This is a genomic window from Pedobacter sp. 05L430 (assembly GCF_056397585.1).
Genome location: NZ_JBFTNT010000001.1, coordinates 57,672 through 115,342 on the forward strand (window position 1 = coordinate 57,672; position 57,671 = coordinate 115,342).

At 37.7% G+C, this 57,671-nt stretch carries 58 protein-coding genes (2 of these 58 cut by a window edge); 22 read left to right on the forward strand and 36 right to left on the reverse strand.

Features of this window, described 5'->3' with window-relative positions:
• Together AC1DG9_RS00255 and def are read left to right on the forward strand one after the other, a co-directional pair.
• A protein-coding gene (locus tag AC1DG9_RS00255) for a M16 family metallopeptidase (protein WP_337717085.1) crosses the window boundary here: on the forward strand, positions 1-563 show its 3' end. 667 nt of this gene lie to the left of the window's left edge; the window shows 563 of its 1,230 coding nt (coding positions 668-1,230); its start codon lies beyond the left edge, outside the window; its stop codon occupies positions 561-563.
• A gap of 18 nt (positions 564-581) precedes the next feature.
• Positions 582-1,148 (forward strand): peptide deformylase, encoded by a 567-nt coding sequence (gene def, locus AC1DG9_RS00260; RefSeq protein ID WP_048908101.1) that lies wholly within the window; start codon positions 582-584, stop codon positions 1,146-1,148.
• Here the strand turns inward: def and AC1DG9_RS00265 are convergent.
• From AC1DG9_RS00265 to AC1DG9_RS00275, 3 genes are read right to left on the reverse strand one after another with little or no spacing between them, the layout of a single operon-like run.
• Complete coding sequence (locus AC1DG9_RS00265; RefSeq protein ID WP_172662372.1) at positions 1,145-1,786, reverse strand: peptidase associated/transthyretin-like domain-containing protein; 642 nt, start codon at positions 1,784-1,786, stop codon at positions 1,145-1,147. The two genes, def and AC1DG9_RS00265, sit on opposite strands and share 4 nt — an antisense overlap.
• Before the next feature lie 54 nt (positions 1,787-1,840).
• Positions 1,841-2,086 (reverse strand): NifU family protein, encoded by a 246-nt coding sequence (locus tag AC1DG9_RS00270; RefSeq protein WP_048908103.1) that lies wholly within the window; start codon positions 2,084-2,086, stop codon positions 1,841-1,843.
• A gap of 37 nt (positions 2,087-2,123) precedes the next feature.
• Positions 2,124-3,200, reverse strand: a complete 1,077-nt coding sequence (locus tag AC1DG9_RS00275; protein ID WP_172662371.1) for an Mrp/NBP35 family ATP-binding protein — start codon at positions 3,198-3,200, stop codon at positions 2,124-2,126.
• Positions 3,201-3,361: 161 nt separating this feature from the next.
• Here AC1DG9_RS00275 and AC1DG9_RS00280 point away from each other — a divergent pair, with 161 nt between their 5' ends.
• From AC1DG9_RS00280 to AC1DG9_RS00290, 3 genes are read left to right on the forward strand one after another with little or no spacing between them, the layout of a single operon-like run.
• On the forward strand, positions 3,362-5,539 hold the full coding sequence (locus tag AC1DG9_RS00280) for a transglycosylase domain-containing protein (RefSeq protein ID WP_172662370.1): 2,178 nt from the start codon (positions 3,362-3,364) through the stop codon (positions 5,537-5,539).
• A gap of 32 nt (positions 5,540-5,571) precedes the next feature.
• Positions 5,572-6,129: a hypoxanthine phosphoribosyltransferase gene (gene hpt, locus AC1DG9_RS00285; protein WP_337717084.1), complete on the forward strand. Its 558-nt coding sequence runs from the start codon at positions 5,572-5,574 to the stop codon at positions 6,127-6,129.
• Positions 6,130-6,175: 46 nt separating this feature from the next.
• Positions 6,176-6,835 (forward strand): phosphatidylserine decarboxylase family protein, encoded by a 660-nt coding sequence (locus AC1DG9_RS00290; protein WP_172662368.1) that lies wholly within the window; start codon positions 6,176-6,178, stop codon positions 6,833-6,835.
• A 76-nt stretch (positions 6,836-6,911) separates the two neighbouring features.
• Here the strand turns inward: AC1DG9_RS00290 and AC1DG9_RS00295 are convergent, their stop codons facing one another.
• The 5 genes from AC1DG9_RS00295 to AC1DG9_RS00315 all read right to left on the reverse strand — a co-directional run bounded on the left by AC1DG9_RS00295 (position 6,912) and on the right by AC1DG9_RS00315 (position 10,713).
• Positions 6,912-8,036 carry a mechanosensitive ion channel family protein gene (locus AC1DG9_RS00295; protein WP_288881364.1) on the reverse strand — a complete coding sequence of 375 codons (1,125 nt, stop codon included), beginning with the start codon at positions 8,034-8,036 and terminating at the stop codon, positions 6,912-6,914.
• 3 nt (positions 8,037-8,039) lie between these two features.
• The gene (locus AC1DG9_RS00300) at positions 8,040-9,266 is read right to left on the reverse strand and encodes a Glu/Leu/Phe/Val dehydrogenase dimerization domain-containing protein (protein WP_172662366.1); all 1,227 of its coding nucleotides are present in this window, start codon (positions 9,264-9,266) and stop codon (positions 8,040-8,042) included.
• A gap of 247 nt (positions 9,267-9,513) precedes the next feature.
• Positions 9,514-9,861, reverse strand: a complete 348-nt coding sequence (gene rplS / locus AC1DG9_RS00305) for a 50S ribosomal protein L19 (protein ID WP_048908108.1) — start codon at positions 9,859-9,861, stop codon at positions 9,514-9,516.
• Between the two features lie 202 nt (positions 9,862-10,063).
• Positions 10,064-10,357, reverse strand: coding sequence for a hypothetical protein (locus tag AC1DG9_RS00310; RefSeq protein WP_172662365.1), 294 nt, complete (start codon positions 10,355-10,357; stop codon positions 10,064-10,066).
• Positions 10,358-10,404: 47 nt separating this feature from the next.
• Positions 10,405-10,713 carry a hypothetical protein gene (locus AC1DG9_RS00315; protein WP_337717082.1) on the reverse strand — a complete coding sequence of 103 codons (309 nt, stop codon included), beginning with the start codon at positions 10,711-10,713 and terminating at the stop codon, positions 10,405-10,407.
• A gap of 131 nt (positions 10,714-10,844) precedes the next feature.
• Between AC1DG9_RS00315 and AC1DG9_RS00320 the strand changes: the two genes are divergently transcribed.
• Complete coding sequence (locus AC1DG9_RS00320; RefSeq protein WP_172662363.1) at positions 10,845-11,204, forward strand: hypothetical protein; 360 nt, start codon at positions 10,845-10,847, stop codon at positions 11,202-11,204.
• Here AC1DG9_RS00320 and trmD read toward each other — a convergent pair.
• The 3 genes from trmD to AC1DG9_RS00335 all read right to left on the reverse strand — a co-directional run bounded on the left by trmD (position 11,201) and on the right by AC1DG9_RS00335 (position 13,194).
• Positions 11,201-11,878 carry a tRNA (guanosine(37)-N1)-methyltransferase TrmD gene (gene trmD / locus AC1DG9_RS00325; RefSeq protein ID WP_172662362.1) on the reverse strand — a complete coding sequence of 226 codons (678 nt, stop codon included), beginning with the start codon at positions 11,876-11,878 and terminating at the stop codon, positions 11,201-11,203. The two genes, AC1DG9_RS00320 and trmD, sit on opposite strands and share 4 nt — an antisense overlap.
• 15 nt (positions 11,879-11,893) lie before the next feature.
• Entirely contained in the window at positions 11,894-12,421 is a 528-nt protein-coding gene (rimM, locus tag AC1DG9_RS00330; RefSeq protein WP_048908112.1) for a ribosome maturation factor RimM, read from the reverse strand.
• Positions 12,422-12,603: 182 nt separating this feature from the next.
• Entirely contained in the window at positions 12,604-13,194 is a 591-nt protein-coding gene (locus AC1DG9_RS00335) for a 30S ribosomal protein S16 (RefSeq protein WP_172662361.1), read from the reverse strand.
• A 161-nt stretch (positions 13,195-13,355) separates the two neighbouring features.
• Between AC1DG9_RS00335 and AC1DG9_RS00340 the strand changes: the two genes are divergently transcribed.
• Complete coding sequence (locus tag AC1DG9_RS00340; RefSeq protein WP_246269689.1) at positions 13,356-13,874, forward strand: 5' nucleotidase, NT5C type; 519 nt, start codon at positions 13,356-13,358, stop codon at positions 13,872-13,874.
• A 43-nt stretch (positions 13,875-13,917) separates the two neighbouring features.
• Positions 13,918-14,238 carry a YbjQ family protein gene (locus tag AC1DG9_RS00345; RefSeq protein ID WP_048908115.1) on the forward strand — a complete coding sequence of 107 codons (321 nt, stop codon included), beginning with the start codon at positions 13,918-13,920 and terminating at the stop codon, positions 14,236-14,238.
• A 35-nt stretch (positions 14,239-14,273) separates the two neighbouring features.
• On the opposite strand, the gene pfkA is transcribed toward AC1DG9_RS00345, so the two are convergent.
• From pfkA to AC1DG9_RS00365, 4 genes are all read right to left on the reverse strand, one after another.
• Positions 14,274-15,257 (reverse strand): 6-phosphofructokinase, encoded by a 984-nt coding sequence (gene pfkA / locus AC1DG9_RS00350; protein ID WP_477634206.1) that lies wholly within the window; start codon positions 15,255-15,257, stop codon positions 14,274-14,276.
• Positions 15,250-16,968, reverse strand: coding sequence for a protein-disulfide reductase DsbD family protein (locus tag AC1DG9_RS00355; protein ID WP_172662359.1), 1,719 nt, complete (start codon positions 16,966-16,968; stop codon positions 15,250-15,252). Before AC1DG9_RS00355 ends, pfkA begins: the two co-directional genes overlap by 8 nt.
• Positions 16,969-17,186: 218 nt before the next feature.
• Positions 17,187-17,636: a protein-disulfide reductase DsbD N-terminal domain-containing protein gene (locus AC1DG9_RS00360; protein WP_172662358.1), complete on the reverse strand. Its 450-nt coding sequence runs from the start codon at positions 17,634-17,636 to the stop codon at positions 17,187-17,189.
• 29 nt (positions 17,637-17,665) lie between these two features.
• Complete coding sequence (locus tag AC1DG9_RS00365) at positions 17,666-18,259, reverse strand: biotin--[acetyl-CoA-carboxylase] ligase (protein WP_477634207.1); 594 nt, start codon at positions 18,257-18,259, stop codon at positions 17,666-17,668.
• A 41-nt stretch (positions 18,260-18,300) separates the two neighbouring features.
• On the opposite strand from AC1DG9_RS00365, the gene rsfS reads away from it, so the two are divergent.
• The 4 genes from rsfS (at position 18,301) to AC1DG9_RS00385 (ending at position 22,650) form a co-directional block, all read left to right on the forward strand.
• Complete coding sequence (gene rsfS / locus AC1DG9_RS00370; RefSeq protein ID WP_048908120.1) at positions 18,301-18,675, forward strand: ribosome silencing factor; 375 nt, start codon at positions 18,301-18,303, stop codon at positions 18,673-18,675.
• A gap of 30 nt (positions 18,676-18,705) precedes the next feature.
• Complete coding sequence (ftsH, locus tag AC1DG9_RS00375) at positions 18,706-20,796, forward strand: ATP-dependent zinc metalloprotease FtsH (protein WP_477634208.1); 2,091 nt, start codon at positions 18,706-18,708, stop codon at positions 20,794-20,796.
• Positions 20,797-20,857: 61 nt separating this feature from the next.
• Positions 20,858-21,502, forward strand: coding sequence for a LutC/YkgG family protein (locus AC1DG9_RS00380; RefSeq protein WP_048908122.1), 645 nt, complete (start codon positions 20,858-20,860; stop codon positions 21,500-21,502).
• Positions 21,503-21,567: 65 nt separating this feature from the next.
• On the forward strand, positions 21,568-22,650 hold the full coding sequence (locus AC1DG9_RS00385) for a 3-oxoacyl-ACP synthase III family protein (RefSeq protein ID WP_172662355.1): 1,083 nt from the start codon (positions 21,568-21,570) through the stop codon (positions 22,648-22,650).
• Between the two features lie 9 nt (positions 22,651-22,659).
• Here AC1DG9_RS00385 and AC1DG9_RS00390 read toward each other — a convergent pair whose 3' ends face one another.
• The 5 genes from AC1DG9_RS00390 to AC1DG9_RS00410 all read right to left on the reverse strand — a co-directional run bounded on the left by AC1DG9_RS00390 (position 22,660) and on the right by AC1DG9_RS00410 (position 26,985).
• A complete protein-coding gene (locus tag AC1DG9_RS00390; protein ID WP_337717080.1) occupies positions 22,660-24,168 on the reverse strand; it encodes a YfgM family protein in 1,509 nt (502 codons plus the stop codon).
• Positions 24,169-24,367: 199 nt separating this feature from the next.
• Positions 24,368-25,111, reverse strand: a complete 744-nt coding sequence (locus tag AC1DG9_RS00395; RefSeq protein ID WP_048908124.1) for a zinc ribbon domain-containing protein — start codon at positions 25,109-25,111, stop codon at positions 24,368-24,370.
• Positions 25,111-26,208 (reverse strand): Nif3-like dinuclear metal center hexameric protein, encoded by a 1,098-nt coding sequence (locus AC1DG9_RS00400; protein WP_477634209.1) that lies wholly within the window; start codon positions 26,206-26,208, stop codon positions 25,111-25,113. Before AC1DG9_RS00400 ends, AC1DG9_RS00395 begins: the two co-directional genes overlap by 1 nt.
• Before the next feature lie 98 nt (positions 26,209-26,306).
• On the reverse strand, positions 26,307-26,666 hold the full coding sequence (locus AC1DG9_RS00405) for a TM2 domain-containing protein (protein ID WP_172662353.1): 360 nt from the start codon (positions 26,664-26,666) through the stop codon (positions 26,307-26,309).
• Positions 26,659-26,985 carry a DUF2752 domain-containing protein gene (locus tag AC1DG9_RS00410; RefSeq protein WP_172662352.1) on the reverse strand — a complete coding sequence of 109 codons (327 nt, stop codon included), beginning with the start codon at positions 26,983-26,985 and terminating at the stop codon, positions 26,659-26,661. Before AC1DG9_RS00410 ends, AC1DG9_RS00405 begins: the two co-directional genes overlap by 8 nt.
• A 79-nt stretch (positions 26,986-27,064) precedes the next feature.
• Between AC1DG9_RS00410 and mfd the strand changes: the two genes are divergently transcribed.
• Positions 27,065-30,406, forward strand: a complete 3,342-nt coding sequence (gene mfd / locus AC1DG9_RS00415) for a transcription-repair coupling factor (protein WP_288881337.1) — start codon at positions 27,065-27,067, stop codon at positions 30,404-30,406.
• A gap of 11 nt (positions 30,407-30,417) precedes the next feature.
• Positions 30,418-30,636 (forward strand): DUF3820 family protein, encoded by a 219-nt coding sequence (locus tag AC1DG9_RS00420; protein ID WP_048908127.1) that lies wholly within the window; start codon positions 30,418-30,420, stop codon positions 30,634-30,636.
• Between the two features lie 249 nt (positions 30,637-30,885).
• On the opposite strand, the gene AC1DG9_RS00425 is transcribed toward AC1DG9_RS00420, so the two are convergent.
• The 3 genes from AC1DG9_RS00425 to AC1DG9_RS00435 are packed head-to-tail and all read right to left on the reverse strand — an operon-like array spanning position 30,886 to position 32,814.
• A complete protein-coding gene (locus AC1DG9_RS00425) occupies positions 30,886-31,695 on the reverse strand; it encodes a phosphatidate cytidylyltransferase (RefSeq protein ID WP_172662350.1) in 810 nt (269 codons plus the stop codon).
• The gene (locus AC1DG9_RS00430; protein WP_172662349.1) at positions 31,695-31,901 is read right to left on the reverse strand and encodes a putative signal transducing protein; all 207 of its coding nucleotides are present in this window, start codon (positions 31,899-31,901) and stop codon (positions 31,695-31,697) included. Before AC1DG9_RS00430 ends, AC1DG9_RS00425 begins: the two co-directional genes overlap by 1 nt.
• Positions 31,882-32,814 carry a CPBP family intramembrane glutamic endopeptidase gene (locus tag AC1DG9_RS00435; protein ID WP_288881334.1) on the reverse strand — a complete coding sequence of 311 codons (933 nt, stop codon included), beginning with the start codon at positions 32,812-32,814 and terminating at the stop codon, positions 31,882-31,884. The genes AC1DG9_RS00430 and AC1DG9_RS00435 overlap by 20 nt, the downstream gene beginning before the upstream one ends.
• 53 nt (positions 32,815-32,867) lie before the next feature.
• On the opposite strand from AC1DG9_RS00435, the gene dusB reads away from it, so the two are divergent.
• Both dusB and apaG read left to right on the forward strand, forming a co-directional pair.
• A complete protein-coding gene (dusB, locus tag AC1DG9_RS00440; protein ID WP_172662347.1) occupies positions 32,868-33,875 on the forward strand; it encodes a tRNA dihydrouridine synthase DusB in 1,008 nt (335 codons plus the stop codon).
• Between the two features lie 32 nt (positions 33,876-33,907).
• On the forward strand, positions 33,908-34,294 hold the full coding sequence (apaG, locus tag AC1DG9_RS00445) for a Co2+/Mg2+ efflux protein ApaG (protein ID WP_048908132.1): 387 nt from the start codon (positions 33,908-33,910) through the stop codon (positions 34,292-34,294).
• Here apaG and AC1DG9_RS00450 read toward each other — a convergent pair.
• Positions 34,291-34,986 (reverse strand): zinc metallopeptidase, encoded by a 696-nt coding sequence (locus tag AC1DG9_RS00450; RefSeq protein ID WP_172662346.1) that lies wholly within the window; start codon positions 34,984-34,986, stop codon positions 34,291-34,293. The two genes, apaG and AC1DG9_RS00450, sit on opposite strands and share 4 nt — an antisense overlap.
• 86 nt (positions 34,987-35,072) lie before the next feature.
• On the opposite strand from AC1DG9_RS00450, the gene AC1DG9_RS00455 reads away from it, so the two are divergent.
• Both AC1DG9_RS00455 and AC1DG9_RS00460 read left to right on the forward strand, forming a co-directional pair.
• Positions 35,073-36,212, forward strand: a complete 1,140-nt coding sequence (locus AC1DG9_RS00455) for an NAD(P)/FAD-dependent oxidoreductase (protein WP_337717075.1) — start codon at positions 35,073-35,075, stop codon at positions 36,210-36,212.
• Between the two features lie 71 nt (positions 36,213-36,283).
• Positions 36,284-37,609 carry a DNA recombination protein RmuC gene (locus tag AC1DG9_RS00460; protein ID WP_477634210.1) on the forward strand — a complete coding sequence of 442 codons (1,326 nt, stop codon included), beginning with the start codon at positions 36,284-36,286 and terminating at the stop codon, positions 37,607-37,609.
• Here AC1DG9_RS00460 and thiL read toward each other — a convergent pair.
• Together thiL and nadA are read right to left on the reverse strand one after the other, a co-directional pair.
• Positions 37,604-38,644: a thiamine-phosphate kinase gene (gene thiL, locus AC1DG9_RS00465; RefSeq protein WP_172662343.1), complete on the reverse strand. Its 1,041-nt coding sequence runs from the start codon at positions 38,642-38,644 to the stop codon at positions 37,604-37,606. The genes AC1DG9_RS00460 and thiL overlap by 6 nt on opposite strands.
• A gap of 134 nt (positions 38,645-38,778) precedes the next feature.
• Complete coding sequence (gene nadA / locus AC1DG9_RS00470; RefSeq protein ID WP_172662342.1) at positions 38,779-39,771, reverse strand: quinolinate synthase NadA; 993 nt, start codon at positions 39,769-39,771, stop codon at positions 38,779-38,781.
• Positions 39,772-40,274: 503 nt separating this feature from the next.
• On the opposite strand from nadA, the gene nadB reads away from it, so the two are divergent.
• Together nadB and AC1DG9_RS00480 are read left to right on the forward strand one after the other, a co-directional pair.
• Positions 40,275-41,861 (forward strand): L-aspartate oxidase, encoded by a 1,587-nt coding sequence (gene nadB, locus AC1DG9_RS00475; RefSeq protein ID WP_477634211.1) that lies wholly within the window; start codon positions 40,275-40,277, stop codon positions 41,859-41,861.
• 2 nt (positions 41,862-41,863) lie between these two features.
• A complete protein-coding gene (locus tag AC1DG9_RS00480) occupies positions 41,864-42,373 on the forward strand; it encodes a gamma carbonic anhydrase family protein (RefSeq protein ID WP_477634212.1) in 510 nt (169 codons plus the stop codon).
• A gap of 1 nt (position 42,374) precedes the next feature.
• Here AC1DG9_RS00480 and AC1DG9_RS00485 read toward each other — a convergent pair whose 3' ends face one another.
• From AC1DG9_RS00485 to AC1DG9_RS00505, 5 genes are all read right to left on the reverse strand, one after another.
• Positions 42,375-44,003, reverse strand: coding sequence for an Ig-like domain-containing protein (locus AC1DG9_RS00485; RefSeq protein ID WP_477634213.1), 1,629 nt, complete (start codon positions 44,001-44,003; stop codon positions 42,375-42,377).
• A gap of 143 nt (positions 44,004-44,146) precedes the next feature.
• Entirely contained in the window at positions 44,147-46,009 is a 1,863-nt protein-coding gene (mnmG, locus tag AC1DG9_RS00490) for a tRNA uridine-5-carboxymethylaminomethyl(34) synthesis enzyme MnmG (RefSeq protein ID WP_477634214.1), read from the reverse strand.
• 85 nt (positions 46,010-46,094) lie between these two features.
• Positions 46,095-47,957, reverse strand: coding sequence for an ABC-F family ATP-binding cassette domain-containing protein (locus AC1DG9_RS00495; RefSeq protein ID WP_288881320.1), 1,863 nt, complete (start codon positions 47,955-47,957; stop codon positions 46,095-46,097).
• A gap of 295 nt (positions 47,958-48,252) precedes the next feature.
• Positions 48,253-48,687, reverse strand: a complete 435-nt coding sequence (ybeY, locus tag AC1DG9_RS00500; protein ID WP_172662336.1) for an rRNA maturation RNase YbeY — start codon at positions 48,685-48,687, stop codon at positions 48,253-48,255.
• 11 nt (positions 48,688-48,698) lie between these two features.
• Positions 48,699-52,016: a hypothetical protein gene (locus tag AC1DG9_RS00505; protein ID WP_337717069.1), complete on the reverse strand. Its 3,318-nt coding sequence runs from the start codon at positions 52,014-52,016 to the stop codon at positions 48,699-48,701.
• Between the two features lie 92 nt (positions 52,017-52,108).
• Here AC1DG9_RS00505 and AC1DG9_RS00510 point away from each other — a divergent pair, with 92 nt between their 5' ends.
• Entirely contained in the window at positions 52,109-52,921 is an 813-nt protein-coding gene (locus AC1DG9_RS00510; RefSeq protein ID WP_337717067.1) for a glycerophosphodiester phosphodiesterase, read from the forward strand.
• Between the two features lie 66 nt (positions 52,922-52,987).
• On the opposite strand, the gene AC1DG9_RS00515 is transcribed toward AC1DG9_RS00510, so the two are convergent.
• From AC1DG9_RS00515 to AC1DG9_RS00525, 3 genes are all read right to left on the reverse strand, one after another.
• Positions 52,988-53,179 (reverse strand): cold-shock protein, encoded by a 192-nt coding sequence (locus AC1DG9_RS00515; RefSeq protein WP_008241764.1) that lies wholly within the window; start codon positions 53,177-53,179, stop codon positions 52,988-52,990.
• A 98-nt stretch (positions 53,180-53,277) separates the two neighbouring features.
• The gene (locus AC1DG9_RS00520; protein WP_477634215.1) at positions 53,278-54,219 is read right to left on the reverse strand and encodes a hypothetical protein; all 942 of its coding nucleotides are present in this window, start codon (positions 54,217-54,219) and stop codon (positions 53,278-53,280) included.
• Positions 54,220-54,237: 18 nt separating this feature from the next.
• Complete coding sequence (locus tag AC1DG9_RS00525) at positions 54,238-55,491, reverse strand: aspartyl protease family protein (protein WP_172662333.1); 1,254 nt, start codon at positions 55,489-55,491, stop codon at positions 54,238-54,240.
• 122 nt (positions 55,492-55,613) lie between these two features.
• Between AC1DG9_RS00525 and AC1DG9_RS00530 the strand changes: the two genes are divergently transcribed.
• Positions 55,614-56,852, forward strand: a complete 1,239-nt coding sequence (locus AC1DG9_RS00530) for a D-alanyl-D-alanine carboxypeptidase (protein WP_337717065.1) — start codon at positions 55,614-55,616, stop codon at positions 56,850-56,852.
• A gap of 1 nt (position 56,853) precedes the next feature.
• On the opposite strand, the gene AC1DG9_RS00535 is transcribed toward AC1DG9_RS00530, so the two are convergent.
• A complete protein-coding gene (locus AC1DG9_RS00535; protein ID WP_172662331.1) occupies positions 56,854-57,540 on the reverse strand; it encodes a M15 family metallopeptidase in 687 nt (228 codons plus the stop codon).
• A gap of 8 nt (positions 57,541-57,548) precedes the next feature.
• Positions 57,549-57,671, reverse strand: the 3' end of a protein-coding gene (locus AC1DG9_RS00540) for an alanine dehydrogenase (RefSeq protein WP_048908148.1). 1,104 nt of this gene lie beyond the right edge of the window; 123 of the gene's 1,227 nt are visible here — the last part of the coding sequence; the start codon falls outside the window, past its right edge; it ends in the stop codon at positions 57,549-57,551.

The window sequence follows — 57,671 nt, forward strand, 5'->3', positions numbered from 1 at the left end:
CTCCTGTTGTTACTAAAACATTCAATAAGCCAATCCAGCAAGCCCATGCAATGCTAGGCTCTCAGGCTTACTCTTTACATCACCCTTATAAAACAGGTCTGTTATTATTAAACAACCTTCTTGGGGGCAATGGAATGAGCTCTATCCTGAACCTTCAAATCAGAGAAAAGTATGGAATTGCCTATACCATTGAATCTGGCTATAGTCCATTAAGTGATACAGGTATTTTTACCCTTTATTTTGGCACTGATAAGGAAAAAGTAAATAAGGCAAGTGCGCTTATTTTTAAAGAACTGAAAAAGCTTCGCGATAATCACTTCAGCGAAGTACAACTCCAAAAAGCTAAGAATAAATTCATCGGACAGATTGCCCTGGGCGAAGAAAACCGAATCGGACTCATTATTTCTATGGCCAAAAGCCTTATCGACTACGATAAAATAGATGATCTCGAAACCGTTTTCAGCAAGATACAGGCAGTATCAACAACAGATATTGGTAATATTACCAATGAAATATTAGATGAAAGTAATCTTAGTGCGCTAACTTTTTATCCTTTAGGGTAATATTTGTATTTTTGCAGAATGAAGTTACCCATTGTAGCATACGGAGATCCGGTTTTGAAAAAAGTATGCGCTCCAATTGATGAGACATACCCGGATTTGGCACAGCTAATCACCAATATGTTCGACACCATGTATAATGCAAGCGGTGTTGGCTTGGCAGCCCCTCAGATTGGGTTACCAATACGCCTGTTTATTGTGGATACTGGCGCCGATGAAAAAGATAAAAACCGTTTTAAAAAGGTATTTATCAATGCTGAAATTCTGGAAGAAACCGGAGAACCATGGGCTTTTAATGAAGGATGCTTAAGTATTCCTGACATCAGAGAAGATGTGACCCGTAAACCAAATGTTCTTATTGAATATTATGATGAGAACTGGGAGCTTCATACCGAAGAATTTACAGGTATGCCTGCTCGTGTTATTCAACACGAATACGACCATATAGAAGGCACTTTATTTACAGATAAATTAGGATTATTGCGTAAAAGAATGCTTCAAAGTAAGTTAGATGCAATTTCTAAAGGCAATATAAAGGCCGATTATAAGATGCGTTTCCCTAATCAACACAAAGGTAAAAAGCGCTAATTATCGGCGCTTCTACTCTTATCTCCCTTAAAGATAGACTGCATTAGTTTACCCCATGCAAATGGATTAAGCAAAGGATTCGTTTGAACCATGTTCTTGTTTAGCGACCTTTCATGATTTGTCCTGAAATTCGTGCTCTGAATTTCTCCACCATCTCTTGGAAGGGTTTGCATTAAACCAGACAGGCTTTCTTGTGAAAGGTTTTTAGCAGCGATAGCGTAATCATCGTCTGCTATCTTCATAGACATAAAGTCTCTCGTAAATTCCTCCACAGTTGCCCAGGGATAAACCCGAACGGTAGGAAGGTTGATGATCTCAGCTTTCAGCTTAATCATAGCCGTGTACTTAGTATCATTAATTACAGAGGGAACAGCTAAAAGCAAATCTTTATAACCTACTGCAGTATACAAAATCGTATCTCCGGGATGGGCGATAAAAGAAAAGAAGCCCTTATAATTGGCCGCATAACGCTGCTCCTTGTTTGATAAATTTGTAACCGTAACGTAAGGCACAACAGTATTACTATCCACATCGGTAATAATTCCGGAAAATTGGATCAATTTCTTATCCGTAGTTATTTGCTGTGCAAATACCGAGGAAACGAAAAGAAGCAATATTAAGGTGAACGAATACTTCATGTTACAAAATTAGCTGTATTTGGTAAAACGGCTAGTTAAATAGTGTTAAATCGTTTATACTGGCTCAGCTAAATTTATAGCTACTACTGAAGTAATTTGTGGTACTGCCTTCATAATTGCTTGTTCAATGCCCGCTTTCATTGTCATAAAGCTCATTTTGCAGGATCCGCAGTTACCTAATAATTTTAATTTAACTACATTCTCCGGCGTAATCTCTTCAATCGCAACGTCTCCACCATCCGCTATTAAATACGGACGAATGGTCTCTAGTGCCTGCTCTACTTGTTCTGTTAAATTCATTGGTTATATTTTATTAAAGTATAAAAATAGTAAATTTTTAGCAATTAGCAGTTTGTGCATTATTTATAGCTACCTGCTGCGCTACTTTTCCTGCTATTTCTGCGAATGCTCCAGAAAGCACACTCTCTGTATTTAAGGCTATAGGCGCTCCATTATCTCCTGCTTCTGCAATACTTTGTACAATTGGAATTTCACCTAAAAACGGCACATCAAAAGATTTTGCCAATTCTTTACCTCCATCTTTACCAAAAATATAATACTTATTCTCTGGCAATTCTTCAGGTGTAAAATAAGCCATATTTTCGACAACTCCTAAAACAGGAATATTGATGCCCGGCATTTTAAACATAGCTAACCCTTTTCTGGTATCAGCTAAAGCCACCTGCTGAGGAGTGGTAACGATTACAGCCCCGGTAATTGGAAAGCTTTGCGTAATGGTGATGTGGATATCTCCGGTACCCGGAGGAAGATCTACGATCAGGTAATCAAGCTCACCCCAATCGGCATCATTAAACAACTGCTTTACTGCATTCGAAGCCATCGGTCCGCGCCATGGCACTGGCTGATCAGGATCTGCAAAAAAACCTAGCGACAGTAATTTTATACCATACTTTTCAATTGGCAAGATCAGCGTTTTACCGTCTTGCGTTTCCCTCGCACTTGGCTTTGCACCAACCAGATCGAACATTGTAGGCACAGATGGCCCGTAAATATCCGCATCTATCAGGCCAACCTTTGCTCCATCAGCAGCTAAAGACACGGCCAGGTTACTTGCAACAGTCGATTTCCCTACACCACCTTTTCCAGATGAAACCAGAATGATATTTCTAATGTCTTTTAACTGGGTGCTATCCATTGGCTTGGTTACCCTCGAAGTAATATTGATAGTCACCTCTGCCTCCTGGCTAACAAAATGTTTAATCGAGTTAAGGCAGGCATTCTTAAGCATATCCTTCATAGGACATGCAGGAGTCGTCAGTTCTAAGGTAAAACTTACGTTCTTATCTTCTATTTTTAAGTCTTTGATCATGTTCAAAGTCACCAGATCTTTCTTAAGGTCAGGGTCTTCAACATTTCTCAAGGCAGCAAGGACTTGTTCTTGGCTAATAATCATTGTTACAAATTTAACTAAAACTCCCCAAGCATTCATGGCTCTTCGTTACATTATTGCAAATGGGTGAATAATTTTAATTGACTTTAGCGTTTTTAGTGTAATTTTAACACGAAATAAACATTTGTATTTAACGTTTAGCAATAAAAATTTTATTCTACAGCATGCATCTTCCAAAAATTAATATCCCTAAAAAATACATAAAGATAGGAGCGTGGGTTTTAGGCTGTTTTCTAGTGGTTTGCATTACGGTTGGTGCCATTGCTTACAACAAAAGAGAAGCTTTACTAAAGACAATGATGGCCAAAGCAATTGCCAAGGCCGACAAAGACTTTAATCTGAATATTAAAATTGGAACGGCTGGCTTTAGTGGTCTTAGTACCGTTCACATGACCAATATTACAATTGTACCTAAAGATAGAGATACCTTAACCACCATCAATGATCTAACTGTAGGTGTAAAACTGTTTCCCTTAATTGTTGGCAATGTAAAATTATCTGAAGTTACCCTAAATACCGGCAAAATAAATATTGTATTTAAAGATTCACTTAGCAATCTCGACTTCATTCTAAAACGTAAAAAGAAAGATAGTACAGAGAAAAAATCTAAGGTAGATCTTGGTGATTTAGCCCACAACCTACTTAATCAGTTTCTTTATAAAATACCGGACAACATGGAGGTTAAAAACCTGATGTTAGCCGTTAATGATAACGACACCGCCCATTTAAAGTTCTTAACCACCACCGCAACAATAGACGATGGCGACCTAACCTCTACAATACTTGTAAATGATAAAGACGCAACCTGGCATATAAACGGGAAATTAAAGCCGGGGAAAAAACAGCTCGATGTGATGCTGTTTGCAGACAAAGGTCCTGTTCAGCTTCAATATCTTAATGATAAACTGCACGCTAAGTTTAGCTTTGACACCGTCAGAACAGAGATGAAAAATGCAGACTATAGTGGCGATGCTTTCAAAATAGAAGGCTCATGGTCGGTAAAGAACTTACTTATCAATCATCCAAAAATTGCGTCCAATGATATCGTTGTCCCCGATGCAAAGATTAATGCCGATATGCTTATCGGAGAAAACTACCTTGCACTGGATAGCTCTTCAACAATTCTTTTAAAAAATGCGACGATACACCCATACTTAAAATATACACTATCTCCTAACAAGATCTATGAGGTAAAAGTTCGTGCTCCGGAGCAAGATGCCCAGGAGCTTTTCAACTCTTTTCCGCATGGACTATTCGAATCGCTGGAAGGATTAAAAGTGAGCGGGAAGCTTAAGTACGATCTTGACTTTTATCTTGACAGCTCTTTGCCTGATAGTGTTAAGTTTTACTCGGGATTAACACCTGCAAACTTTAAGATCTTAAAATTAGGTAAAACTAATCTGCAGAAAATTAATAAAGACTTTATATACACACCATACGAGCGCGGAAAGCCGATGCGGGATATCATGATAGGCCCTTCCAATCCTAATTACACCCCGCTTTCAGAGGTCTCGAGCAACTTTAAAAATGCAATATTAACCTCCGAAGACCCTTCTTTCTTTACACATAAAGGGTTCGTTCAGGAATCGATTCGCAAATCTTTTGCAGTAAACTTTAAAGAGAAAAGGTTTGTTCGTGGTGGCAGTACCATTTCGATGCAATTGGTTAAGAACATTTTTTTAAGTCGACAAAAAACCCTTGCCCGCAAAGCAGAGGAAATATTAATTGTTTGGCTTATAGAAAACAACCACCTTATTACTAAAAACAGAATGCTAGAAGTCTATTTTAACATTATTGAAATGGGGCAGAATGTTTACGGTATCGGTGAAGCTACAAGACATTATTTTGGAAAAAGACCGTCAGACCTAAATATTGGAGAAGGCATATTCCTTGCAAATATAGTTCCCCGACCTAAAATAGCCTTATATAAGTTCAGAGGTGATGGTGGCCTCAAAGACTATATGTATCCGTACTTTAAATACATCGGGAACATTATGGCCAAAAGAGGGTTAACTCCTCCTGATACCAGCGGTTATGGCTTCTATAACGTACATCTAAGAGAAGGACTACGACAATATTTATTGCCAGACACCACCACCATTGATACAAATGCTTTTGACAATGATGACCCTCTACCTGCAATAGAAACACATGATGCCTCTAAAAATCTGTTTGACCGGTTATTTGGCGGAGAAGCAAAGAAAGATTCTATTTCAAAACCGAATATAACTGTTGATACAGTGAAGAAAACCCGGAAACAACTAAGAGAAGAAAAAAGAGAGCAGCGAAGAAAAGAAAAAGCCCTGGAAGAGGAGCTCGAAAAGCAGAAAAAAGAAAACTAACAGCCGCCCTCTTATTGGTTAATCTCGTAACTATGAACAAAATTCAAATAGAAGATAAAGAATTCGAAATCTTAATTCAAAATGACAATATCGCTAAGCGAACCCGCTTAATCGGCATCCAAATAAATGTAGATTACGAGAATCGTTGCCCTATATTTATTGGCGTTTTGAACGGAAGTTTTTTGTTTATGGCCGATCTTTTAAAAGAGATTACCATATCCTGCGAAGTCGGGTTTATCAAAGTCTCGTCTTATGAGGGCACAGAAAGCAGTGGTAACATCAGGGAGACCTTTGGTTTGCCTAACGACCTAAAGGATAGAGATGTTATTCTGATTGAAGACATTGTTGATACCGGACTTACCCTCAGTTATATACTTGCTGAAGTATATAAACAAAACCCTGCATCTGTTAAAGTTTGTTCCCTTTTATTAAAACCAGCTGCCCTAAAACGCCCAATTGAAGAACTGGAATATGTAGGCTTCGAACTCAGTAATGAATTTGTTGTGGGCTACGGACTAGACTATAATGGTCTCGGAAGAAACCTTACTGATATCTACAGAGCCAAAACTGTTGCTCCTCTTTTACCGTAATCCGATATTTTTTTCCCAATTTTGCACCAAACATATTTCTACAAGAATGACCATACACAAAGAAGGATATACCACTATAGCTGTTTCACTACTCTTCATCTTTATAATTAATGCAGTTGTTGACTATAAATTTGCAGACATTACCTGGTTAAGGTGGTTCATTTATATTTTTTCTTTTGCACTGTTTATTACCGTACTACAGTTCTTCAGAAACCCCAGCCGTAACTTTACAACGGGTGATAATCTGGTAATTTGCCCTGCCGACGGTAAAGTTGTAGTGATCGAAGAAACTCAGGAAGGCGAGTATTTTAAAGACAAAAGATTACAGGTATCCATATTTATGTCGCCTGTAAATGTACATATCAACAGAAACCCTATTTCTGGGGTAGTTAAATTCTTCAAATACCATCCGGGCAAATACCTTGCTGCATGGAACCCGAAATCATCAACAGAAAACGAACGTACAACCGTTGTCGTAGAACACAAAAATGGCACTCCGGTATTATTCAGACAAATTGCAGGCGCACTTGCCCGACGCATTGTTTGGTATGTTAAAGAGGGGGATAATGTTGAGCAGTCTGAACAATTCGGCTTTATTAAATTTGGTTCAAGAGTAGATATATTTTTACCAATTGGCACCAAAGTTAATCTTGAGCTCGATCAGGTCGTAAAAGGCGGTATTACCGTTTTGGCTGAACTTTCTTAAAGAATTTGGTATCCTCATAGTTAGCCGGGAACCCCGTCATCTCTCCTATCGTCGAGATGACGACCAGAACCCTCTTTTATCCCTTATTTTCAATAGCAGGAGCATCCGATACCGACCGTTGTGTTGGGTAAGCGAACTCAGATTTATACCGCTCTACTATTTCAATCAGCTTAAAGTTAATTTCTTCTTTTACCTTAACGTACTGGCTGTGCTCCATATTTATCACCAAATACACAACCTGTACATGTAATGCAAAATCGCCGAAATTATCAAAGGTCGCATACCCGTCTTTTGTATTGGCATTTCCATTTAAATATTCATTAATGGCATTTACAATGTTTTTTACGTCTTCACTCTTCGTTTCATAGGTTAGTCCTATCTGAAAGTTTACCCGTCGGTAATTCCTTAAAGTAACATTTTCCAGTACTCCATCAATCATTGCCCTGTTCGGGATAACAATTGTTGTCTTATCCGGACTTATCAGCCAGGTGCTCCTAAAGCCAACCTTTTCTATCGTTCCCTCAATTCCATCAACCTTAACCACATCCCCTACAGTGAAGGGCTTATCCAGAAATATCGTAAAAGAGCCTATTAAATTCTCTAAACTCTCTTTAGCTGCCAGGGCTATAGCTATACCTCCAATGCCTAATCCCGTAATTAATGTTAGCACGTTGATTTCAAAAACAAAACCCAACAGCACAAAGAAGCCTAAAAAGCAGATTAAAGTTTTTGTTAGCTCTTTTAAAAATGGAATTAACTGATCATCAGCCTTGTTATTGGTTAACGATGCCTTATACTTTAAAACATGCGCTATAAAGTCGATTATCCTTAAAATAATCCAGAATATAGATAGAATGATGAAGAACAAAAATATCTTATCGATACAGTCCCCTATAGTCACCTCAAGCTTAGATTTCGCCTTGTGCCATACGATAACATCTAAAGGATATTTTAATTGATTTACGGCAAGGTAAAATGTACAAAACGTAATGAAAGATTCGATAGGCTTTAAAAGCAGCGATACAAATGTGTCGTCTTTAATATTTTCAGCAAATTTTTTAAATGCTGTAAAAATCAAAAGACTAAACAGACGAGATACCAGTCTTTTAAAAATCAGGCCCAATAAAATGAACCCTCCAAAAAGACAGTATTGCTTTACTGTGTTCCCCCAAAATACCTGATCGAAAATATTAATATCCATAGTTTATACCAATTGTTTTAGTGCGATTTCAAAGGCCGTTCTAGACAAGCCGGTTTTAGCTGTATCGTGCTTATAAACAGCCTTCATTGCTTTATATATTACTTCAGATGCATCGGAAAAAATAGCATCATCACTCATTTCAACATTTCTTTGCATTAAATATGCGAATACTCTGGCCATACCGCAATTAGAAATAAAATCAGGAATCACAGCAACGTGATTATCCGCATGTTCCATAATGCTGCCAAAGAAAATTTCCTTATCCGCAAAAGGTACGTTTGCACCACAGGCAATCACTTCAAGCCCACCAATTATCAACTGATCTACCTCCTCTTGCTTTACCAAACGCGAGGCTGCAGCGGGAACAAATATTTCTGCCCCGATGTCCCATATCTCCTTATTGGCATCTTCAAAAGACAACAACGAAGGAGCTATCAGCGTATTGCCTGTTCTGTTGTTAAACAGACCAATAACTTCCTCGGCAGTAAAGCCATTAGTGTTAATCAGTCCACCAACACGATCAATTATTCCAACAATTTTTACGCCATTTTGAGCCAGATAATATCCTGCCGAAGCAGCAACATTACCCCAACCCTGAATAATTGCTTTTTTCCCTGCCAGCTCACCTCCCCAGATCTTATAAAAATGGCCAATTGATTCTGCTACACCGTAACCTGTAATCATATCAGCTACCTTATATTTTCTTTTAATATCCGGAGTGTAGTTCAAGTCCTCAAGAACCTTTGAAACGCCATAGCGTAACTGACCAATTTGATGAATGCGCTCATTCTCTCTAGCCTGATAATGCCCATTGATCACCCCTTCCTGCGGATGCCATAAGCCATAATCTTCAGTTATAGGGATAACCTCATGAATTTCATCAATATTTAAATCGCCTCCGGTGCCATAATAGCTTTTTAGCAAAGGCATTACAGCCTTATACCACCTTTCAAGAACCTGCGCTTTTCTTGGATCTGCAGGATCGAAATTAATTCCGGACTTAGCTCCGCCTATAGGTGGGCCCGAAACGGTAAATTTCACCTCCATTGTTTTTGCTAAAGACTCAACCTCTCTCTTGTCTAGCCCCTTACGCATTCGGGTACCTCCACCCGCAGCACCGCCGCGTAGTGAATTAATAACTACCCAGCCTTCGGCTTCAGATTCCTTGTCTTTCCACTCAAAAACAATCTCAGGTCGTTTATCCTCAAATTTTTTTAATAGTTCTTTCATCAATGTTCCAGTTAGTTCCAGAATTAAACTGACAACATCGTTATACCTTTAGCGGGTATAATGAGGCATTTAGTTAAATCCGATAAGTTAGTTACAGCAAACTTAGATAAAAGCAACTGTGCATTTACGATACATCATTAAAATAATGATAAATCGTAATAATTTACTCGGAACAGAGTGGTTTCGGGGCAAACAAAAAAACCTCCCCGATACAATCGGGAAGGTTAATATGCTTTTTCTAAAGAAATTAAACTCTTTTAGATTTGATACGAGCTGCTTTACCAGTTAACTCACGTAGATAGAATAATTTCGATCTGCGAACTTTACCGTGACTGTTAACTTCAACTTTAGCGATGTTTGGAGAATTTATCGGGAAGATACGTTCAACACCAACACCATTAGACATTTTACGAACGGTAAACGTTTCATTAGCACCAACGCTATTACGTTGTAATACTACACCTTGGTAAATTTGAATACGTTCTTTATTACCTTCGCGAATTTTATAGTGAACACTCACTGTATCTCCTGATTTGAATGCAGGAAACTCATTTTTTGCGATTACCTGCTCTTCAACAAATTTTACTAAATCCATGATTTTAAGCTATTAAGCCGATTTTTTGTTGTTTAAAATCGGACTGCAATATTAGGAATTTTATTTTAGAAATAAAAGCGATTTTTGTTTTTTTCCACATTCTTTATTATTTCCACATATTCAAAAGCAAATCTACTCATTTTTCAGATAAATAATTAGACCGGTAAAGCGTCTGTAAATAGCATGTATCCAGTACTATTCGCTAGGCGCTAACAGACTCAGAGCTATTATATTCCATTATCAACACGCTTAAGTCCTGACAACAAATTTTTGAGTTGGCCAGCTCCCCTATTTTCATATGAAACATAATCTCAAGTTTTCTTACCATTTCGTAAGGAATATCTGCCTTATCCGTAACTTTTAGCTTCCTGTAATTATGAAAAGTATTAGAAGCAATTCCCAGTTCACGTGGGATAATCCTTAGTGCTGCCTTATAATTTGGTAAGTTTAACTTTCTTATTGCTTCATCAATTTTATATTTTCTTTGTTCTTTCATGATATAATCTTGTCAGTTAGTCAGTTTTTTTGAATTTATTCTACACATCATTCCCTACTTTGCTGTAGTTCAGTATTTATCAGCTCATCAAGCGTTTTACCTCTTATTGGCTTATTCAGCAATCCTCCTGTCTGCAGTTCAAATAATTGCTCAAACAGCACCACAATTTCATGAGGAATATCCTGAGAATCACTAAAAAGAATGTTCCGATAATTATGAAGCGTGTTGAGTGAGATGCTTAAATATTTGGGCAGTTTTCTAATCGCTTCGCGGCGGTGGCCGATCGATCTTTTTAGCAAACACTCGTTAATCTTGTACTTCCTCGGTGCACTGTCGCTGATCTTTACTTTTTTCATACTTACGTTAGTTTAATTTGGTTATACTTATTTTTTGTATTTTTATCAAAAAAATGTAATGCTATTCATAATTTTATAGCATAAATACACCAAATATTTTAAGTGTTAGCCAAATTTATACGAATTTTTTTATGGCATTAAAGCGGATAGTCGATGAGCTACTCAAAGAAAAAGGCAGATCCATGACCTGGCTTGCTGAAAAAATGGACAAAACCTTTGATGGCCTGAAGCTGAGTTTAACCCGGGGATCAATAAAATATAATGACATTATAACCCTTTCAAAGGTCCTTGACGTACCGCCTGCCACGTTTTTTCAAACAACAGTAATACCGTACAGCAACAAAAGCGTAGAAAGCCTTGTAAGCGATCAAAAAGCAGAGTATACCGATCTAAAGAGCAATTTGAAAAATTGCAAAGAGATGCTTACCGCATTAAAAGATCAAATAAAAGATAAGGATAAAATTATTTCGCTCCTGAGCAAAGGAAACTAGTCTTCGAGTAAATCAGGGCGACGTTGTTGTGTTCTGGCCAAAGCCTGATCATGGCGCCATTCATTAATCTTTGCCTCGTGACCGCTTAATAGCACATCAGGAACTTTATGTCCGTTCCAGTCAGCCGGCCTCGTATAAACAGGAGCATCCAGTAGCTCTCCCTGGAAGCTATCAGACAAAGCCGATGTCTCATCATTCAAAACACCAGGAATAAGCCTTACAATGGCATCAACCAAAACTGCTGCAGGAAGCTCTCCTCCCGACAAAACATAATCTCCGATAGAAATCTCACGTGTTACAAATAAATCTCTTACGCGCTGGTCTATGCCCTTGTAATGACCACATAGAATCATAATGTTGCCCTTGCCCGATAATTCATTTGCAATCGTCTGGTTAAAAGTCACCCCATCCGGGCTCATAAAAATTACTTCATCGTAATCACGTTCAGCCTTTAGCCCTTCTATACACCTGGCAAAAGGCTCAATAGACATCACCATGCCGCTACCACCACCATAAGGATAATCATCTACACTTTTTTGCTTGTTCGTGGCATAATCTCTAAGGTTATGAACCACTATCTCAGCAATACCTTTCTTTTGAGCACGTTGCAAAATAGAGTGGGCAAAAGGGCTATCCAAAAGAGCCGGCAAAACAGTTATAATGTCAAAACGCATGGTGCAAAGATAAAATTAAGGATTGATATATATGTCTAATAAGCCTTCGGGCAAATCAACAAGCATAGTGCCTTCATCCTCATCAATCTCAACAATCATATCATCATTCAAAGGAAACAGGATTTCCTTACTTTGATAGGCTACCGTTGCAACAAATTGCTGAGGGTATTCATTTACCTCAATAATTTCGCCAAGCTCCCCATGTGTTTCATCAAAAACAACAAAGCCTTTTAAATCATTATAATGAAAATCTTCATCAGAACGATCTGGCATTTTTGTTAAAGGCAGATATACCTTTTTTCTTAACAGAGGCTGGGCCTTGTCTATATGATCGATGTCGTCAAAATAGAAATTCCCTGTATTATTAGTCTGAAGCTTATAAGACGATACAAAGAAAGGCACCATTTTGCCATTTATATCAGCAAAAATCACATCAAGTTCCAGTAATTCAGGCTCATCATATTCAAAGAACAGCTGAACCTCTCCCTTTAATCCCTTTGTTTTGGTAATGTATCCTATATAAAACGCTTCTTCTATTTTCATTGGTGTATCGTTAATTTTTGGTCTTGTTGTATTCCTACAGTACCATCACCTCAGCTTCCGTCATCTCTCCTATCGTCGAGATGACGGAAATGAAGATCAGCCTTTCATAAAACCTTTAAATAAAAAAATAGCGAAGAAATCATATAAAAGATTCTTCGCTATTATTCAGAATAACAAAAATACTATGCTTCTTCTTCTTTGCTTTCTTCTGTAGCTTCTGCTGCAGGAGTTTCTTCTGCTACCGGAGCTTCTTCAGTTGCAGCTTCAGCTACTGGAGCTTCTTCAACAACTTCTTCTTCTACAACCTCTTCTACCGGTGCATTTTTAATTGCAAGGGCAGCAGCACGGTCAGCATTTTTCTTAGCTTCAGCAGCTAGAGCAGCTTTTCTAACTTCATCTTTAGATTTAGTTAAGCCCTCTTTTTTGCCTTCAATTTTACCGTCTTTAGCGCTTAACCATTCAGCAAATTTAGCTTCCGCTTGTTCTGCAGTTAACGCACCTTTTTTAACACCACCTTCTAAGTGTTTTTTGTATAAAACACCTTTGTAAGAAAGGATAGCACGACAAGTATCCGTAGGTTCAGCACCTTTGTTTACCCAGTCTAAAGTTTTGTCAAAGTTAAGATCGATAGTAGCTGGATTGGTGTTTGGGTTGTATGAACCTAAACGCTCAATGAATTTACCATCTCTTGGTGAGCGGGAATCCGCTACCACAACGTGGAAAAAAGGTTTACCTTTTTTACCGAATCTTTGCAATCTGATTTTAGTTGCCATTTCTCTTTTAGTTTATGTATTCAACATAGTTCCCGGAGCTTCGTGCTTGCGGGGTTGCAAAAGTAAGTAAAATACTAATGATTAACAAGATGCAATAATTTTAAATTCATTTAACATAACTGTCTCCCCAATTAAAGATATTTGGAGCAAACGATATACAAATGAGAATAGCCATAGACATGGACGAGGTTTTAGCCGATCCGATACACAAATTTATACACCTTTATAACCGGGATTACGGAATCCCGCTCGACTTGATTATTGAACCGGGAAATGAAGTTTACCATCATATGCCCGAGCATATTAACAATAAATGGTTCGATTATATTAATGAAAAGGGCTTTTTTAGAGACCTTCCGCTTATTGAAGGAAGTGTAGAAGCTGTAAAAAAATTACAGGAACATCATGATATATATATCGTTTCGGCAGCAACAGAATTTAGAAACTCTCTTGAAGATAAACTTGACTGGCTGGCAGAACATTTTCCTTTTATTACCTGGAGAAACATCATGTTCTGCGGTGATAAAATTGTTGATGTAGATGTAATGATTGATGACAGGGCTAAAAATTTCGCTGGTTTTAAAGGCCGGAAACTATTATTCTCTTCGCCACACAACTTACTGTTAAAAGATTACGAGCGTGTAGATACCTGGCAGCAGGTTCTGGATAAATTACTGTAACAAATCCACAAAATCATCATCAAACCTAAAAACCAATTAAAAGATGCTAATTACAACAACCAATTCAGTAGAAGGCAAAAAAGTAGTTAAATACATAGGCCTTGTAAGTGGCGAAACCATTATCGGTGCCAATATTTTTAAAGATCTTTTTGCCGGAATACGAGACATCGTTGGAGGCAGATCGGGATCGTATGAACAAGTATTAAGAGAAGGTAAAAATACTGCGATTAATGAAATGCAGCAATACGCAGCCGCAATGGGTGCAAATGCCATAATCGGAGTAGATTTAGATTATGAAACAGTAGGTAGCGGCGGCAGCATGTTAATGGTTGCTGCAACAGGAACCGCTGTAGTAATAGAATAATAAACAAAGGCCCTAAAATTTAGGGCCTTTGTTTATTATAGTGACAATATCTCTACCAGTTTTAACCAGGCAGGACTTATTTCTTTTGCATCAATATGCTTAATAGCATGATTAAATGGCGTAAAAACAATCTCTTTATTCTTTTGTCCAACCATTACGCCTGTCTGTCCGGCTAAGATCCCCTCTACAGCAACCACACCTAAGCGGCTAGCCAAAACTCTATCCATGCAGCTTGGCTTACCTCCACGCTGAATATGGCCCAGTACAGAAACCCTGATGTCATACGCCGGAAATTTCTCTTTAAGAACCTCGCCAACATTAAAGCCGCCACCGATCTCATCACCTTCGGCAACAATAATTATTTTCGATGCCTTATCCTTACGTCCGGTCTCAAGTCTGGTAACCAAACCATCAATACCCATATTTGCTTCAGGTATCATAATCGCCTCAGCACCTACCCCTATTCCACTTCTTAAAGCAATAAGACCAGAATCACGGCCCATCACTTCAACAATAAATAAACGGTCATGAGATTCTGCAGTATCTCTGATTTTATCTACAGCATTAATAACGGTATTAATTGCAGTATCATAACCTATTGTAAAATCAGTTCCTTCCAGATCATTATCAATAGTTCCAGGCAAACCTATAACAGGATAATCAAATTCGTGTGTAAACAAATCTGCTCCCGTAAAAGTACCATCACCACCAATAACAATTAATGCGTCTATGTTATTTTTCTTTAATTGATCGTACGCCTGTTGCCTTCCTTCTTTGGTTCGGAATGAATCACTCCTTGCCGTTTTCAAAATCGTTCCTCCACGTTGAATGATATTTGCTACCGACTTACGGTCCATTTCAATAAAGTCGCCATTCACCAGTCCTTCGTAGCCTCTTAAAATACCAGTAACTTGTAAATCGTAGTAAATTGCTGCCCTTACTACTGCTCGTATTGCAGCGTTCATTCCGGGAGCATCGCCTCCAGATGTTRATACACCTATGTTTTTAATCTTATTCATTTGGTTTTTCAGCTTGTTTGAATTTATCTAAACCACTTTGTAAATATGCAGCATATTCTTTTGCATCAAAAATCGCCCCCTGTGGTTTAACTAAGGGAATTAAATCATGTCCTGCCAATACATAGAAAGGCTGAGAGTTAGATCCATATTTTGTAGCCTGGAAATCACCGTTCCACTTGCCCAGATCATCTGTTGTTGTTCTCAGAATCTCCGAATAATGAACTTTTTCCTTCGGCATTTTAATTTTGCGCTCATCTACATAAAGCTGTATTAATACGTATTCGTTAATTATACGTCCTACCTCGGCATCTATCCATACTTTATCTTCCATTTTGCGGCAGTTCACACATGCCCAGCCTGTAAAATCTATCATAACAGGCTTGTTTACCTTTTTAGCATAAGCTAAGCCTTCTTCCAGATCAAAAAACGGAGTAAAACCAATTGGTTTTTTAAATACATCATCGTATTTCACTTTAGAAGGAAACTCGGTATCCACTTTTGATTGCGATGAGCCGTTCCCGTTAAGGATAAAATCCTGAGTATTCATTGGCGGTGCAAGTCCACTTAAAACGCTTACCGGCGCCCCCCATAAACCAGGCACCATGTAAATGGCAAACGAAAACGAAAGTATGGCAAGGAATAATCGTGGTACCGATACATATGGCAGATCACTGTCGTGCGAAAACTTGAGTTTCCCCAATAAGTAAATACCCATTAAGAAGAAAATCACGATCCACAGCACCAGGAACACCTCACGGTCGAACCATTCCCAATGCCAAACCAAATCGGCAGCAGAAAGGAATTTCAACGCTAAAGCAAGCTCAAGGAAACCAAGGCAAACCTTCACGCTATTCAACCATCCCCCTGATTTAGGCATGCTGCTTAAAAAGCCAGGGAAGATCGCCGACAAGGTAAATGGAAGCGCTAGTGCCAGCGAGAAACCAAACATCCCTACAGCCGGGGCAAGTAACTCACCTTTTGAACTCGCATCTACAAGCAAAGTTCCAATAATAGGTCCTGTGCACGAAAAGGAAACCAAAGCCAGAGATGCAGCCATAAAAAAGATGCCTCCTAAACCTTTGCTGTTATCTGCCTTATTGTCAATTTTATTAACGAAAGAACTTGGTAATGTAATCTCAAATGCGCCAAAAAAGGAGATGGCAAAAACGACCAGTAGAATAAAGAAGAAGAAATTAAACAGTCCGCTACTACTCAACGCGTTTAGGCCTGCCGATCCAAATAATACCGTAATTAACAGCCCGAAAGCAACATAAATAACAATAATAGAGAGGCCGTAAATAATTGCCTGCCCAATTCCTTTATTCTTGCTGCCCGCCCTTTTGGTAAAATAACTTATGGTAAGCGGCACCATTGGGAAAATACAAGGCATTAAAAATGCTAAAAACCCACCAACAAGACCGGCGATAAAAGTTTGCCAAAGTGTTTTCTTATGATTAGCCTCATCAGATACAACAGCAGTTGCCGGCTTATCCTTTGCCTGATCTATAGATGCACTCTGTGCTATAGTATCTTTTTTTACCGTGTCTTTTACAATGTTGTTTACTGCACTATCCTGAGCAGAACCAACTTCCGTAAAAACCAGATCATCCGTTCCGGTTGAATCCTGAACCTGAGTAGCGGCAAATCCATGCCCCGTCATTGTTACAATAAAAAGAAAGAACAAGCTCAGTACTAAAAGTGTTTTTTTCATCCGCATTCCTATTACCTATTTTAAAACCCATGAAAAACCCCGCCATTATATTCATTTTCATGATGAGGGCGTGAAATTACTTATAATTTTTTATTTAAAGACGGTGTTGTAACCGCTAAGCGTTAATTTTACTATTAGCTAATAATCCCTTAAAACCCTTGAAATAAAAAAAGGGTGCTCTGAAAACTCAAAACACCCTTTTCTTTATCTGTATCAGCTTATTTTACCGGTATGCTGAAGCTTACTTCTTCAGGAGGCAAACACTGTTTATCGTTACATACCATAAATTCTACTTTTCCCTTCACAGTAGTAGCACCTTTATTCAATTTGATTTTTTGCTGAAAGGTAACCCCGTTGCCAAAATAGCTAACGTTCATTTTAAAATTCTCATCGTAATAATTTATTGCCTTAGGCTCTGTAGTCTTTCCATTAAGTGCGTAATCACTTGATGGAGTAAAGGTAAAAGTTGTTTTACTCGGGCCCCCTGGTTTCAGATTTTGAGAATAAATATGCCAGCCATCTTCAATATTTGCCTTAATATAAAGTATTGCTTCTGTTTTACTTACTTTCTTAGCTGCGTAAGCCCATGTTACAGGTTTTTCAATTTGAGCTACCGCCCCTAGAACTGTAAATAAGACTAATGTTAATACCAAACTTATTCTTTTCATCTGTAATTGTTTTTTAATTTTTATGTCCCTTAATCCTTTAAAAATTCAACCTCTTTAAAGTTATATACTCTTTCCTTACCAGAGCTTAAAAGAACCAGTTGTCCTGCTTCAGTAATTCTGGTTATTGTAGCTTCAAAAACCTCGCCATTCTGTCTGTAAAAACCCAGTTTATTAAATCTGTACAGGTTTTCAAGGTACTCTTTCATCAGTCTATTGTAATTTCCTCCTTTCAATTGATTTTCAATTAAAACGCCTCCTATTTTACTGTCATTATAGTAAATATCGTTAGGCCATTTTACCGTTATTCCGTCCTTTACAAAGCGGCCTAAAGCCTTGTTAATGCCGTTACTAACCGCTATATTTAGCATAAATTGCTTGTTTATGGGTAGAAATACCGGTTTTAGAAAGATGCTGAATGTCAGGTTTAATCCGGGCTCACTGTACCAGGTGTTTTCCTGTTGTCCTCTGCCCGCAAATTGGTTATCTGCCATAATAACAGTTCCTTCCGGTAATGGCTCGGATTTTGACACCATCATCTTCAAAAAGTTATTGGTAGAATCAACGGCTGATAATCTGATAAGATTTTGACCAACAAATAATGTTGAAAAAGTGTTATTTTGCAAGTGTTGATTGTATATTTGTTTATCAAAATTAAAACATTTTAATGGTAAAAAAGAAAATCGTAAACCTTTCTACATACCTCTCAGAAATAGCCGTACACGGCATACAGGAAAAAAAAGGCAATGATATTGTCCGCCTGGACCTAAGAGATCTTAACAGTTCCGTTTCTGACTATTTTATTATCTGCAGCGCTAATTCAGCCACTCAGGTTAAGGCAATTGCCGATAGCGTAGAAGAAGAAATCTATAAAAATACTCAAACTAATCCTTGGCGCAAAGAAGGACAAGATGCTGCCGAATGGATAATCCTGGATTATTTTGACGTTGTTGTCCACATATTTAAAACTGAAAAGCGAGACTTTTATGGGATAGAAGACCTGTGGGGCGATGCCCAGGCAACCTCCTATAAAAGCGCATAATCATTTACTTCCACATTTTTTGATATAACGATGAAAGAGAACCCGAATACAAAACCCAAACTAATAAAGAGAATTCCAAATATTCCGAAGAAGCCTCAAAAAGGTTCAAAATTCAATATTTTTTGGGTTTATGCAGCTATTATTTTAGGACTGATATTATTGCAGTTCCTATTCAATGCCGATACCAGCAAACCAATTACCTACCGCGTTTTTGAAAAAGAAATGCTTTTGCCGGGTGATGTACAAAAATTAGTAGCCTACAAGCACGAAGATCTTGTAAAAATTGAGGTATACATTAAAAAAGACAAGCTAAATCAGCCTAAGTAMAAAGAGTACCAAAACAAAAGCAATTTTGGAACAAACACAGGCCCTATAGCTTATTTTACGGCCGGATCAATGGACGCGCTGGATACGCAATTAAAGGAATCTCAGAAAAACCTTCCTCCCGATCAGCAGATTTTAGCAGAAAAAGAAACCAGACAAAGTTCATTTAACTCGTGGTTCTTCACTGTAATTATCCCTGTTCTGTTGTTCAYTGGCTTCTGGATCTTTATTATGCGCCGTATGGGCGGTGGTGCAGGTGGCGGTGGCGGTCAGATTTTCAATATCGGGAAATCTAAAGCAACCCTGTTCGATAAAGAGAGCCAGGTAAACGTAACATTTAATGATGTTGCCGGCCTCGAAGAAGCAAAACAAGAGGTAATGGAAATTGTAGATTTCCTTAAAAACCCTAAAAAATATACCAACCTGGGTGGTAAAATACCTAAGGGAGCGCTATTAGTAGGCTCTCCGGGAACTGGTAAAACATTATTGGCTAAAGCCGTTGCCGGCGAAGCGCAAGTTCCTTTCTTCTCACTTTCAGGTTCTGATTTCGTAGAAATGTTTGTGGGTGTTGGAGCATCACGTGTCCGTGATTTGTTTAAACAGGCTAAAGATAAAGCACCATGTATCATCTTTATTGACGAGGTTGATGCAATTGGTCGTGCCCGTGGTAAAAACAGCATGATGGGTGGTAACGATGAGCGTGAAAACACATTAAATCAGCTATTGGTTGAAATGGATGGTTTTGGTACCGATTCTGGTATCATTATCCTTGCTGCTACCAACAGACCTGACGTATTGGATACAGCCTTGTTAAGACCGGGAAGGTTTGACAGACAAATCTCTATTGACAAACCTGATTTGGTTGGTCGTGAGCAGATCTTCAAGGTTCACCTTACCCCTATTAAAACCTCTCAGGAAGTTGATGCTAAAAAACTTTCTGCTCAAACTCCAGGCTTTGCCGGAGCAGAAATCGCCAACGTTTGTAATGAGGCTGCACTTATCGCCGCCCGTCGCAACAAAGAAAGCGTTGACATGCAAGACTTCCAGGACGCAATTGACCGTGTTATTGGTGGTTTAGAGAAGAAAAACAAAATCATTTCACCAGAAGAAAAAAGAATCGTTGCTTATCACGAAGCTGGTCACGCAATTGCAGGATGGTTCCTGGAACATGCAGATCCACTTGTAAAGGTATCTATAGTTCCTCGTGGCGTTGCCGCATTAGGATATGCACAATACTTACCTAAAGAGCAGTTCCTGTATACTACAGAGCAATTAACTGACGGTATGTGTATGACAATGGGTGGTAGAGTAGCTGAAGACATTGTGTTCGGTAAAATCTCTACAGGAGCTCAAAATGACCTTGAAAGAATTACCAAGCTATCATACGCAATGGTTACCATCTATGGTATGAACAGCACTATTGGTAACGTGTCGTTCCACGATCCTCAAAATGAGTATAACTTTAATAAGCCGTACTCAGAGAAAACATCTGAAATGATTGACCACGAAGTACGTATCCTTATTTCACAGGTTTACGACAGAACAAAACAATTACTTACAGATAAAAGAGATGGCTTAGAAAAGCTTGCTCAGAAACTAATAGAAAAAGAGATTCTTTTCCAGGCAGATTTAGAAGAAATCTTAGGAAAACGTCCTTTTGATAACCGCACCACTTACGACGAGTTTGTAAACGGTACAGGTGATCAAAAACCTGCAGCAGAAGGCCTTTTACATGAAGGTGTTGGAGAAACTACAGATCCTTCAGCTTCTATTACGCCAACGAATACAGAGTCTTAATTACAATATTTATGGGGCAGCCATTTCGTTTATTGCGAAATGGCTGCAAATCCCTTTTTTTATGCAAGAAAATATTTCCTCCAAAGAGTTAATGCTGAAAAAGATAAGGAAGGCGCTTCTTGAAAAAAGAGACAACCCTTATCCAAATTTAGAAGATACCCCACTGTACACAGAAAATACAGAGTATCCGGAGGTATTATTTGCAGAACAACTTACCGCCGTTTCGGGCAATTTCATCTACTGCGAAAACGGAATAGAATTTATTGAAAACATCCTTCAGCTTGCAGACCGCTTTAACTGGCGTAAAATATACTGCTGGGAGCCTGAATTACAAGAACTCTTAACAGAATACGAATTCCCTTTTTATAAAACAGACAAAGATTTTGACCTGGCCGAAGTTGGAATTACTTTGTGTGAAGCCCTTATTGCACGTAATGGTTCCGTAATGGTTTCCAACCAAAATGCAGCCGGTCGCAGACTTAGTATCTTCCCTCATCATCACATTGTTATTGCCAGAACAGGACAGCTTGTAATGGATCTTAAAGATGCTTTTAAGCTCATCAAAGACAAATACGGTAGTCAAATCCCATCAATGATCAGCACCATAACAGGACCAAGCAGAACAGCAGATATTGAAAAAACATTGGTTCTTGGAGCACACGGACCAAAAGAATTATTTGTATTTTTAATTGAAGATTTCTCTTAAAATTTTTATTTCTAATATAATAGTTCTATTTTTATACTGTATACCAAAACAGTCTGCGGTTCATAATGAGCAATAAAACAAACTTACACTCGGTTATTACAGGTACAGGTAGCTATATTCCCGAAAACATCATTTCTGGCGACTCTTTTTTAACCTCCACATTTTACGATAATGGAGTGGCTTTGGAAAAAGACATCAACGAAGTAATAAATAAATTTGCAGAGATCACAGAGATTCTTGAGAGACGCTATGTTGATGACAATATTGTAAATAGCGACATTGCAGCTATTGCTGCTCAACGCGCAATTGACGATGCCGGAATAGACAAAGAAACTTTAGATCATATCATATTCTGCCATAATTTCGGAGACGTAAAAAGCGGCAGCAATCGTATGGATATCCTTCCTTCCTTGGCCGCCAAGGTAAAGCAAACCCTGCATATCCTAAATCCCGATTGTGTTGCCTATGATATCATATTTGGTTGCCCGGGCTGGGTTCAAGGCGCCATACAAGCCAACTATCTCATTCAAAGTGGCGATGCAAAACGAGTAATGGTTATTGGTGCAGAAACGCTTTCCAGAATAACCGATCCTCATGACCGCGACAGCATGATCTTCTCTGATGGTGCAGCAGCTGTTATTTTTGAAGCTCAGGAATCTGAAAACCCATTAGGCATTGTTGCTCACAAAACACAAACCTATGCGGTCGATTATGGTTCGTTACTGGTAATGGGCAAAAGCAACAACCCGAGCGAGTGTAATGGCAACACCTATCTTAAAATGAATGGCCGCAAGCTCTATGAGTTTGCCGTTATAAACGTTCCTCAAGTAGTTAAAAAAGCTATAGACAAAGCAGAAATAGACATTAAAGATGTTAAAATTGTTTTCATACATCAGGCTAACGGGAAAATGGATACCGCCATTATGAAACGCTTATTTAAGCTTTATGATTTGGATACGGTGCCGGAAAATCTAGTTCCTATGACCATTTCATGGTTAGGAAATAGCTCTGTAGCTACTATACCAACACTGCTGGATCTGGTTCTAAAAGAAAAGGTAGAAGGCTATAAAGTAAAGAAAGGTGATTACGCTGTATTTGCCTCTGTAGGGGCAGGCATGCACATCAATGCTTTTGTTTATCGTTTTTAAGCTATAGTTTTAGTCAGCATTTTTATCAATTCTTTTGATACCGGCCTTTGCCTGCGTCTCAATGCTGCTTTCATAATCGTGGTTTTTCATTTGAATGGCAACATTGAAAAAAGCTTTAGCCTTTGAGAAGTTTGCTTTCTTTTCGTAAATCTTACCAATCTGCAATGCAGAATTTGCTGCAAAATAGTACTTCAGGTTTTTTCCTGTATTAATGGCATTCTGATAGCTGGTAAGCGCTATATCGTCCTTTCCAAGCTCATCATTTATACGCCCCAGACGATAATAGTATTCCGTTTTATCCCTGGCAGAGGCAAAACTATCCCCTTTGCTGTCTTTTAGCTCCTCCAGTGCTTTATTGTAATAGCCGCCATCAAACAACAGCCTTGCTTTTAAAAGCTCTTTATTTGGTATTGATTCGCCCGCTTCATTAAGCGCCTGCTTATCCTTTTCCTGATAAGTATAGCCTGCCGACTTAACCTTGTTCATAAACGCAGTATAAGCCTCCGTATCGCCTTTTAGTAGCGAGACCCAGCCTAAGTGCAGGTTTGCGTCTTTAATGTAATTAGCCCCTTTATTAAGCTGCAAAAAACGGACAAAGTTCTGTCCAGATGAATAGTCAAGTTTATTGAGCTTTGCAGAACCCAGCAAAAACTCCAGATAAGGAAAAGATTGATACTCCGCACCTGTTGGTCTGTTATTTAAAATACTGATGGCCTCATCATTGTGGCCGTTCTTTGAGCACACCAATGCCTGCAAATATGTTTTTAACAGACTACTCTCTGCAATTCTGGAGGTGTATTTCATTGTTTTGCTGTAGGCCGAAGGGCTATGTGCGATATCATTCAGCACAAATACGTAATAGAACACCACTTCTTCATAGAATGGCTCAAATTTAGATTTGGGCAGGCTTTCCGACAACTTATCGAGCATTGCTATTCCGCTTTGAAGATTCCCTTTTATACCGAACGTAGAAAGTGTGCTCTTCAAAATTCCATCTGGCAGGTTACCCAAAAAAGCATTGATCAGGCCTAGCCCTTTTGCGTTTAATGTAAATGCCGGAAATTTCTTGTTGTTATCCTGTAATAAGCCATTGGCCTTTTTAATTTCCCTTGCGGCAGTAAAGTATTCACCGTATCGCCCCCTAATTAAAGCCCATTGTAAGTTTATCTCGGCCTGCGCATATAAATAGTATGGTGATGACTTATCACCATCAGCGATTTGGTCTAACCGTGTAGATTTATTTTCTTTTAACTTGTCAAATTCCGTCTTGCTTTCCGTGGTAAGCAAATAAAAATAATCAACATAGTTTTCCAGTAAAGGAACCAACCCATTGTCAGGATGAATCTTCTTCTCAGCAGCAATCAGCTGTCTGGCGGTGCTCAGCTTAAGCTCAAATATGTTCTGGTAGGCTTTTAAGCAATTGGCATTAAAGTCGAAATTTGCATAAATAGCTGTTGGCGAAAGCAACAAAAAAACAATCAGCACACATTTATATACAGAACCGGAAATCATATTCATAACTAAGGCAAGGATTAACTAAATCTTAATGCTTTGCTGTAAGCAAAAATTCTTCCACAAAAAAGAAGGTGTATCATATGATAATGATACACCTTCTTTTTTTCTCTCGTCATTCTGAATTTATTTCAGAATCTAGCAGGGGCTATTCAAAAACATACTCAAGAGGGATTCTGAAATAAATTCAGAATGACGGCACGTGTTATGCCGGTAACTCTTCCTGAGTAAGTGCCTCATCAACTAAAATCCTTCCACARTGCTCGCAAACAATGATTTTCTTGCGTTGACGGATATCTAATTGACGCTGAGGAGGAATCTGGTTAAAACAACCTGAACATGAATCACGGTCGATAGTAACAACAGCAAGGCCGTTATTAGCATTTCCTCTTAATCTCTTATATGCAGTTAAAAGTCTGTCTTCAATTTGAGTTTCAGCTTTTTCAGCTTTTTTACTTAACGACTGCTCTTCTTTTTCAGTTTCAGCAGTAATTGTTTGCAACTCTCCTTTTTTGATATCAAGATCTTTTCTTCTCGACTCTAAATCAGCAAGTGCTTTTTCGTAAACTTCAGTTTTTTGAGTGATATCAAAACCAAACTCTCTGATCTTTTTCTCGCAAACCTGAATCTCAAGCGTCTGGATCTCAACCTCCTTAGTTAAAGCATCATATTCACGATTGTTTTTAACATCTTTTAATTGGGTCTCGTATTTTTTGATCAGGCCTTGAGCTTCCTTAATCATATTTTTACGCGTTACAATGGCGTCTTCAGTATCATCCAATTCACTTTTGAATTTTTGTATACGTGTTTCCAGTCCTTCAACCTCATCTTCAAGGTCAGCCACTTCCATTGGCAATTCACCACGTATCTGACGTATTTTATCGATCTTAGTATGAAGAGTTTGTAATTCGTATAAAGCTTTTAGCTTTTGCTCTACAGTTTGTTCCATTAAATGAAATAATTTATGGGGTTTGTGTTATGCTCCGTTAAACGGATTGCAAAGTTAGGAAATTTTTCTTGAATAATATCTATCAACAAATTAGATGTAAATTGTTCACTTTCAAAGTGTCCGATATCAGCGATAACCAATTTTTCATCGGCATCAAAAAACTCATGATATTTAAAATCTGCGGTTACAAAAGCGTCGGCACYGGCTGCAATGGCATCTTTAAGCAAAAAACTTCCCGATCCACCACAAACAGCCACCTTTTTAATCCTTTTAGGCAGCAATTTAGTATGTCTTATTACCTCGGCATCCATTCTGTCTTTAACTAAATGAAGAAAGTCTTTTCCGTCCATTTCGTGTTCCAGCCAGCCAACCATTCCGGCACCTACAGTATCCAATCTATTTCCCAAAGGATAAATATCATAGGCAACCTCCTCATAAGGATGGTTTTCAAACAAGGCCAGAAGCACTTTTCTCTCATCCTGAACCAAAAAAACCGTTTCTATCCTTACTTCTGACTCATGGTGCCGAACACCCTTCTCGCCAACAAAGGCATTAGTGTCTTCTCCGGCCCTAAATGTTCCTGTGCCTTCTGCATTAAAGCTACATTCACTGTAATTACCAATACCGCCAGCGCCTGCCTCAAACAAAGCTGATCGTACTGCAGCAGCCTGAGCAGTCGGACAAAATGTCACCAATTTTTTTAATAACGATGTTTTCGGACTTAAAATCTTAATATTTTTTAGCCCCAACCGCTGACTGATCACCCCGTTAACACCATATTTTACATGGTCTAGGTTTGTATGAATAGCATAAAGCGCAATATTATGCCTTATCGCTTTTAGTACAACCCGTTCAACATAGTTTTTCCCGGTAAGCTTTTTGAGCCCCTTAAAAACGATAGGATGATGGGTRATGATCAAATTACAGTTCTGAGCAATGGCCTCATCTACAATGGCCTCCGTGCAATCGAGGGCAACAAGCGCCCCGTGTATTTCCTGATCAGCATTTCCGATAAGTAATCCAGAATTATCATAATCTTCCTGATAATTCAATGGAGCAAATTCTTCCAGATGCTTTATTAAAATCGCTAACCTCATAGGCTGTAAATTTACAATATGCACAACAAAATTTCACTTTAAAATAAAAAGAGATTGCACACGCTGTACAATCTCTTTTTATTTTAAAGTGTACTATTCTATTGAATATTCCCCATTTTAACCATCTGTAAACTTTCAAACACCATACGCTGATTGTATTCAAAAGCAAGGGTCTTATGGTTTATTAAATCGATAATCGTTCCTATAAAACATAACCCAACTGTAAAGAAATACAGCACTCCCATACCAATCTGGTTTACCAGAAACCTTGGTAATCCTGGTACAAAGAAGCCTAAAATGCAATACAGCACCATATCGTCCGGATTTCTTCTTTTACTTCCGTAAATCATTAAAAACCCTCTCAACTGTTGTTCACTAAATCCTGTAGTTGCAGTTTGCAAGTACGAATATTCCTGAGGTGTGATACCCGGCAATGACATAAATGGTGAATCAAACATATCCTTCCTCCTTATATTTTAAAATTTTATTCCTTTTAACACTTAATTTTATCAGCACAACAATCCTGTATACAATAATCAGCAGGGCAGGTATTCCAAACCAATGGAGCTTAATGCTCTCTGCAATATTACCATGAAACAGCTGCGTTAAAGCTCTTCCAATTCCACATCCCGGGCACCAATCTATCCCCATGTTTGCTAGCGGACAAAGGGTAAAGTGATGTTCATGGCCATGTAACTGTGGTTGCGCTAATCCCAGCAATACTAAAGCCGTTATCCAAAAAATGAGTTCTAATGGTATGCGGCTCAGCATTTTCATGTTATCCTCTTTTTATTTTAGATTGATTAATAGAGACTTTGTTACATCTAAAGCTAATCATAAATCTTACATTTGCATTGTGAACATCCGCGACCTGATTAATCGATACAAAACAGATGAACGCATTGTAGCATTGGCAAAAGCCCTTAATGCGGGCAAAGGTAATAAACTTCAGCTAAAAGGACTAGTTGGTTCTGCCGATGCAACAATTGCAACAGCTACTTATTTTCTGCTCCATAAACCAATTTTATTTGTGTTACCGGATAGGGAAGAGGCATCTTATTTTCTTGCAGATCTGGAAAGTATTCTGGATAAAGAAGTACTTTTATTTCCTTCTTCATTCCGCAAAGCTTTTGAATTTACACAGGTTGACACCGCAAATGTACTGGCCAGGGCCGAAGTATTAAACGAACTAAACCACCATTCTGAATACGGCAAAATAGTAGTTACATACCCCGAGGCCCTTGCAGAAAAGGTAATAAACCGTTCTCTTCTCGAAAAAAACACCCTCGAAATTAGTCTGGGCGCTAAACTAGGCATCGATTTCATAAATGAGTTCCTGATAGACTACGATTTTAACCGTACCGATTTCGTTTACGAACCCGGTCAGTTTTCAATCCGTGGMGGCATAGTAGATATTTTTTCTTTCTCACATGACCTGCCTTATCGTATAGAATTTTTTGGTGATGAAATTGAAAGCATCCGCACATTCGAAATAGAAAGTCAACTCTCTGTAGAAGATGTAAAAACCTTCACCATCATCCCAAATGTTCAATCAAAATACCTTACAGAAAGCAACATCAGCTTGCTCGACTATATAGAAAAAGACACCCAGCTTTGGTTTAGAGATGTAGAATTTACCCTCGACATTGTTAAATCCGGCTACAAAAAGGCTGTTGAGCTTTGGAAAGCTTTGCCGGTTAAAGAAAAAGCGGAAAATCAAGACTGGATTGACCCTAAATTTGCCTTTACCGACGAAAAAATGATGGCCGACATGCTGCAGGATTTTCTTCTGGTAGAATTTGGAAAACAATTTTTTTACAAAACAGATCAGGTTTTTCAGTTCGAAACCAAGCCACAGCCATCCTTTAATAAAGACTTTAACCTGCTTATTCACAACATCAAAGAAAATGAAAAGCAAGGCATCCATAACTTCATTTTTAGCTCCTCAACCAAGCAAACCGAACGTTTATACGCCATATTAGACGATATAGATAAAACGGCAAAGTTTACCCCGGTAAACATCCCTTTAAGAGAAGGATTTGTTGACGCGCAACAACATGTGGCCTTTTATACTGACCATCAAATTTTTGATCGTTTTTACAAATACAAGCTCAAAAGAGGCTATCAGCGCAGTCAGGCCATAACTTTAAAAGAACTCAGAGATTTAAAGCCAGGCGATTTTGTGACCCATATAGACCATGGAATAGGTAAATATGCCGGCCTGGAAAAGGTAGAAGTAAACGGAAAAACACAGGAAATGATTCGACTGGTATATGCCGACAACGACCTGCTTTACGTAAACATCAACTCCCTAAACCGCATTGCAAAATACAGCGGAAAAGATGGTACTGCCCCTAAAATGAACAAGCTGGGAACCGAGGCATGGGACAAGCTTAAAAAGACCACTAAAAAAAAAGTTAAAGATATAGCCCGCGACCTGATAAAGCTATACGCCTTAAGAAAATCGCAGGTTGGTACTGCATTCGATCCAGATGGCTACCTGGAAACAGAACTGGAAGCATCTTTCATTTACGAAGATACCCCTGATCAGGAAAAGGCGACAAACGATGTTAAAAAAGACATGGAAGCCCCGCATCCAATGGATAGGCTTGTGTGTGGCGATGTAGGCTTTGGTAAAACAGAGATCGCTATACGTGCGGCCTTTAAAGCCGTTGCAAACGGCAAACAGGCAGCAGTATTGGTGCCTACCACCATTTTGGCCTTACAACACTTTAAAACCTTCTCGGGTCGTTTAAAAGGCTTCCCTTGCAATGTCGACTACATTAACCGTTTTAAAACCAATAAACAGATAAAAGATACGCTTGCAGCTGTTGTTGATGGCAAAGTAGATATCATTATTGGTACCCACCGTTTATTGAGCAAGGATGTAAAATTCAAAGATCTGGGCATCATGATCATCGATGAAGAACAGAAGTTCGGTGTAGCATCGAAAGAAAAACTGAAGGCTTTGAGGGTGAATGTAGATACCCTAACCCTTACCGCCACACCAATTCCGCGTACACTCCATTTTTCGTTAATGGGAGCGAGGGATCTTTCCATCATGAGCACTCCGCCACCAAACAGGCAAGCTGTAAATACAGAATTACACGTTTTTAACGATAAACTGATTCAGGAAGCCGTTCAATTTGAACTTGATCGTGGCGGACAGGTATTCTTTATCCATAACCGCGTAAACGACCTTCCGCAATTGGGCGGTTTAATACAACGCCTGGTTCCAAAAGCACGCATAGGTATTGCCCACGGGCAGCTTGATGGCGACGCGCTTGAGGATGTAATGCTTGATTTTATAAATGGCGAAAAGGATGTATTGGTTGCCACAACAATTATTGAGGCAGGTTTGGATATTCCAAACGCAAACACCATCATCATTAACCATGCACATATGTTTGGGCTAAGCGACCTGCACCAGATGCGTGGCAGGGTAGGTAGGTCCAACAAAAAAGCTTTCTGTTACCTGCTAAGTCCTCCACTTTCTACCTTAACTTCTGAGGCCCGCAAAAGACTTAGTGCCATCGAAGAGTTTTCAGACCTCGGGAGCGGCTTTAACATCGCAATGAGGGATTTGGACATCCGCGGCAGCGGAAACCTGTTAGGAGCGGAGCAAAGTGGCTTTATTGCCGAAATAGGTTTCGAAATGTATCACAAAATACTTGATGAAGCCATACAGGAGCTCAAAGCAGATGAGTTTAAAGGCCTGTTTAAAGATGAGCCGGAACGCCCTTTTGTTACCTTTACACAGATAGATACCGATTTGGAATTATACATTCCAGACGATTATGTAACCAACATTACCGAGCGGTATAATCTATACACCGAGTTGTCTAAAATAGAGAACGAAACCCAGTTAAAAGCATTTGAGCTGAGTTTAAAAGATCGGTTTGGTCCGGTTCCAAAGCCAGTTAAAACCATGCTGAATGTATTGAGATTGCAATGGGTGGCCAAAAAACTGGCTTTTGAAAAAATAACCTTCAAAAAAGGCACTTTACGCGGTTATTTCATAACAGACAAACAATCTTCGTTTTTTGATTCAACAATGTTCAATAAAATATTGCACTTTGCACAAATCCACCCCCGGCTATGTAATTTAAAAGAAGTTAAAGACAGCTTAAGGATTGCCTTTGATAACCTTAACACAGTTGATGAAGCAGTAGAAATGCTCGAAATGGTGGTTAATTAATTTAAAGCGAAATGAATCCGCAAATACTGAAAGATCTGGTTACCATGCAAATGCCATTTGGCAAATATAAAGGACGTATTATATGCGATCTGCCGGAATCTTACCTGATCTGGTTTCATAAAGAAGGTTTTCCTCCCGGGAAACTTGGCGAAATGATTGCAACACTTTATGAGATTAAACTTAACGGCCTGGAGTATTTGCTTCAACCGCTAAAGAACCCCAATCGTTAGTCTCATTTCTCTCCAAAATTCTTGTTTTTTAGCCTATTTTTTTATTTATCGTTATAGTGTTGTAGGGCTCTTGTTTAAGTACAAAATCTTCAAAGTCCATGTTGAGTCCATGTCTACTCCATGTCTAGTCCATGTTTTACCAGAAAAACACGGTGTTAATATGAACTTAACATGCATTCATTATTGATTTTGGTAAAGCAACAATCCAGCCGTTTTCAGACCTGATATTAACCCGGTATTTTTTTAAAATTAATGGAGCAAAAGGTACAAATAGGTATACACCACAGGGGCGGCAATCAAGAGGCCATCAAACCTATCTAAAAGGCCACCGTGTCCCGGTAAGAAAGTACCTGAATCCTTTACATTAAGGCTTCGTTTCAGCATTGATTCTACAAGATCTCCAAGTGTGCCAAAGCTTGCTATTAAAAGTGCCATTCCGGCCCAAACCCAGCTGCTTATTTCTGTAAATTGTAAAGATATAAGGTAAGATGCGAGCACGCTGGTAAACATTCCTCCAAAGAAACCCTCCCATGATTTTTTTGGCGAATGACGCTCAAAAAGTCGTGTTTTACCGAATTTCATTCCAAACAGGTAAGCGCCTGTATCATTGGCCCATAGCATCAGTAAAAAGGACAATGGTAAATGAAAGCTATATTCAGCACTGCTGGCCAAAAAACCAAGTGAATAAAAGAAACAAAATGGGGTTGTTACATATACAAACCCCACAAAAGTATAGGATATATTGGCAAAGGGTATTTTATCTTTTTTATAGAGTTCGCTGATGAATACCGAAAATAAAAGTGGTACTAAAAGCAACAGGTACTTGGTTTCAAATTGCAGATAATGGTATCCTGCGGTCATTAAAAATACTAGTGTGGCAGCAAAAAGTGCAATATTTCGGTGTGGTCTTATTCCTGCTGTTTTGATCAGTTTAAAGAATTCAAATAGCGCAGCAAGACTTAAAAGCAGGTAAAAAAAGGTAAAGGTATAGCCACCTAAAAAGATGGATCCCAACATCACTATGGTAAAAAAGAACGCAGTTATTGCTCTGGTTTTCATTAAATATTGTTTTCTAAAATGTATTCCTTCGCTTTTTCGGAGTCATCTGGATGTACAAGGACTGTTAAGATGCCAAAAGTTTTGTAAGATGAATCTTGTTTGTTTAATACTACAGCATCGATATCAATTGCCTCTAATCCTTGTTTAAGAATCTCAGCCTTAAATTGATCTTCTGTTTCATAAACCTTAATCCAATTGCTGCTCATAAGTTTTTGATGTTTTATTTTTAAAAAATTGGAATACAAAAATCGTTAAAATGAAACTGATCAGGTATCCATACCAGACAAAATGACTTGTGTTGTCTGCTTCAGACAAAGGTATATTGTTTTTTTGCATATACCATGCTACACATACTGCATAAGCATTATTTAAAAAATGGGCTAACATTGAGTACCATAAATTACCACTCCAATAATAGATATATCCGAAGCCGGCACCCAATAAGAAACGTGGTAAAAAGCCATAAAACTGTAAATGTATAGCACTGAAAAGGAAGGCTGAAGTCCAAATTGCGACATGCGGGTTTTTAAAAATTCTTAAGAATGAGCGCTGTACAGCCCCTCTAAACATCAATTCCTCTGCTATGCCTGGTAATAATGCAATTAACAAAAGATTAACTACAAGCTCGCTGATGTGCTTCATTTTTAATAGGAGCAGGGTGGTTTGCATGGCCTGGTCTTCTTTTTCTCTCATCCAGGTTTCGATCCATTTCAAGTAATCGGGAAGTACCATTTTTTGATTAATCATGGCCGTCCACTCCATAACGGGCATAGAAACTATCATAATTAATAAAACGATGAGCAAAAGGTTCGGTTCTGGCTTTTTAAACCCGTAGAATACATTTATTTTCCTTCTTTCTGTTAAGGCCAGGAATAATGGCGGGGCCAAAAACATTCCGACAGAAGTAGCGGCCAGCAAAATTTGTAATGCAGGACGATATTTCTCTTCAGCACCAGAAAGTATTGCAGGATCGGTAAGCGATCCTAGTCCATATATGGCAACTATAATTATGAGCGCAATAATAGAAAAAGCAAAAAGGCCTGCTATTATGTATCCAATGAGCATAAGTAGCTGCGTATAAGGACTATTTTCGTCTCGTTGCTTTTCTATGAAATTCATTATTTTGATTATTTGTACCTTTGCACTTTGAAATTTGCATTGAAGATAGAAAAATGTCTGTAAAGATAGGAAATATTGACCTGGGAGAGTTCCCTTTATTGCTTGCACCGATGGAAGATGTGAGCGATCCTCCTTTTCGTTTTGTTTGTAAACAAAGCGGGGTAGATATGATGTATACCGAATTTATTTCGTCGGAAGGATTAATAAGGGATGCTGCAAAAAGCAGGGCTAAACTTGATATTTTTGAATATGAGCGCCCTATTGGCATACAGATATTTGGAAGTGAGATTGATCATATGAGAGAGGCTACCGAAATTGCTACGCTGGCCAATCCTGATCTGATGGATATCAATTACGGCTGCCCCGTTAAGAACGTTGCTTGCAGGGGCGCGGGTGCTAGTTTGCTGCAGGATATTGACAAAATGGTTAAGATGACCGAGGCTGTTGTAAAAGCTACACATTTGCCTGTAACGGTTAAAACCAGACTTGGATGGGACGATAATACCAAGAATGTAGAAGAAGTTGCAGAAAGATTACAAGATATTGGTATCCAAGCGTTAACAATTCATGGAAGAACCAGAGCTCAGCTGTATAAAGGCGAGGCAGACTGGACACTGATAAGAGAGATTAAACGTAATCCACGCATAAAAATTCCAATTTTTGGTAACGGTGATGTAGATAGCATACAAAAAGCGGCAGACTGGAGACTGGAATACGAGATTGACGGCATCATGATTGGCAGGGCTGCTATTGGATATCCATGGATATTCAGGGAAATAAGACACTTTTTTAACACAGGCGAAATTTTAGCCGGACCAAGTGTTGAAGAGCGTGTAACAGTATGCAGAACGCATTTTGAGAAATCAATTGCATGGAAAGGACCTAAAGTTGGTGTATTCGAAATGAGACGCCATTATGCAAACTACTTTAAAGGTTTGCCAGACTTTAAACCTTATAGAATGTTACTTGTCAAAGAGGATAACATAGAAACAATACATAGTATCCTGGACGAAGTGGCAGATAAGTATCATAACATTCTCCCGGTTGGGGAAATGGCGTGATTTTTGAAAAACATTTAAAAAATAAAATTGTAATGGTTACAGCAATAACAGATGGTGTTAAAATTTCGGTAGAAACCGTGTATCAGGATGAATATTCTAATCCAGCAAATGATCACTATGTATTTGCCTACCGCATCAATATAGAAAACCTTTCAGATTACGCTATACAGCTTAAAAGACGTCAATGGTTCATTTTTGATTCCAGCGGTGTTCAAAGAGAAGTAGAAGGCGAAGGAGTTATTGGTTTACAGCCTGTAATTGAACCTGGAGAAAGCCATTCTTACGTATCTGGTTGTAACTTAACAACTGATATGGGTACCATGAACGGCAGCTATTTAATGAGCCGTCTGTTTGACGATACTGAATTTACAGTTGATATTCCTAAATTTAGCTTAATAGCTTCTTACAGATTAAACTAACCTTTTTGCCTTCCAAATAATATGGAAAGGTAATAGATAAGATTAGTCATGGCACCTAACGCGGCTACAACATAAGTCATGGCCGCCCACCAAAGTGCATCTTTAGCCTGTGTATTTTCTTCTGCTGTATACAGTATCTCTTTATTGTTTTTTAGCCATATAAGCGCTCTTCTGCTGGCATCAAACTCTACCGGTAGGGTAATTATACTAAAAATAGTTATTAGTGTTAATCCAACTACTCCAATTGTTAAAACAACAGGGTTAAAAGTAAATGCAATTAATAAAACGCCCAGAATTAATACCCATTGTAAAAGGTTTGAAGTTAGGCTTACCAAAGGCACCATATTGGTTCTAAGATTTAACCAGCTATATGATTTAGCCTGTTGTAAGGCATGCCCGCACTCATGAGCAGCTACTGCTGCTGCTGCAACACTCCGCCCATAATAGACATCTGTACTTAAATTAACTGTTTTATCTGAAGGATTATAATGATCTGATAATTGTCCATCGGTACTCATCACCCTTACATCAAATATCCCATTGTCGTGCAGCATTTTCTCTGCAACCTCTTTTCCCGAAAATCCCGAATTCAAGTGCATTTCAGCATATTTTGAAAACTTATTTCTAAATCTCCATTGTACAAACATGCTTAATATTAGAACCGGGATTATTAAAATCAAATAAATTCCCATTTTTTTAGTTTTGCAATCTCATTAGGTTTTAATCAAAAAGCGTTCCCAATTTATCTGATAATCAAAAAATAACATAATTTTATATTATGTCGGCATTGATTTCTTATTGGGAAAAACAGCACTTTTTTAATTATGATATTATTATCATAGGAAGCGGAATTGTGGGTTTGAACGCTGCAATTAGTTTAAAAAAAGAAATACCACATTTAAGTATAGCTGTATTAGAAAGGGGGTTCTTACCCTCGGGAGCGAGCACAAAGAATGCTGGCTTTGCTTGTTTCGGCAGTATTTCTGAATTAATAGAACAGGAGAAAATTATAGGAACCGACGGTTTATACAATTTAATTGATAAACGCTGGAATGGCCTCCTAAAGCTCAGAAAGCTATTGGGAGACAGTTCAATATCTTATGAAAATTATGGCGGTTATGAATTATTTAAGCCGTTAGAAAATGAATTATCTTCATTGTGTGTCTCCAAAATTGGCCATTATAACCATATTTTGAAGGAAATATCGGGCAAGCAGGAGGTTTTTAAAACTGCAGCAAGTAAAATTTCTGAGTTTGGTTTTAAAGATGTGAGCATCCTTTTAGAAAATAGTTTGGAGGCACAAATAGATACCGGGAAAATGATGCAGTGTTTGCTTAATAAAGCAGCATCACAAGGGATAAGTATTTTTAATTCCTGTACAGTCACTGCGCTAAAAGAAGAAGGCGATGAACAAGTCATTTTAACCCCAGACGGAAATTTTAGATGTAAAAAGGTATTGATCTGTACGAATGCATTTGTAAAGGAGCTATTGCCTTCTTTAGATGTAATTCCCGGACGTGGTCAGGTGATCATTACAAAACCAATAAAGAACTTAAAAATAAAGGGTACTTTTCATTACGATAAAGGGTATTATTATTTTAGAAATATATATGGCAGGCTTCTTTTAGGAGGCGGAAGAAACCTTGATTTTAAAGCTGAGGAAACCACTGAATTTGGAACCACCGAGTTGGTACAGAATGCGCTAATAAAATTGTTATCGGATGTAATTTTACCTGAAACACCTTTTGAAATAGAGCAAACCTGGAGCGGAATTATGGCATTTGGGTCTACTATAAATCCTATAATTAAAGAAGTAAAACCCAATGTTTTCTGTGCTGTTAGGTGTAATGGAATGGGAATTGCAATGGGCACTCAAACCGGAGAAGATGCCGCCCGGCTTGTTATAGATTCACTATAACCTAATCAATAAAATACTATTTATTTTTGCAATTTAAAGTTATTATGGTCACATTTGATAACAATATTAGTATGGAAATAGCAGGAATAGTTTTATTAGTTATCATTTTAGCCTCACTTATTTTTTTATTGTTTAAGAAACCGGCGGCTAATCAAAATCATATTGCTCTTTTGGAGTTAAAGGAATTGGAACATCAAAAATCGATGAATTGGTTAAAGGATGAAAAATTGAAACTGGAAGATGAATTGAATGATCTTCGCCTCAATTATATGAATGAGCGCAGTAAGGTAATAAAAGCTGAAGAATCGCTAATTGCACAACGTGAAAGGCAGATTGAGCAGGATAAATATATTGCGGAACTACAACAAAGATTTAAGTTGGAATTTGAAAATATAGCCAATAAAGTGCTCGAAGAAAAGACAGCAAGGTTTACAGAACAAAACAAGACTAATCTTGATATTATTCTAAATCCATTTAAAGAAAATATTAAAGCTTTTGAAGAAAAGGTTGATAAGGTTTATARATCTGAATCAGACGAAAGAAATATTTTGAAAGGTGTGATCTCCCAATTAATGGATCAGACCAAGCAAATTCAGGAAGATGCAAATAACTTAACCAGGGCCCTTAAAGGCGACAATAAAAAACAAGGAAACTGGGGAGAAGTAATTCTGGAACGTGTTTTGGAAAGATCTGGGCTGGTAAAGGATAGGGAATATAGAATACAGACCAGTTTGAACTCATCTGACGGGGGTAGAATGCAACCGGATGTTATTATTGACCTTCCAGATGATAAACATATAATAATTGATTCTAAGGTATCTTTATTGGCTTATGAACGATTGGTTAGTTCGGATACTGATGATGATAAAGATTTGTATTTAAAACAACACCTTGCTTCTATAAAAGCTCATATACAAGGTTTATCTGCCAAGAACTACCATGATCTTTATCAGATCAATTCACCCGATTTTGTATTGTTATTTATACCCATTGAATCTTCTTTTGGCATTGCGGTACAACAGGATGCCGAGCTTTTTAATTATGCCTGGGACAGAAAAGTAGTTATTGTAAGTCCTTCTACTTTATTGGCTACTTTAAGAACCATCGCAAGTATTTGGAAACAGGAAAGACAAAATAGAAATGTACTTGAAATTGCCCGTTTAAGTGGCAATATGTATGATAAATTTGTTGGCTTTTTAACTGATATGGAGGGAATAGGAAAGAACATTAAGCAAAGCCAGGATGCTTATGATAAAGCTTTAAATAAGCTCTCTACCGGTGCCGGAAACCTTTCCAATACTTCAGAGAAAATTAAGAAATTAGGTGCCAAAGCTACTAAGCAGATTGACACCAAATTTCTGGATTCTACCTTACCTGATGAGGAAGATAGTTTATAATTTAAATGCATTCCACCCTTGTGCCTTTAATTCATGCACAACATTGGACTTAGATATCATTTTACATCCCGAATTTTTATCAGTGATGTGACCAATAATGGTGATATCAACATCATTTTTTAGTTTAGGATAGTCTTCCTGTTTAATTGTAAATAGCAATTCATAGTCTTCGCCACCACTTAAAGCACATACCGTCGGGTCTAAACCAAGTTCACGTGCAGTTTCGTAAGTCATTGGATCTATTGGAATCTTCTCTTCGTAAAGGTTACATCCTTTTTCAGATTGCTGACAAATGTGTAATATTTCAGAAGCCAATCCATCTGATACATCAATCATTGAGGTCGGTTTTATTTCCATTTGTGCCAGAAGATCAACTATATCTCTTCTTCCTTCAGGTTTTAACTGACGTTCAATAATGTAATCTTTACCCTCTAAATCTGGCTGGATATTAGGATTTTCAAGGAAAATAAGCTTTTCTCTTTCTAATATTTGCATCCCAACATAAGCACCGCCTAAATCTCCGGAAACACATAAGAGATCACCTTCACCAGCTCCATTTCTATAAACAACATCATTTTTTTCAGCATAGCCAATACTGGTTACACTAATTACCAATCCTTGTTTACTTGCTGAGGTATCTCCTCCAATAAGATCGATGTTAAATTTATTACAGGCGAGTTCAATTCCTTTGTAAATTTCTTCAACTGCTTCTAAAGTAAATTTGCTCGATAAACCGATAGAAACGGTTACCTGAGTTGCAATACCATTCATTGCATAAATATCGCTTAGGTTTACTTGAACTGCTTTGTAACCTAAATGAATTAGCGGTACGTAAGCAAGATCAAAATGAATTCCTTCAAGCAGCAGATCTGTAGAAATCAGCACTTCTTTGTTGTTAAAATTTAATACTGCTGCATCATCACCTATGCCTTTTATACTGCTTTCATGTCTTATTTTAAAAGTATCTGTTAAATGCTTTATCAGCCCAAATTCTCCCAACTCTGAAATATCAGTTCTTTCCTTATTCTCAAACATTATCTTATTTCTTTAAACTACTGTTTTATATTGAATTAACATAGTTACCAACATTCTTTTTTATGCGATTCGTCATCTCTCCTATCGTCGAGATGACGGGCAACAATGACGATTAACCAATCTAATTTTGGCTACTACAACCCCAAACTTGCAGATATCTCAAGCATTCTTTCAATTGGTTTTCTTGCTCTTACAATGATATCTTCAGGTACTGTTACCTCTGGAGATCCATTTTTTAAACACAAATACAGTTTTTCTAACGTGTTTCTTTTCATATACGGGCATTCATTACATGCGCAACTGTTATTTGGCGGTGCAGGAATAAAGGTTTTTCCGGGATTAGCCTTCTCCATTTGATGAATAATGCCACTTTCCGTTGCTACAATGAACTCCTGAGCGTCGTTATTTATGGAATATTTTAACAATCCTGTTGTTGAACCAATGTAATCGGCCATTTTTAATACAGCTTCTTCGCATTCAGGATGCGCAATAAACTTTGCATTAGGGTGGCGCTCTTTAAGTTTTGTTATTTTTTCTCTGGAGAATATTTCGTGCACCATACATGCTCCATTCCACAGTACCAGGTCTCTACCGGTTTTCTTTGCTACCCATGCACCAAGATTTTTATCTGGTCCGAAGATAATTTTCTGATCTTTTGGTAAACTTTCAACAATTTGAACAGCATTTGTGGAGGTACATACGATATCACTCAGTGCCTTCAGCTCTGCTGTGCAGTTTACATACGTTATGACCAGGTGATCAGGATATTTTTCTTTAAATTTTTTAAATAAATGTGGTGGGCAACTATCTGCTAATGAGCATCCAGCCTTTACATCTGGTAACAAAACAGTTTTATTGGGAGAAAGAATTTTAGCTGTTTCTGCCATAAAATGCACTCCGGCAAAAACAATGATATCTGCCTCAGTCTTAGCAGCTTCCTGAGAAAGCCCTAAGCTATCTCCAATATAATCTGCTATATCCTGAATATCAGGGTCTTGGTAATAATGAGCTAATATTATCGCATTCTTTTCCCTTTTTAATTTTTCAATTTCCTCAAAAAGGTCAAGTGTGGGATCGATCTTTTCATCTACAAAACCTTTTCTGTTAATTTCCTCTAAGGTGTCCATTTTAATGAGTTGATATTTTCTTTTTTAATATTTCTTTTTTAGTGCAGCAAAGAACAGGATAAATTTTAATTATCTGTTTTGGAACTTTTGTAAATGTACGGAGCTTTCAACACTTCAATAAAATATAATTATTATATATAAATAGATTTCTATTGTTTATTAGTGTGTTAGTATTGTTTAAAAGTACTTCAAAAAAATGCTTTTTTATGAGTTATTAGTAACTTATTAACATTTAGATTACATTTTTAATAAAAATATCGGCTGATTTACAACGATATATTAATTCACTCTAAAACTTATCAATACCAATATGTGTATTCTTAGTTGGTGAATAAAAAGTTAATAACCTATACGTTTATGCTTAAAAATAAGTTAAAATATTGCGTCGAATTACCATTTTAGCTTAGCTTTAAACATTCAAATAAAATTGTTCTATTTATTTAGACAAGTAGTTAACAATTATATCAACGTTGTTAACAAAGGAGTGGAAATAACACATTTTAATGAGAAAAGTAGATTTTTTGGTCATAGGATCAGGTATTGCCGGTTTGAGCTTTGCATTAAAGGCAGCTAAATATGGCAAAGTATTAATTGTTACTAAGTCTAACGAAGACGAATCTAATACTAAATATGCCCAGGGCGGAGTGGCTGTTGTTGTAGATAAAGATGATTCTTTTGAGAAGCATATTGAAGATACATTAATTGCCGGAGATGGTTTATGTGATAAACATATTGTAGAAGTAGTTGTGACTGAGGGTCCTCAGCGTATACAAGAGATCATCGACTATGGGACTAACTTTGATAAAGATGGTACCGGAGTGTATGATCTGGCCAAGGAAGGCGGGCATTCTGAACATCGTGTTCTACACTATAAAGATGTAACAGGCTATGAAATTGAAAGTGTGTTATTGAAGCAAATTCATCAGAATGAGAACATAGAGATATTAACACATTACTTCTGTTTGGAGTTAATTACTCAACATCACCTTGGGATACATGTTGATAAAGCCACTGAGGTTATTAACTGTTATGGGATATATGCCTTTAATACAGAGCTTAACGATGTGGAAAAGATATTAGCTAATGTGACTATCATGGCTTCTGGAGGTGCCGGACATATCTATTCCAGCACTACAAACCCGGTGATTGCTACTGGTGACGGAATGGCAATGGTTTATCGAGCTAAAGGAAAAGTAAGGAATATGGAATTTATTCAGTTCCATCCAACAGCTTTATATCATCCTGGGGAGTATCCTGCTTTTCTGATTTCTGAAGCTGTAAGGGGTTTTGGAGGTGTGCTTAGAAGAAAAAATGGTGAGGAGTTTATGTATGAGTATGATAAGCGTGGGTCTTTGGCGCCAAGGGATATAGTAGCAAGAGCTATTGATTCTGAGATGAAAAAATCGGGTGAGGATTTCGTTTATCTGGATATAACGGATAGAAAAAAGGCTGATATTTTGGCCCATTTTCCTAATATATATGCTAAATGTTTGTCTATAGGTATAGATATGACCAAAGATCTGATACCGGTTACTCCAGCGGCTCATTATATGTGTGGTGGGATATTGGTTGATGAGTTTGGAAGATCATCTATAAAGAATTTATATGCTTGTGGCGAAYGTTCTTCGACAGGCTTACATGGAGCCAACAGGTTGGCCTCTAATTCGTTATTGGAAGCTCCTGTGTTTGCTCATCGTATATTTGAACATGCTGTGGCTAATTTTATGAATAACGTGATTCCTGATAATATTCCTGAATGGAATGATCATGGGGTTACACAATCAAATGAAGACATATTAGTAACTCATAATTTAAGAGAAACTCAGAAATTAATGAGTGATTATGTTGGTATAGTTCGCTCTGATTTCAGGTTGGAAAGGGCCATGAGACGTTTGTATTTATTGCATCAGGAAACAGAGGATTTTTATAAAGGAAATAAGGTCTCTGTAAAACTTTGTGAGCTAAGAAATGTAATTCAGGTAGCGTTCATCGTTATAAAATCGGCTATGGCCAGAAAAGAGAGCAGAGGACTTCATTTTACTACTGATTATCCTAATCATTCAGAACAATTAACAGATACAATTTTTTAATTATGCCAGTTATATTACCAGTTAAAGATGTACATCCAAAGTGGGGTGACAATTGTTTTATTGCTCCTAATGCAACAATAGTTGGAGATGTGATTATGGGAAAAAATTGCTCTGTTYGGTTTAATGCCGTGATTAGRGGGGATGTAAATAAGATTACGATTGGTGATGACAGTAATATTCAGGATGGTGCTGTTATTCATGCTACTTACCTTAAAGCGGCCACCAGGATAGGAAATAGGGTATCTGTTGGTCATAATGCAATTGTACATGGATGTACGCTAAACAACCATATATTGGTGGGCATGGGCGCTATCATAATGGATAATGCAGTTGTTGAGGATTATACTATTATTGCTGCAGGAGCTGTTGTATTAGAGAATACGCACTGTGAAAGCGGATTTATTTATGCAGGTACACCTGCAAAAAAAATAAAGCCCATTACTGATGAGCAAAGGGCTTTATTAAATAAGTTACCGGACAATTATATCATGTATTCTGACTGGTTCAGATAGTTTATTCTTTTGGAATAGTAATTACCTCATTTCTTTCCCAATTAGGCCTGATTGATAACTCTTTAGGCTCATTCCATATTTTTTCGGGCTGTAATCCCAGGGCAACACTTCCTGTGTCCCAGACGCCGTTTTTATTGGTGTCGTAGGTTATTCTTATGAAATATTTTCCGCCTTTATAATTACTGAAAGTTACAGATGTATCTTGTTTTACAACTATTGTATTTACGATGCTTTTGTTGCCATCAATAATTTCCAGAATATAACTTTTTTGTTTTTCAGGAGGTACAATTTTTACTTTTAGTGTTCCGTAATCATCTTTCTTGCCAAGCTCAAGTGAAGTTTTTATTTCCTTGTTCTGAGCCTTAAAAATGGCTGTAAATGCGCCAGGAGCGAAGGTGATATCATACATGGTTTTTTGTTTCCACGGATACCTGAAATAGTAGGAGAGTTGGTCTAAACTGTCTTTAGTCAAGGTGAAGTTTTTGGTATCTACAGAGTCTTCCAGTAATGTTATTTTGCTTGCATCAAAGCTTTCTATTGGAAAATTGAAGGTAAATTTTAGGGTTCTGCCTGGTGGCAAAGCGCGGTTATCAAGATTATTTAATGCCGTTAATGATCTGGTATATGTTTCTTTTTTACCTCTGGTTAATGTTGCTGTTTGAAGCAATTTTCCGTTTTCTTTAATGCTTACTTTTGTTGAATCGAAGCTTAAATCTGTAAGCCAAACTTTTAGTGAATCGTTGTTCTTACTAAATTTAATTTTCTTTGAAGCATCTAAGGCGGGAGGATCCAGAATTATTGCTTCCGGCTTCTTTAGTTTTTGATTAAAAGTTAACAGTATACTTCCATCTGGATTCAKGCGTTTGTCAACGATTCTAAATACGGTAGCATCCTCTTTAAATACCTTTAAATTCATGCTATCCATATTCTTGGTTAAAACGATGGAATCCTTTAGAAAACCAATTTCGTCTGTCGCTTGCTGATAGATTTTATCACCACTTTTTTCTTTGAGGACGTATAATTTATAGGTATCGCTCCTTAAATTCTTTAAGCTGTAATTACCACTGCTATCTGTAAGGGTATAAATAGATGGCTTACCTTTTCCGAATAGTGTATCTCTATTTAGGGGCAGTATAAATGCAACGGCGTCTAACTCCGGTTCACCCGTTAATGAATTTGTTACTTTTCCTTTTATGCTCAATGAATCAAGTTTTGGACCTGTTGAAAATACATAGGTCAAATTTTTGACTACGTTAGATTCATTAACATCGGCAACAGACTTTCCAAAGTTTAAAGTATATGTTGTGTTTTTTTCGAGACTATCCGGAAAGGATATTTCTAATTTTTTTCCCTTCGTTTTTAGAACTGGAGGTTTAGGCATTTCAGGTGAAACAGAAAATTCTTTAAACTCATTCTGTAATTTGAAATACTCATCAAATTCTATAACAACTTTTTTGGATGTGAAATTTGTAGTCTCGTCTTTTGGTAGCATGCTTAAGACCTTAGGTGGGGTGGTGTCTCTGGGCCCACCCTGAGGTTGCTGAATACTTGCACAGCTGTAAATTAAAGAAACTATCAAAAATAGGATAGCGAAATTCCTTAAGAAGACTATGTTGTTGTTTTTAGCCATTTATATGAGTTGTATTGAATTTAAACCTGTTTTTAATAGATATCATTACTTTTTTCTAAAAGTGGTTTATATCGCTTTAAAATGAGCCTTATTTTTATCTATTATTTTAACACCTAAATTATTATTATCCAGTTAGTTATGTATTATTTGCTGATATGTACCATTAAAACGGATATGTCGGAAGGCGAAACACCTGAAATTCGGGACGCTTGTCCGAGCGTTCTTGGTTTTATTTTCAACAATTTCTCGCGAGCTTCTTTTGATAAAGATACTAATTGAGAATAGTCAAAATTTGGATTAATATCCTTGTCTTCCATCTTTTGCATTTTATTTACAATTTCCTGTTCCTTTTCAAAATAACTCTCATACTTGATTTTTATTTCAGCCTGCTCAATAGTTTCTTTATCAAACTGATCTAAAAATTCATTGAAGTTCGGACTAACAGTTCTAATATCATTTATTCCTACTTGCGGTCGGCTTAAAAGATTAAATACTTTAACGGTCTGATTTAACGCACTTGTTCCTAAATCTTGCAAGAGCGCATTTGCTTGATTCATATCAATTGCCTGTTTTTTGGAGAACTCTACAATTGCATCTGAATTAGCTACTTTTTGCTTAACGAGATCCAGACGTTCATCGTTTATCAGACCCAGACTGTGGCCAATAGGGGAGAGCCTGATATCTGCGTTATCTTGTCTAAGTAAGAGTCTGTGTTCCGCTCTGGATGTAAACATTCTGTATGGCTCTTCGGTGCCTTTAGTTACAAGATCATCAATTAAAACACCGATATATGATTCAGAGCGCTTCATGATGAGCTCATGTTTGTCTTTTACCTTCTGATGGGCATTGATTCCTGCTATAAAACCCTGACTAGCAGCTTCTTCGTATCCGGTTGTTCCGTTTATTTGGCCAGCAAAGAATAAATTGCTGATTAATTTGGTCTCTAGGGTTAAAGATAGTTGGGTAGGCGGGAAATAATCGTACTCAATGGCATAACCTGGCCTGAACATTTTGGCATTTTCAAATCCTGGAATCTTGGTTAGTGCTTTGTATTGTACATCCTCTGGTAGCGAGGTAGAGAATCCATTTACATATATTTCACAAGTATTCCAGCCTTCAGGCTCCACAAATATTTGATGTCTTTCACGTTCGGCAAACCTATTGATTTTGTCTTCAATGGAAGGACAGTATCTTGGACCAAGGCCTTTGATGCGACCAGTAAACATTGGTGATTTTTCAAAGCCTTCTTTTAAGGTCTCGTGCACTTCGGAGTTTGTATAGGTGATCCAGCAGCAACGTTGTTCGGTCGGTCTGGCTACGTTTGTGAAAGAGAATCTGCCCGGATTTTCGTCGCCCCATTGCTCTTCCATAACACTGTAGTTTAAGGATCTTCCATCTACTCGGGGAGGGGTGCCAGTTTTCATTCTGCCGGCTTCAAATCCTAACTCTGTAAGTTGTTCGGTAATTCCAGTTGCTGCWTTTTCTCCGGTGCGGCCGCCGCCAAATTTTTTCTCGCCAACATGGATAACGCCATTTAAAAATGTTCCATTTGTGAGTACTACAGACTTGCCTTTTATCTCGACACCTAAGGAAGTTTTAACTCCAACTACAGTATTGTTTTTAATGAGTAGGCTGCTTACCATATCTTGCCAAAAGTCAACATTTGGAGTACGCTCTAAAGCTAGTCGCCATTCTTCGGCAAATCTTTTGCGGTCATTTTGAGTTCTTGGACTCCACATCGCCGGACCTTTAGAAAGATTTAGCATTCTGAATTGAAGAGTTGTCTTGTCACTTATAATCCCGGAGTACCCGCCCAAAGCGTCGATCTCCCGAACTATTTGTCCTTTGGCTACTCCGCCCATTGCCGGGTTACAGCTCATCTGTGCAATGGTCTCCATGTTCATCGTGATCAATAGAACAGAGGAGCCAAGGTTTGCTGCTGCCGCTGCAGCTTCGCAACCTGCGTGTCCTGCACCGACAACAATTACATCATATTCATTAAACATAGCTTATATTTTGTATGTTCCACGTGAAACTCTGCGATGATTTTCCGGAGCGTTTCACGTGGAACGTGTTTGTAAAGTTATTAATTTATTTCTCTGAAAGCTCGAGCCATCTCTCCATTACAATGTCCATTTCGGTATTTAAGCTTTCGATAGACTTGGTTACGGTTTGAATTTCAATATAGTTTGAACTATCGATTTCTAACAATGATTGTGTTAGCCTTTCTACTTCTGTTTCAATTTGAGGAATCCTTGCTTCCAGATCTTCTAATTCTTTTTGCTCCTTGTAGCTTAATTTTTTTTGTGCCACTGGGGTAGGAGCGGGCGTTTGCGTTTCTTTCTTTTTTACTTCTGGTTTTTCTTTTGCAGCATCTAAACTTAATCTGTATTCCGAATAATTTCCATTGTAAATCGTCACTTCACCATTTCCCTCCATTATAAATAATTGCTCGCTCATTTTATCTAACAGATATCTATCGTGCGATACAAGTATTAGCACACCTGGAAAATTCTCAAGAAATTCTTCAAGAACATTTAAGGTGTCGATATCAAGATCATTTGTAGGCTCATCGAGAATTAAGAAATTTGGGTTTTGCATTAATACTTTCATCAGGTGCAATCGCTTCTTTTCTCCACCGCTTAGTTTCTCGACCATGCCATGTTGCTTCTTGGGCGGGAAGAGAAATAGCGTTAATAGTTGCGAGGCGGATATGGTTTGCCCGTCTGCCATTTTAATATATTCGGCATCAGATTTTACAATATCAATAACACGTTCTTTTTCATTGAAAGCTAAACCTCCTTGTTTATAGTAACCATAAACAGTTGTTTCTCCAGTCCCGACTTTTCCTTTTTCAGGTTTAAGAAATCCGGTAATAATATTTAGCAAAGTGGATTTTCCCGTTCCGTTTTTCCCGGCGAGACCAATTCTGTCGGCGCGTTTAAATGTATAACTGAAATCACTGATGATTTTTTTATCATCAAATGACTGCCCAATATGGTCTAGCTCAAGAATTTTGTTTCCCTGGCGTGACATTTTTACATTTAAAGTAATACTTTGATTGTCAGTTCGTTGCTTTGTTTTGCTATCTAAGTCGTAAAATGCGTCAATTCTTGCCTGAGATTTGGTGGTACGTGCTTGTGGCATCCTTCTCATCCACTCTAATTCTTTCTTTAAAAGATTTTTGTTCTTTTGAAAAGTACTCTCATCAGCAGCTTCTCTTTCAGATTTCTTTTCAAGGAAGTAGGCATAGTTGCCATTGTAGTTATATATTTTTCCTCTGTCTAGCTCAACGATCGTATTACATACATTGTCCAGAAAATAACGGTCGTGCGTAACCAATAGGATCGTTTTATTTCCAGATGTAAGTAATTTCTCTAACCATTCAATCGTATCTATGTCCAGATGATTCGTTGGCTCATCTAATACATAGATCTCAGGATCCTCAATAAGGAGTTTCGCCAGGGCCAAACGCTTTTTCTGTCCGCCAGAAAGTGTAGAAATTTGTTGTTGTAAATGAGTGATCCCCATCCGACTAAGAATGGTTTTTATCTCATGCTCATACTCCCAGGCGTTGTGTTCGCTTAATTCCTCATATAAGCGATTCAGTGTCCTTTCATCTGGATTGGGGTCTTCTATCAGCTCTTCGTATTCTTTGATAAGTTGTTGTTGCTTGTTTTCCAATGAAAATATGAAATCACTAATGGAGTGACCTTCAGTGAAAGATGGCTCCTGATCAAGAAATCCGATCTTTACGGATTTATTTTTTACAATTTTACCCTCAAGAGGAGAGAATCTTTCGGCAAGTAATTTTAATAGGGTACTCTTTCCGGCGCCATTTATTCCAACTAGCGCTACGCGCTGACCGGTTTGTATGCCCAGAGTTAAGTTTTTAAAAAGCCATTCATCGTGATAAGCATGGCCTAAGTTTTCGGCTGCAATTAGTGTGCTCAAAGTCTGTGTTTAACGAGATTATAGATAAGAAATTACTACAAAAGTAAGCAATAATTATTTGGTATATAGTTGGGCCTATTCAATATAGAGGATTTTGATCTTACAGTAACATAACTTGATTGTAACGAAAATGTTATAATAGCCTCCTCAAAATAAGAACAATGGTACTTTTGAAGATAAAAAGGGTTAAAAAACGGCTCTATTAGCGGGCGTTAGAAGCAATAACAACGGACAATCCAATACTTATGCTGTAAAAAAGCCAAGTCCCGGCAAAAAGCCTAAAAACAGCCAAATATTAAGGATTAGATAAAAGCGCAAGATAGTGGTCTTCGCGCGCAGTCATGAGTGTTTTTGCTGCTTTAGTTTTGTCCTTATATCCCAAAAGATGAAGTGCTCCGTGAATCATGACCCTACACAATTCCTGCTCAACGGTATGCTTAAATGTTGCCGCATTTTCCTTTATTCTTTCGATGCTGATAAATATGTCGCCCACAATCGTTTTAAGCTCTTCTGAGTTGTCAAAAGTAATTACATCAGTATATGTGTCATGATTAAGGTAATCCTGGTTTATACGCAGCAGATATTCGTCGGAGCAAAGTATAAAATTCAATTCCTTTAAAAGATATCCTTCTGCTGCAATGGCAGATTTGAGCCAATCCTTAATAACGGTCTTCTTTTTTATGGTATAATTGGTGTCTTCTGTAAAAAAATTAATGCTCGGTTTGCTCATCAGATCATAAATTATTGGGGCGAATTTAGCAATTTAAAGTACTCTGTTATTTTCTTTTTATAGAAGAAGTTTAAATCAGGAGGCAATTTCTGCAGCCATTCTGTTTCTGATTGCTGAAGTTTTTTAAATTTTTCGAGCATCTGTTTGTAAGAAGGGGGGAAATCTTTAGCGGCTTTTGCCTCTCTTTTAGCATCCTGATCTTGTTCTCGCTGCGCGTTCTCTGCATCAAGTAGTTTTGTAAGAATGGTTTTTTGACGATTAAGGGTTTCCTGTTCTATTTTTTTGTTAACTAACTCATTCTCAGTAGACTTCATGTCTTCTATCATTTGATTGAGGTTTCCGAGCCCATTTTTTCCGTCTTTATTTTGCTCCTGATTTATTTTCTGAAGTGCTTCTCTTATCATTTGTTGTTGCTGGGCCATTTTTGCAAACTCCTGGCTCATTTGCCCTTTTGGTACAGAGCCTCTATTCCCGTTCTTCTGAAGCTCATCGCGTGCCTTTTGCATGCTGTTGTTAAGCTGCTTTTGCATTTGCTGAAGTTGCTGCATGCTGCCTCCTTTTCCTTTTCCTTGCCCGCCTCCTTTGGTGTTTTTCTTCATATTCTGGAGCTGGTCCAGCGCTTCATTCAGCATTAAGGTTAGGTTGTTTACTGACGTCATGGTGTACTGCTGATTCCTGTTTGCCATGGCAGTGTTTCTTTCTCCAAGGTTTTCCAGGCTTTTATCAATATTGAAGTTAATCTTCTGCATTTCTTCATTAACAGCAGTTTCAATTTGTGGCACCCTTTTACTTAAAGAGAATAAACTATCGGCAATGGTTTTCATATTGTCTTTAATACTGCGTTGTTTCTGCACGTTCTGTGTATAAAGAGGGTCATTGCTATTCATTCCTTTTAGGTTCAGCATTACCTTTTCCTGATCAAAAGAGGTGTTCAGCAGGTTTTTTAATAACTGACGCAGCTCGGCAATACTCAGGTTACTTTCCATTTCAGCAGATTCCTGCTGCATCTGTTCCATTTGTTTAGCAACCTTTTCCATTTGTTCGGCCGCTTTCTGCTGACTTTTGGACGCATCTTTTTTATTGTTCTGATCTAGTTTGTTCTCGCTGTCCTTTTGTTGTTGTTTGATTTCGGATGTTTCTTTTTCAGGATTTTTAAATGGATTTGGACGCTCCATTTGCTGGTTTTTCTCATCTAGTTTCTCGAGTTCTTTTTTAATGTCGTCGAATTCAGAAGAGAGTTTTTTCTGTTCTTCCTTAAGCTTGTTGGGCCCAGAGTCTTTTTCTGCACTTTTTTGGGATAATTCTTTTTGCTCCTTAGCAAGGTCATTTAGCCTGTCTGTGTTGTTTTTTAAGTTTTGTTCGAATTCTAATTGCTTGTAAAGCTCTAATATCCTGTCAAGTTCATTCTTTAAAGACTTGTTGTCCATCTGCATTTTAGACAACTCAGTTTGAGTTTGATCCTTATTGTTCTCGTCCATTAGGTTTTGAAGCTTTTGAAGAAGCTCTTTKGTTTTTTCATTAAGAACATTGTTGAACAGGTCATCAATCTTCTTTTGTTTCTCCATTAATTCGTCTTTTAAAGCATTGTTCTCTTCTTTTTGGAGTGTGTTTTTTTCATTTAATGACTTGATTTCCTCAACTGCTTTTTCAAGTTGCTGCTGCTTATCCAGCAGTTGTTCTATCTGTTTTTTATCATCGAAAGAGAGTTGTTTCTTATCCAGCAGCGTTTCTCCAAGCTTTTTGCTGTCTTTTTCAACTTCGGAGGCCAGTTTGATGGTTTTTTCCATTTTCTGCTTCAGCTCTGTGTTTCCCTGGTTTATTTTTTCGGCAACCTGCTGTTGGGTGGGAACTTCAAATATCTTTATCGCTGATTTAGTCTTTTTAGCTCCGTTTACCGCATCATTATCTGCCACCTCAAAATAGTACTCTAGTGCTTGTCCGGGCTTTAGAGGCGTCTCGTTTAGATTCCATAGATAGAAAAATGCGTCTTCCTGTTGATTTTTCTTTATTGAAATGGATTTTGTGACAGTGCTTTTTAGGATACCATTTTCTTTGATATTGTATTGAAATTTTAAGGAACTAAATCCATGATCGTCTGATATATTCCCCGAAAAATATAAGGCCTTGCTACTAACAGAATCTGGGGTTTCTACTATTGAGATGTTAGGGAATTCATCCTTAATAATGGCTATTTGATGAGAGAGAGAGTCTTTGCTGTTTATAAAGCTGTTTTTAGGAGTAATTTGATATCCTGTATTTTCTTGTAGCTTTTTGGTAAAACTAAAGCTATTGCTACTAGAATTTAAAGCGTACTGCTTGCCCCCAATGATAAAGTTAAGCGCACTACTGTTCTCTGTGTTTAACAACCAGGTAACTATCGTTCCTTCAGGGATTAATAAATCACCTGCATTTTGGATGGTTTCTTCTTTTTTGTTTAGATATGCGGGGTATTGGAGTTTAGCTGTAATATTGAGTACGGAAGGACGGGGTTTAACCTCAATTGTATGAGAAATAGAGTTAAAGCCCCCGGCAGAGAACTGAATGTTTTTATTCTTTTGTAGGTTTTTGAATATATAGGTAAAGCGGTTGTTGCCTTCTTTTTCTAATTTATAGGTATTTGCTCCATCTGAAACATATACTTCCTGAGGGAGTTCGTTTCCTGTGGTTTTAAGTTTAAGCGTAAAGTCATCGCCCTGCGGAACCATTAGGCTTTTGTTTAACATCACAAAATCAAAAGGAGCTTTAGGGAGAATTTCTTTATTGTACTGAACAAAACTGCTAGTTCCTTCTCTTAATATGGCTGGTGCAATTATGCCAATTAGCAGGATAACAGAGAGAGGTATGAGGAAGTATTTAATGTGCTTTTTGTTGTCTTTTAGTTTGATTGCGCTTGCAAAAGGAACGGGTCTGAGTTCCATTATTTTCTGATCAATCCCTGCTAAAATCAATTGATTGTTGTTTGGATGCTGATTGGCAAGCGCCTGAAGCTGAAGGGTGTTTAGTAACTTATCTTTTACATTAAAAAAATGATCGCCAATTAATGTAGCCGCTTCTTCTATACTTAGATTCTTACTTAGTTTGAAGTAAGAAAGTGCTGGTTTTATAATGAGAAATGATATTACTGCTACAGAAAACACTATAAACGAAAAAAAAAGGAAGGTTTTAGTGCCTACACCAGGGTTTGTATAATAAACAAACAGAAAGAGGAAAAGATAACCCAGAAGTAGCAAGGCTGCTGCATAGATAGACCCCCGCACCAGCTTATTCAGATAAAACTTTTGCGTAAACTCATTAACTTTAGCTATTAAAATGGCGTAATTATTATTCATTAAAACAGTGGAATGGGTAATAAAGTTAAAAAATAACTTTAAGAAAACGTTTAGATAAACATTTAACGAGTATTTTTAGAAAAAGTATATTTATGAAATCATCAATTTTAGTCATTACCCTTATGGCTGTATTTACGAAAAGTTTTGATCCGGAGCCTAAAGCAATTGTTAAGGGAAGTTCATGGAATAATAATCCTGTTATTGCGCATCGTGGGGCATGGAAAAAGAATAATTTACCTGAAAACTCTATTGCCTCTCTAAAAGAAGCGATAAGATTGGGCTGTTATGGTTCTGAATTCGATGTTCATATGACTTCGGATAGCGTTTTGGTTATTAACCACGATCCGGACTTTTATGGGCTTCATATTGCGCAAGTAACGTATAAAGAGCTTTTGACTAAAAAACATCCAAATGGCGAAAATATTCCTACTCTGGAAGCGTATTTAAAAGAGGGAATAAAGCAGAAGAAAATGAAGTTGATTCTGGAGATAAAACCATCGAAAGCAGATCCGGAAAGAGATCAGAAATTAACTGACCGTGCAGTTGCAATGGTTAAGAAATTGAAAGCAAAAGAATGGGTTGATTACATTAGTTTTAGCTATGATGTTCTGAAGCGGGTTTTGGAATTGGACCCTAAGGCTAGGGTGGCTTATTTGAATGGAGATGCATCTTTAGATAAACTTAAAGCCGATGGATTTTATGGTGCGGATTATCACTACAGCGTTTACCAAAAAGGAGAGTGGTTTGCTAAGGCTAAAGAATTGGGTTTAACTATTAATGCGTGGACAGTTAATAATGCTGAGGACATGAAATGGCTGCTTAAGAATAAGGTGGAGTTTATAACTACAAACGAACCTGAATTGGCTTTCGAGACCATCAAAGCAACACAGACGGAGAATAAATAAAAGGCTATAAAACAAAAAAGCATCGCAGGTTATCTGCGATGCTGTACAATTTATGTTTTTAATAATCTAGATTACTTTAACATTAATCGCATTCAACCCTTTTTTACCGCTTTCAACATCGTATTCAACTTTGTCGTTTTCACGAATTTCATCGATAAGGCCTGTTGAATGTACAAAAATTTCGCTATCTCCGTTTGCTGGAATGATGAATCCGAAACCTTTAGTTACATTAAAAAATTTTACTGTTCCTTCTTGCATTGTATTATTTATTAAAAATTAAGTGTGCAATGTACATATTATTTTTTTATTAAAATGCAAGTGCTTTATATTTTGATTAATATAAAATGCGAAAAGCATCATTTATTGTCTTTTTTGCCCTGAACAACMAATTTAATTTCGCTAGAGTGGGGTATTCCAAGTGTTTTTCCCGGTGTAACCCTCAGTAGATTTTGAAGATAGACATTGATAATTGMTTCTAATGATTTCTTTCTTGCCTCTTTGTGTTCTGGCAAAACGTTTCCAAATGAAGTTAAATACATTTTGCCATTAGCATTTACAAGCACATTAAATGCGTATGCAAAGTCCTTGTAAGCCTTATCAATGTCGATACGATATTCCGGGAATAAATAATCGTAGGATTGTGTTCTGCCCATAAAGGGGTCAACGGTTGTGATTTTTTTTACTTTAATTAGCTTGCTTACCGGGGTAAACTCCACCGGCTGCCGGCCCGCGAACGCACTATCTAAATTTTTCGGGTTGCGATTTGATTTTGCAGAGAGCCATTGAACATAAAGTGTATCGGCTTTGGAGGGCTTTTGCAGCTCCTCTGCAGTTGTTTTTAATACATTTTTTATATAATTATCGGAATAGTAAGTTATGTTAACATCAGATCTGATGTCTTTCGAGATTTCCTTTTTTTGAAGATGAAGCCTTTGAAACACAAGGCTATCTTTGTTTACTTTTTTTATCCGGAAGTATTCATTTGCAAAATTATATACATCGCCATGATCAAACATGAGAAAAAAGGGCTGCATCTTTTTCTTTTGAGGACTATAAGCCATCACTGTATCGTTTGATTTAAACTGAATGATCCACGATGGTTCCTGCTGGAATCCCATTTCATTGAAAGAAAGGCCGTTGCTAAATCTACGCTTTACTTCCTGATATCTAATTCCAATGATTGAATCAAATGAAAGTTTTTTTACGACTTTTTTCTCCTCTTTAGGGCTGTTGCAGGCATAAGATGTAGTGAGTAAGATTAAGCTGAATAATAATTTAAAACGGGGTATCTTCGTCATATTTGTAAAAATAAATATTTATATCCGTTTCTTCAATTTTATAAGTTTGATAAGGAGCTCTCCATTTCTGTTTATGGAAAGGAAAATGCCCCTGCCATCTCCCGAGCGTAATGTTTTGGTAATGTCATTAAGGTTTAGGGTTTTGGCGCTAGAAAAATTGATGGATATAATCTCATCTCCTTCATGTATTCCTGCCAACTGGGCCGGAGAATTGGGTTCAATTCTGCTGATGAAATATCGCTTGTTTGGGTCTTCTTCTACATAGACTTCGATACCCGACATATCGTGTTCAAACGGCCGCTTGAAGGATTGATTCTGTTTGAGGTACATGATTTCATTTGCATAATCAAAAGTAACATTGAACCGACTTAATATGTCGGCTCCCAGATTCCCATTTCGATTTAAAATAAACGTTTTTGCCGCTACATCATCATAAATAGGATAGGAAGAAATGACATCCTTTAACACGAAGTTTCCTATCCTTATTTTGGGCACACGCCCAACATTTCCGCTAATTGGACCACTTAAACCAATTCCGAGATTTGCAGGAATTGAATTTGCAGGGACAGGGAAAGGTTTTTCGTTTAAGGTTTCAAGTGAAATGGCATGACTGGCACCATTATCAACAACAACTTTTGCGTTTATTATACCCAATTCTTTGGTGTCTAGCTCTACGTTGATATAGGGCTTGTTATTGATGATTTGCAATGGAACAATATCTCCTTTTATTTTCTTTTTAGTTCCCGGCAAGCTAAAGATTACTCTTTTAGAAGAGTAATTAATTTCGACTGTAAAGCTATTGAAGAAATAGTAACCCAAAAGGCCATAAATTCTGATGCCCATAAAATTTGAAAGACCTAAAATATCTGTTTTTAATATTGCCGTAGGGATGTAATCAATACTTGCTTTGCCTACTTTGGCTGAGAGCTCATTGGAAAGAAAAGCGTCGATTTCTATTCCTTTACCGAGACCGGTTATTTTAATAGGCCGAAGATCTTTGAGGTTTAAATCTTTAACAATTGTAGTATCTGTGATCACCAATGGTCCTACACCGGTATCAAGAATGAAGTTATACGGGCCTTTGTTGTTAATGTACAAGGGAATAATAATTAAATTCCGGATAAGGGTAAAATTGACAGCGCCTTTTGTACGAGAACCATGAAAACTAAATTGCTGGGCTTTTAGGGCATATGCCGAGCAAATTCCAATTATTATGGAAATCAGAATAACTTTTAAGAAAAAGAAATTAACGGCACGCATAAGCGAATTCATTGAACTAATTTAATAAATTAGTAGTCAGTATGTGTAGATCTGAATTTAAAATTAAAAGCTTATTTCTTTTATTGGTTGTCTGTGGGGGCTTTTTTTTAAGTGGGTGCTCCATTGACCGTCGTATGGCCAGAAAGGTGAATAGCCTTTTTAAACAGTCTGAGGGGCTAAAAAAACACTATGTTGGGTTTGCTTTATACGATATGTCTGCGGATAAAATGGTCTTTGAAAATAACGCTGATAAATATTTTACTCCGGCATCAAACACTAAATTATTTACTTTTTATGGGGGACTAAAAATGACCCCTGATTCAATTCCAGCCTTGCGGTATATTGAGCGTGGTGATTCCCTTATATTTTGGGGGACAGGAGATCCTTCTTTTTTACAAATCCAGTTAAAAGGAACGAAAGCTTTCGATTTTCTAAGAGCTACAAAAAAGAAACTCTTTTTTGCGCATGGAAGATACAAGGGGGATTTTTATGGAAAGGGTTGGCAATGGGATGATTACAATGATTATTATCAGGCAGAGATCAATGAGTTCCCGATTATGGGGAACCTGGTTGAAATTAATGAAGAGAAGGGTAAATTGAAGGTTTCGCCTACCTTGTTTGCTGATTGTGTAGGTCAGGATTCTTCAATAAAAGATACTTCTTTTCTTGTAAAGAGGGATTTCAATGAAAATAGATTTAATTATCCCTCAGTAGCTGTGCCTTTGGGATATAAGCAGGCCGTGCCATATAAAGTCAGTTTGCAAACAACATTAGCATTATTGTCGGATACGCTTGGAAAAAAGGTTGAATTAGTTAACATGAATATGCCCGCTAATGCATCAATGTTGTATTCTTTAAAATCGGATTCTGTTTTTAAAGAGATGCTGGTTCCAAGTGACAATTTTATTGCCGAACAGTTGCTCCTGGTATATTCAAATCAGATTGGCGAGCATTTGAGTGCAGAGGCGGCAATACAGCACATCGAAAAAACCTATTTAAAGGAGCTACAGGATAAACCCGTATGGATTGATGGTTCTGGCTTGTCAAGGTATAATTTATTCACCCCAAGGGATATTATTAAGCTTCTGGAGCTTATTTACAAAGAGGTGAATGATCAAAAGAGATTATTTGCGATGCTCCCGGCCGGTGGGAAGAGCGGAACCTTAAAAAATGCCTATCCTAAAACCAATGATCCCTTTGTTTTTGGCAAAACAGGAACGCTATCGAATGTTCACTGTCAGAGCGGTTATGTTGTGACCAAAAAAAACAAGATATATCTGTTCTCCTTTATGAATAATAATTTTGTTTCGTCTACAACCGGAGTGAGAAATGAGATGGGCAAAATTATAACCTACGTGCATGAAAACTTTTAGGTTATAGCTTTTCAAATGGAATATCCATGAGGGGATATTTTTTCCATCCAACGAAATCAAAATGCCACCATTCATTTGTTATTACACGGAATCCATAGGCTTGCATTGTTGTTATCAGTAATGTTCTGTTTTTTATTACTGGTGCTGGCAGGTTTGAGTAAGATGGTGAGGCTTGGGCCGCAAAACTGTCGTACGGTGTCGGCATTTGAAGTTCTTTTCCCGTTTTTAAATCGATAAGTGTTAGGTCTATGGCACAGCCCCGGTTGTGTTTAGATCCTTTTTTAGGGTTAGCGACAAAATTTTTGTCTTTAGCTTTTTGGTAGAAAGCAAGTGTAATGGTATATGGCCGATACGCATCGAAGATTTTTAAGCCGTAGCCTTTTTTGTTAAGGGCAAATTGTATCTTTTTTAGCTGTTCAACAACAGGCTTCCTTGCAAAAGCCCGGGCCTCTTTGTACATCACCTGATTCATGAAGTTGTTTTTGGTGGCGTACCTGATATCGAGCTTAATGTTCGGAATTGCTTTTTGGATTTCTATTAATTTATTCTTTGGGTCTTTAGCATAGGATGAGTGGTAATCTTCATATGAATTGACGACTTGTAAACCGTAAGGGTTGGCCTTAAGTTTTTGCGCTTTTGTGCATAACGGAAAAATGAAAAGCAGTAGCAGGTACAGGTATTTCCTCATGCCAGGAGCTATTGATTTGAGACCACAAGCAGTTCAATGTCCTTGTATGGAAGGTTATACATGTTAGCAAGGTCTTTGTTCGTTAAATGCCCCTGATAAATGTATAGCGCTTCTCTGATACCGGGCTTGCT

Excerpts from the sequence above, each read along its gene's own strand:
- def (WP_048908101.1), top strand. The coding sequence starts at position 582 with ATGAAGTTACCCATTGTAGCATACGGAGATCCGGTTTTGAAAAAAGTA.
- AC1DG9_RS00265 (WP_172662372.1), bottom strand. The coding sequence starts at position 1,786 with ATGAAGTATTCGTTCACCTTAATATTGCTTCTTTTCGTTTCCTCGGTA.
- AC1DG9_RS00270 (WP_048908103.1), bottom strand. The coding sequence starts at position 2,086 with ATGAATTTAACAGAACAAGTAGAGCAGGCACTAGAGACCATTCGTCCG.
- AC1DG9_RS00275 (WP_172662371.1), bottom strand. The coding sequence starts at position 3,200 with ATGATTATTAGCCAAGAACAAGTCCTTGCTGCCTTGAGAAATGTTGAA.
- AC1DG9_RS00280 (WP_172662370.1), top strand. The coding sequence starts at position 3,362 with ATGCATCTTCCAAAAATTAATATCCCTAAAAAATACATAAAGATAGGA.
- hpt (WP_337717084.1), top strand. The coding sequence starts at position 5,572 with ATGAACAAAATTCAAATAGAAGATAAAGAATTCGAAATCTTAATTCAA.
- AC1DG9_RS00290 (WP_172662368.1), top strand. The coding sequence starts at position 6,176 with ATGACCATACACAAAGAAGGATATACCACTATAGCTGTTTCACTACTC.
- AC1DG9_RS00295 (WP_288881364.1), bottom strand. The coding sequence starts at position 8,036 with ATGGATATTAATATTTTCGATCAGGTATTTTGGGGGAACACAGTAAAG.
- AC1DG9_RS00300 (WP_172662366.1), bottom strand. The coding sequence starts at position 9,266 with ATGAAAGAACTATTAAAAAAATTTGAGGATAAACGACCTGAGATTGTT.
- rplS (WP_048908108.1), bottom strand. The coding sequence starts at position 9,861 with ATGGATTTAGTAAAATTTGTTGAAGAGCAGGTAATCGCAAAAAATGAG.
- AC1DG9_RS00310 (WP_172662365.1), bottom strand. The coding sequence starts at position 10,357 with ATGAAAGAACAAAGAAAATATAAAATTGATGAAGCAATAAGAAAGTTA.
- AC1DG9_RS00315 (WP_337717082.1), bottom strand. The coding sequence starts at position 10,713 with ATGAAAAAAGTAAAGATCAGCGACAGTGCACCGAGGAAGTACAAGATT.
- AC1DG9_RS00320 (WP_172662363.1), top strand. The coding sequence starts at position 10,845 with ATGGCATTAAAGCGGATAGTCGATGAGCTACTCAAAGAAAAAGGCAGA.
- trmD (WP_172662362.1), bottom strand. The coding sequence starts at position 11,878 with ATGCGTTTTGACATTATAACTGTTTTGCCGGCTCTTTTGGATAGCCCT.
- rimM (WP_048908112.1), bottom strand. The coding sequence starts at position 12,421 with ATGAAAATAGAAGAAGCGTTTTATATAGGATACATTACCAAAACAAAG.
- AC1DG9_RS00335 (WP_172662361.1), bottom strand. The coding sequence starts at position 13,194 with ATGGCAACTAAAATCAGATTGCAAAGATTCGGTAAAAAAGGTAAACCT.
- AC1DG9_RS00340 (WP_246269689.1), top strand. The coding sequence starts at position 13,356 with ATGAGAATAGCCATAGACATGGACGAGGTTTTAGCCGATCCGATACAC.
- AC1DG9_RS00345 (WP_048908115.1), top strand. The coding sequence starts at position 13,918 with ATGCTAATTACAACAACCAATTCAGTAGAAGGCAAAAAAGTAGTTAAA.
- AC1DG9_RS00355 (WP_172662359.1), bottom strand. The coding sequence starts at position 16,968 with ATGAAAAAAACACTTTTAGTACTGAGCTTGTTCTTTCTTTTTATTGTA.
- AC1DG9_RS00360 (WP_172662358.1), bottom strand. The coding sequence starts at position 17,636 with ATGAAAAGAATAAGTTTGGTATTAACATTAGTCTTATTTACAGTTCTA.
- rsfS (WP_048908120.1), top strand. The coding sequence starts at position 18,301 with ATGGTAAAAAAGAAAATCGTAAACCTTTCTACATACCTCTCAGAAATA.
- AC1DG9_RS00380 (WP_048908122.1), top strand. The coding sequence starts at position 20,858 with ATGCAAGAAAATATTTCCTCCAAAGAGTTAATGCTGAAAAAGATAAGG.
- AC1DG9_RS00385 (WP_172662355.1), top strand. The coding sequence starts at position 21,568 with ATGAGCAATAAAACAAACTTACACTCGGTTATTACAGGTACAGGTAGC.
- AC1DG9_RS00390 (WP_337717080.1), bottom strand. The coding sequence starts at position 24,168 with ATGAATATGATTTCCGGTTCTGTATATAAATGTGTGCTGATTGTTTTT.
- AC1DG9_RS00405 (WP_172662353.1), bottom strand. The coding sequence starts at position 26,666 with ATGTTTGATTCACCATTTATGTCATTGCCGGGTATCACACCTCAGGAA.
- AC1DG9_RS00410 (WP_172662352.1), bottom strand. The coding sequence starts at position 26,985 with ATGAAAATGCTGAGCCGCATACCATTAGAACTCATTTTTTGGATAACG.
- AC1DG9_RS00420 (WP_048908127.1), top strand. The coding sequence starts at position 30,418 with ATGAATCCGCAAATACTGAAAGATCTGGTTACCATGCAAATGCCATTT.
- AC1DG9_RS00425 (WP_172662350.1), bottom strand. The coding sequence starts at position 31,695 with ATGAAAACCAGAGCAATAACTGCGTTCTTTTTTACCATAGTGATGTTG.
- AC1DG9_RS00430 (WP_172662349.1), bottom strand. The coding sequence starts at position 31,901 with ATGAGCAGCAATTGGATTAAGGTTTATGAAACAGAAGATCAATTTAAG.
- AC1DG9_RS00435 (WP_288881334.1), bottom strand. The coding sequence starts at position 32,814 with ATGAATTTCATAGAAAAGCAACGAGACGAAAATAGTCCTTATACGCAG.
- dusB (WP_172662347.1), top strand. The coding sequence starts at position 32,868 with ATGTCTGTAAAGATAGGAAATATTGACCTGGGAGAGTTCCCTTTATTG.
- apaG (WP_048908132.1), top strand. The coding sequence starts at position 33,908 with ATGGTTACAGCAATAACAGATGGTGTTAAAATTTCGGTAGAAACCGTG.
- AC1DG9_RS00450 (WP_172662346.1), bottom strand. The coding sequence starts at position 34,986 with ATGGGAATTTATTTGATTTTAATAATCCCGGTTCTAATATTAAGCATG.
- AC1DG9_RS00455 (WP_337717075.1), top strand. The coding sequence starts at position 35,073 with ATGTCGGCATTGATTTCTTATTGGGAAAAACAGCACTTTTTTAATTAT.
- thiL (WP_172662343.1), bottom strand. The coding sequence starts at position 38,644 with ATGTTTGAGAATAAGGAAAGAACTGATATTTCAGAGTTGGGAGAATTT.
- nadA (WP_172662342.1), bottom strand. The coding sequence starts at position 39,771 with ATGGACACCTTAGAGGAAATTAACAGAAAAGGTTTTGTAGATGAAAAG.
- ybeY (WP_172662336.1), bottom strand. The coding sequence starts at position 48,687 with ATGAGCAAACCGAGCATTAATTTTTTTACAGAAGACACCAATTATACC.
- AC1DG9_RS00510 (WP_337717067.1), top strand. The coding sequence starts at position 52,109 with ATGAAATCATCAATTTTAGTCATTACCCTTATGGCTGTATTTACGAAA.
- AC1DG9_RS00515 (WP_008241764.1), bottom strand. The coding sequence starts at position 53,179 with ATGCAAGAAGGAACAGTAAAATTTTTTAATGTAACTAAAGGTTTCGGA.
- AC1DG9_RS00525 (WP_172662333.1), bottom strand. The coding sequence starts at position 55,491 with ATGAATTCGCTTATGCGTGCCGTTAATTTCTTTTTCTTAAAAGTTATT.
- AC1DG9_RS00530 (WP_337717065.1), top strand. The coding sequence starts at position 55,614 with ATGGCCAGAAAGGTGAATAGCCTTTTTAAACAGTCTGAGGGGCTAAAA.
- AC1DG9_RS00535 (WP_172662331.1), bottom strand. The coding sequence starts at position 57,540 with ATGAGGAAATACCTGTACCTGCTACTGCTTTTCATTTTTCCGTTATGC.